We start from the raw sequence: 57,671 nt of genomic DNA, 5'->3' as shown, positions 1-57,671 counted from the left end.
TAGTATCGCCAACACCGCCAGTTGAGTGCTTATCTACTTTAATGCCTTCAATTGCAGAAAGGTCGATCTGATCCCCAGATTCCACCATAGCCATCGTGAAGTTAGCACGTTCTTCAGTTGTCATATCATTAAAATATACAGCCATCGCGAAAGCTGACATTTGATAATCAGGAATCTCGCCTTTCGTATAGTTTTGAATAATATGATCGATCTCTGCTTTCGTCAGTTCTTTTCCATCACGTTTTTTTTGTATTAAATCAACCATTCTCATATAAAAAACACCACTTTCTTATTACGATAACATCTGATGCGAATCGTTTTACCAATTGTATTTAATCTGTTTAGTTTGATGACTTAAATATCTTTTACAATTCCTTTAACTAATGAAAGGAAATTAGCTTTTACCATCTCTGTTGTTTCCATTACTTCGTCGTGAGTAAGCGGCTGATCTAAAATCCCAGCTGCCATGTTCGAGATACAAGAGATTCCAAGTACCTTCATTCCTGCATGGCGAGCGATGATTACTTCAGGAACGGTAGACATTCCGACTGCATCTGCTCCCAGAACACGAAGCATTCTCACTTCAGCCGGTGTTTCATATGAAGGACCTGTATTACCTGCGTAAACTCCTTCTTTTAAATTGATACCAAGTTCATTTGATACTTTCCTAGCAACGTCCTGCAATGAAATCGTGTATGCTTCACTCATATCTGGAAAACGAACACCAAACGAATTATCGTTTGCACCTATTAGAGGATTATCTCCCATGTTGTTGATATGATCAGTAATCAGCATAAGGTCACCAGCTTCGAAGTCTTTGTTCACTCCGCCCGCAGCATTCGTAACTACGATTGTTTCTACACCGATCAGTTTCATTACACGTACAGGAAACGTAACTTTTTCCATAGAATAGCCTTCATAATAATGAAAGCGACCCTGCATGGCTACAACTTGTTTTCCAGCAAGTTCACCAATCACAAGCTGACCTGCATGTCCTTCAACTGTTGAAACAGGGAACTCAGGAATCTCTGAATAAGGAATTACAACAGGGTTATTGATTTCTTCAGCTAAAATCCCTAAACCCGATCCAAGGATCAGTCCGATTTTAGGTGAAGAATCTAATTTAGATTGAATAAATTCTGCTGATGTTTGTAATTTAGTTGACATGTTATATCCCCCTTAAAGCTGGCTTAAAAAGCTCTTTCCGATCTCAGGTTTTTTTACATTATAATTTTCTGCGATTGTCGCACCTATATCCGCAAATGTATTTCCTGTGTTTAGTTCTTTTCCTTTTCCAATCCTATTGTGATAGACCAACAAAGGCACAAATTCACGCGTATGATCAGTCCCATGATGAACGGGATCGTTTCCATGATCAGCTGTAATAATGAGCAGATCATCATCTTTCAATTTATTCAGTACTTCAGGCAGTCGAAGATCAAACTCCTGGAGCGCTTCACCGTATCCCTTTGGATCTCTTCTGTGGCCATACAGGGCGTCAAAATCTACCAGGTTCAAGAAATTAAGACCTTTGAAATCTTCTTCCATTGATTGAACCAGTTTGTCCATCCCATCCATATTTGATTTCGTACGTATTGCTTTTGTTACACCTTCACCATCAAAGATGTCAGAGATCTTACCTAGGGCGATGCTGTCAAACCCACTTTCTTGAAGTTCGTTCATTACGGTTCTGCCAAAAGGTTTTAATGCATAATCATGGCGATTTGCCGTTCTTTCAAAAGCACCTGGTTTTCCTGTAAATGGACGAGCGATGATACGTCCTAGCATATACTTTCCTTCGCGTGTCATTTCTCTCGCTGTTTCACAGATTTCATATAACTCATCGATCGGAACAATATCTTCGTGAGCTGCAATCTGCAAGACAGAATCAGCCGATGTATATACGATGAGTTTCCCAGTGTTCATATGTTCTTCTCCAAGTTCAGAAATAATCTCCGTTCCTGAAGCAGCTTTATTTCCAAGAATGCCTCTTCCCCACTTTTCAGTCAGCTGGTCTATTAACTCGTCAGGGAATCCTTCAGGAAACGTTTGAAATGGTTCTTGAATGTGAAGACCCATGATCTCCCAGTGTCCTGTCATAGTATCTTTTCCGTTTGATAATTCAGGAAGTTTTGCAAAATGTGCAAGCGGGTTTTCCGCTTTTTCAATACCTTTCATTGTTGAATCAATATTTCCAAGACCCAACTTTTCTAGGTTCGGTACCTTCAGTCCATTCATATGTTCTGCAATATGACCAAGTGTATGAGCACCTTTATCACCAAACTTTTCAGCATCTGGTGCTTCACCGATACCGACAGAATCCATTACGATTAAAAATGTGCGTTTAAAACGTGATTGTTCCATACTTTCCTCCTGAAAATTCTTGCCTACATTTTATATACTATTTCCTTTTAAAGCGTGCAGCAAACAAATTCATTATGATGTCAGAAGTCTGACAACTAAAAACAAAAAAGATGCTCACGCCCTCGGATGAAAGGCGGAGTAAACATCTTTTAATCTAGTTTTCGTGACATGTGTATAAATCTGGGTTGTTGAAATGTCAGCATGTCCAAGCATTTCTTGTACTGCACGCAAATCTGCGCCATTCTCTAACAGATGTGTTGCGAAAGAATGACGAAGAGTGTGAGGAGTCAAATCCTTTTCTATTCTAGCCTTTTTCGCTAACTGTTTCAATATTTTCCAAAAGCCTTGTCTAGATAAGCGATTACCATGATGGTTCAAAAACAGCGCTTCTGTTTTCTTGCCTTTTAACATTTCCGATCGTCCGTTGTTAACATACCGTTCTATCGCTGATTGAGCCATTTTTCCGAGCGGTATTATTCTCTCCTTGCTTCCTTTACCCATACAGCGTATGAACCCCATATTAAGGTGGATATCACTAATGTTTAATTGAACTAATTCAGATACCCGAATACCTGTAGCGTATAGAAGCTCAAGCATGGCTTTATCTCTTTGCGAGAAAGGGTCGTTCGAAGCTGGCGTCTCAAGCAAAGCCTCAACTTCTTGGGGAGACAGCACTTTTGGGAGTTTTCTTTCTGTTTTTGGCGTCTCAATATGTACAGAAGGATCTTGAAGCGAAACCTTCTCTCTGAACAAAAACTGATGGAATGAACGTATCGATGCAATGTTACGTGCTAGTGTTGTGGAAGCCTTACCATTTTCCTTTAAAAATAAAAGATAACCTATTATATTATTGCGTTCAATCTGATCAATTGTTTCTATTGATTCTACTTTTTCTAAAAAAAGTACATATTGAGTCAAGTCTCTTCTGTAAGAGTCTATCGTATTTTTTGAGAGGGCTCGTTCAACAATGATATATTGAAGAAAATCCTGAACATGATCGTTCACCATACCCCTCCTTATTCACCCGTCTGATAGAAATAAAAAAGCCGCTTTATTATATTCGAATCTTTGTCCGTACTTAAATTGAAAACTTTAACCGCTTTCCCTTTAGGTTCGTCATATTTATGATAATTTTCATACTCCTGGTTAATCCAGAGCAAACCAAAATAGAAAACCAGCGTGCATAAAGAAAAAGCCACAAAAACTTTCGCCGTATTCCAAACGATCTTTATCCAGGAAACCATCGTGTCCACCCCTGTCCTCTAATAGTACAGGTTATGCCCACATGCTCCCATATTATACGTAAAAGTTAAAACTACACCTCATACGTTACCTGATTCCTAAACTTTTGTAAATATTTCTTTCCTTAGAAAAAGTAAGGAATAATGATAAAAAAGGAAGCGCTACTCTCCGCTTCCTTCATCTTTGTTATCATCGTCCGAGTGACATCTGTGACAAATTCCATGAAATGTCAGTCTGTGATCTTTAATTTTAAAATTCCAGCCTTCTTCAACAACTTTTTCCACATCGCCAAGAAGGTCTTCTTGTATTTCATCAACAGCTCCACACTCAATACACACCAAATGGTGATGAAAGTGATCGGCCCCTTCTGTTCTAAGATCATAACGGGAAACACCGTCACCAAAGTTTATTTTATCTACTACTTTAAGTTCTGTTAAAAGTTCCAGTGTACGATAGACTGTCGCAAGACCAATTTCTGGCGCTTTTTCTTTGACAAGTAAATACACATCTTCCGCACTTAAATGATCTTCTTCATTTTCGAGGAGGACTCTCACGGTCGCCTCACGCTGTGGAGTCAGCTTATAACTTTGAGAATGCAGCTGTTTTTTGATACGGTCGATTCTGCTTTCCATACCCGTTTCCTCCTTATGTATACACAACATAATTATAAGCATGGAAAAAAAAGTTGTCAATTTAAAGTCATTTTAAATAACGATTTAAACTTATTATCAAAAAACAATTATTATTATCTATTGTATTGACCACTTTATGACTTGTTCCATTAGGGCAGGCGTGAAAAATGCTTCTAGAGTGGAGGCTAAAAATACCATGATGCCGACTCCTGCTACAAGCAGGGAATAACGAAGCAATTGCGGCAAAAAAGGAACATGGTGTCTCTTGAAAGCGAGCTGGCGGATCATTTTAATCGAAAAAGAAATCGCAGCTACTGAAACGATAATAAACGCAGGGATTAAAAGTACATTTTGCGGCAGCACCGATACAAATGATAGTAAAAAACCATACCAGCCCATCTGATTAACAAGGAATCCCACAGTGAACCCGATCACTACGCCTTTTAAAAATAGCATGATCAGAATGACAGGAAGGCCGATAACAGATAAGCCTAACAGCCACATAAGCCCCATGTACTTTAAATAATGTCCAAAACTCTGAAAGAACATATCCGATCTACTAGTAAATCCACCTTCAGAAGCTTGGATGAAAAAACGGGATAAATACGTATAAAGATCTTGCTTTTGATTAAGGCTTAAGGAATTAACGATGATTGCTCCAAATATTACTCCCATTAAAAATAAAACGCCAACAAAAGCGTACAGCGTTTTATTTTCCTGCAAGTGCTGATGCATATAGTAACGAAGATTATCCATGTTGCCTGCCTCCTCTACCAAAACTCTTATTTCTATTCTATGAATCAGCAGAAGAGGTATGTCTCTTTTTTATTAATTAATAGGTTTACTTGTTACTATCTTTCCGTATGTTCCCCCTCCGCCCCTCTGGATGGAAAGTTCTCCAGAACGCGCAGAAAGGATGTGAGCTGCAAGTGAAGGTTTTACGATTTTTTCCATCTTCTCAACTGGGGCAGCATGAATGATATCCATATCTGTACCGAATGCTTCACGTAATTTATGAAGCGTTTTCGGACCAAGACCTGGTATGAACTCCAATGGAATTTGATGTATATATGGCGGGCGGTTTATCGAAATTTGTTTTGAATTGCCTTTCAGCTCTTGTATTCTGTCATGAACTCCTTTAATGAACCTGCTACTGCCGCATTTCACGCAAGTATTTATATTCTTATAATCGAAAGCATCCAAACATTTTTCACATACGGAGTTATAGTACTTTCCAAGGTAAGGATTCAACCCGTAGTTAGCAATGATCCCCCTTTCTTCTTTTCCTTCTAATGCCATTTTAAATTCCTTGAAGGTCGGTACTGCTAGATTAATCATCTGATACTCGCGGGCAATTTTTTCTAAAGAATGAGCATCTGAGTTTGATAAAAACGGATAAGACGATAGTTCATCTAGCAAAGATGCCATTTCTGTGTTTGAGCTTAGTCCCAGCTCTACAGCATCTATTAAATTCGGTTCAAGAACTTCATAGATTGAAGATTTAACCCCTTTTCCATACAAGCTTTTAAATGGAGTAAAAATATGAGCCGGGATAAATAATCCTTCTAATTGATGAACTACATTTTGCAGCTCTTTTGCACTCCCGTACATTCGCTGTGAACTCAAATTAATATTTTTCATCCGACTACCCAGCCAGGAGCTCAATGATTCCATTTTGTTCAAATCAGGCATATAGACCAAGACATGGAGGGGACCTTGACAGTTTTCATCATTTAATTCAATTTCAGTACCGGGAATGAGAGTGAGTCCATTCACGTCTAAGCCACCGTCTTTTTGTTCATTCAACTGCCCGTTTTCCTTCATCTCTTTTAGTTCATCTAAAACTTCTGGTGCATGACAATCTATGATCCCGATGATATCCATACCTTTTTTATATTTTGCTTCATATAAAATATTCGAAAGTGTTAAGGTGCGAGAACCTGTTATCTTTACTGGTCTTCCTGTTCGTGATGCACCGATATGGATATGCATATCGGCAAAAAATGGACGAAGTTTATCTGCTTTCTGCACGAGCAAGCTCCATATACATGACACCATAGGCAGTTTTTGCATCATGAATTCTTTCGTCTCGCACCATTTGTCTCGCTTCATCAACGCTTACTTCCATTACATTTAAAAATTCATCCTCGTCTGTCATCTGTGCACCTTTTTTTATTAGGGAGTCTGTGAAAAATAAATGAATCAGCTCATCAGCAAAACCTGGTGAAGTATAAAAAGAACCCATAGACTCCATTCTTTCACAGCTGTATCCTGTCTCTTCAAGCAGTTCTCGTTTTGCACATTCCAACGGATCTTCTCCCTTTTCTAGTTTGCCAGCCGGAATCTCAATGATGGTCTTCTCTAGAGCTTTGCGAAATTGTTCCACCATGAGGATTTTCCCTTCATCTGTTACAGCTAATATTGCTACTGCACCTGGGTGCTTAACAATCTCACGTTTTCCGATCTTTTTGTTAGGCAATTCCACTTCTTCCACATATAAATCTATAATCTTTCCACTATATATCTGTTCTTTACTTATCGTTTTCTCTGTCAAATTTTCCATTTTTCACACTCCAATGGTCTATTTATTTCTTTCGCTACATAAAGTCTATCATACTTTGGAATACTTCCATTACTAGCAAGTAAAAGGGGGGCTAATCGTGAAGATCTATTTGCAGCCAAAAGGAATTACTCTAGTAGGTAAAGCATGGCAGATCAAATATATTTTAAGAAATTATATGCGCCAGCACGAACTTGTTCAGGACTGGATTGATGCAACCGCGCCTAAAAAGTAGCTTCCCAGAAATCGGGAAGTTTTTATTTTTGTGTATTTATGTGATACGTTTAATAAACAAAAATTCCGGTAAAATACCATTGGAGGTGAAAAAGGTGATCAACAAAAGAAGAATAGGTACATCTGACCTTTATGCAAGTGAACTTGGACTTGGCTGTATGTCCCTTTCTCCCGACCTAGGGAAGGAAAACGAGAACATTGTAAAGACAGCCCTTGATCATGGCATCAATTATTTCGACACGGCTGACTTATATAATTTTGGCTGGAATGAAGAATTCATAGGAAAGCTTTTAAAAGATGTTAGACAAGATATAATCTTAGCAACTAAAGGCGGTAATGAGTGGAATGAATCAAAAGATAGCTGGAATTGGAATCCATCTAAAAAGTACATAAAGTCTGCTCTGAAAGAAAGTCTCCGTCGTTTGCAAACAGATTATATCGATCTTTATCAGTTGCATGGCGGAACGATTGAAGATCCGATGGACGAAACGATTGAAGCTTTTGAAGAACTGGTATCTGAGGGATTGATTCGTTATTATGGCATATCATCCATCCGTCCGAATACGATTTCGTATTATGCTGAGCATTCTAACATCCAAAGTGTGATGATGCAGTACAGTCTGCTTGACAGAAGACCTGAAGAACTATTCCCTTACTTAAAAACTAAAGGAATCAGTGTTGCAGCAAGGGGACCTGTCGCAAAAGGGTGGCTAAGCGAGAAAGCGTTTAAGAAGAATAGCGGAGACAAGTTTCTATCTCATGCCGGATCCGATATCCAGAAAAAGTTAGAGAAAGTTAAGATGCTCATCCCTCAAGACGAAAAACTTACTCAAACAGCATTAAAATTTATTCTGAGTCACTCAGTTGTAGCAACCGCTGTAGCTGGAGCGAGTTCGACTGAACAGCTCCTAGAAAATATCAATACCTTTAATTCCCCAGAGCTCACAGAAAGTGAAAGAAAAGACCTTGAGGCTTTGTTTCCGGCTGAGCTTTATGAAACACATCGGGTACAAAAAACATAAGCTTATGCAAAAAAGGATGACTCCAAAAATCTGGAGTCATCCTTTTTTTCTATTTCGACAATTTCAAAATCATTGCAATCCCCTGGCCCCCGCCGATACAAAGACTCGCTACGCCATAAGTTTCATTCCGCTTCTTCATTTCGTATGCAAGTGATAGCAAAAGTCTCGCACCGCTTGCTCCAACGGGATGACCTAAAGCAATAGCTCCACCATTTACATTCGTACGGCTACGGTCAAGCTTCAGTTCTTTTTCTACAGCTAAGTACTGGGAGCTGAATGCCTCATTGATTTCAAACAGTCCAATATCACCCATAGACAGACCAGCTCGATCCAAAGCTAACCGCATCGCTGGAACAGGACCGATTCCCATGATGTTAGGATCTACACCCGTAACAGCCCATGAAACAATCTCTGCCAGGGGTTTTAATTTCTTTTCAAGTACATCTTTCTCATGGGCGAGTATTAAAGAAACAGCACCATCATTAATAGATGAAGAGTTTCCTGCGGTCACTGTTCCATCTTTTTGAAAAGAAGGACGCAGCTGCCCGAGCTTTGAAGATGATGTTTGTGGTTTAATTCCTTCATCCTCATTAAACAGTTCACCATTCTTTAAGGTTACCGGCGCGATTTCATCTTTAAACCGGCCACTTTCACGTGCCTCTGCAGCTTTTTGATGACTATGACTTGCATATTCATCTTGTTCTTCTCTTGAGATGTTATACTGATTTGCTAGATTTTCTGCAGTAATCCCCATCCCGCAACCTATATACTCATCACTTAGTGTTTGAAGGAGCATATCTTCAAAAGAGATTGCACCAAACTTTTGATTGTGGAACCGGTGAGTAAATGAAGCATGAGGAGACTGGGACATGTTTTCGATTCCACCGCATAAAGCTATGCCCCCTGCCTGATCTCGAAGATTCTGCATAGCAGAGACAACAGCTTGCAGCCCAGATCCGCATAGCCGGTTGACCAGCATTGCGGGAACACTTGCAGGTACACCTGCCTTCAGCGCTGTATGACGCGCCACATATGCTGCATTCTTACTAGAGTGAATAACATTTCCGTATACCACATCCGTAACATCCGAAGGAGTTACATTGGCACGCTTCATCGCTTCAACTGCCGTTGTTTCTCCTAGTTGTGTTGGAGATATATCTGTTAAAGATTTGCCAAAAGAACCGAATGCCGTTCTAGCACCATCGATTAAATAGATAGTCATATCAATTCTGCACCTCTTTTAAAAGATTAAGAACCCTGCACAAATGATGATTCCGCTTACAAAAAGAGCTATTAAGCAGAATCCCATAATATCCTTTGCTTTTAAGCCTGCAATCGCAAGTGCAGGAAGCGCCCAGAATGGCTGGATCAAGTTCGTCCAAGCATCTCCCCATGCCACAGCCATAGCTGTCTTGGCTTGAGATACACCAAGTGCATCTGCCGCATCAAGGACTACATGTGCCTGAACAGCCCACTGTCCTCCGCCAGAAGGAACAAAAATATTAACGATACCAGCACTTAAAAAAGTAAATAAAGGCAGTGTGTATTCGTTTGAAATGGCTACGAACCATTCCGACATCTCAGTAACAAGTCCTGAGCCAACCATCATCCCCATGATACCTGCGTAAAAAGGAAACTGTATGATTATTCCGCTAGCCCCTTTAACCGCTTCTGCAACACTATTAATATAGTTTCTTGGTGTTTTATGAAGAAGAATACCTAAAAATAAGAAGAGGAAATTCACAAAATTGATATTTAAGTTGAAGCCGTTTGTTGCAAAGAAATAAACCATATAAGCAATGCCTAAAATTCCGATGATCATTGAAAGCGACATGCTGTTTTCAAGCTTTTCAGCGGGTGTATCCGCGTCAGCTAACGTTGCAGCTTCCACGCTGTCATCCAGCAAGGAGGGGTCGATCTGATAAGCCTGTTCTTTACTCATCATCAACCTGTTTGTAATTGGTAAAACAATAAGCAACGCACCAACTATAAACAGATTAAAAGGTGCAAATAACGTTTCACTTGTCGAAATGATACCCATCGATTCTTCCATAAAGTGTCCTGGAGTAGCAATCGTAAGCGGGATCGAACCTGATAATCCGGCATGCCATATAACGAATCCACTGTATGCACTAGCGATAAGCAGACGGTAATCAGTGTTTTTCACCTGCCGAGCAAGCTCTTTCGAAAAAATAGCTCCAATTACTAAGCCGAATCCCCAATTGATCCAACTCGCTAATAGTGCTACAAGCGTAACGCTGATAATGGCCTGACCTGGTGTACGTGCGATTGAAGCTAGTTTTCTTAACATCCTTTTAAAGAATGGAGAACTCGCCAGTACATATCCAGTAACTAAAATAAGCACCATCTGCATGGAGAATTCGAGAAGCTTCCAAAAACCGTCTCCCCAGAAAGAAACCATTTTTACCGGGGACTGACCGGTAATGGCCAGTCCGAGTAAAAATACAACTCCTGTCAGTAAAATAACGAATATAAAAGGGTCGGGCAAGTACCGCTGCATCAATTTATTTGAAGCACGGGTCAATACTTGGAACATTATACACCCTCCTATTAATACGCGTTTAGTTTAATATCATCTGAGACTGTAAGTTTAGCTTCTGTTGAACTTAAAACATCATCAACGGAGTATCCTTCTGCAACCTCTTTTAAAACCAGACCATTTTCGGATACATCCATTACAGCTCTGTCAGTAATGATTCTTTCAACTACTCCTTTTCCTGTCAAAGGGAGCTGGCAGCTCTTTAAGATTTTGCTTTCTCCTGCTTTGTTTACATGTTCCATAATTACGATGATTTTTTTCGCGCCATGAACAAGGTCCATCGCCCCGCCCATTCCTTTGATCATCTTTCCCGGAATCATCCAGTTGGCTAGGTCACCATTCTCTGAAACTTCCATTCCGCCTAAGATAGCAATGTCAATATGGCCGCCGCGGATCATGGCAAATGATTCAGAGCTGTCAAAATAGGATGCACCTTTAATAGCCGTTACTGTCTCTTTACCAGCATTGATCAGATCAGGATCAACTTCGCTTTCAAGTGGATACGGTCCGATGCCGAGGAGCCCGTTCTCCGATTGAAGCACAACCTCTTTATTATCCGAGATGAAGTTAGCTACCATCGTCGGCATCCCGATTCCTAAGTTCACATAAAAACCTGATTCAATCTCTTTTTCTGCGCGTTTCGCGATTCTTTCTCTGATATTCATTACGGTTCCCCCTCCTCTTAGCCTTGTTTTACTGTTAAGCGTTCAATGCGCTTTTCTTGAGTTCCTACGATTAACTTTTGTACGTACACACCAGGTGTATGTATGTAATCCGGATGAAGATCACCGATTTCAACAAGCTCTTCTACCTCTGCAATCGTTACTTTTCCTGCAGCAGCGATCATCGGGTTGAAGTTGCGAGCTGTTTTGTTATATATCAGATTTCCTGCTTTGTCTCCTTTTGCGGCACGAATCAAGCTAAAATCTGCAATAATTCCTTCTTCAAGCAAGTATTCTTTTCCGTTAAACGTACGTGTCTCTTTTCCTTCTGCGATCGGTGTCCCAACTCCAGCGGGTGTATAGAATGCTGGAATTCCAGCACCGCCTGCACGAATCCTTTCAGCAAGCGTTCCCTGCGGAATAAGTTCTACTTCTATTTCACCCGATAACACTTGTCTTTCAAACTCTTTATTTTCCCCAACATATGATCCTACCATTTTCTTAATCTGTTTATTTTTAAGCAGCAGACCTAATCCCCAGTCATCTACTCCGCAGTTGTTTGAGATCACTGTAAGGTCTTTTGTTCCTTTTTCAACTAAAGCAAGAATTAAATTTTCGGGGATGCCTACTAATCCAAAACCGCCTACTAAAAGAGTTGATCCATCCTTAATGTCCGCTACAGCTTCTAGAGCTGAATTCAATATTGGTTTCATGACCTATCTCTCCTTTTTTAATGTCTTACAAGTGCCGGATCTCTTTTCTTCTAAAACATTAATTTTCTTCGTTTTCAAAGATAGAGGCTACTCCCTGGCCACCACCGATACAAAGCGTCGCTAAACCACTTTTCGATTTTCTTCTCTTCATCTCATGAAGCAAAGTAACAACTATTCTTGCACCACTCGCTCCAATCGGATGTCCAAGGGCAATCGCACCGCCATTTACGTTTAATTTCTCTTTATCAAAACCAAGATCTTTACCAACAGCAAGTGACTGACTCGCAAAAGCTTCGTTCGCCTCGACAAGATCAATTTCATCCATGTTCATGTTCGTTTTCTTCAGCACTTTTTGCACTGCTTCAACAGGCCCTATGCCCATTACTTCTGGAGCTACCCCAGCACTTGCATTCGCTTTTACGACAGCAAGTGGTTTTAATCCAAGTTCTTCTGCCTTTTTTCTGCTCATTACAACAAGCGCAGCGGCGCCATCATTAATGCCTGAAGCATTCCCTGCTGTAACCATTCCATCTTTTTTGAAGGCAGGTCTCAGTTTCGCAAGCTTTTCACTCGTAGACCCTGCTTTCGGATATTCATCCTTATCTATGACCAATGGATCTCCTTTTCTTTGAGGAATCTCCACTGCTGTAATTTCATCATTGAACTTCCCTTGTTCCTGAGCTTCAGCACACTTTCTTTGGCTTTCAGCTGCAAATTCATCCAGTTCCTCACGAGAAAGCGAATGCGTTTCACATAAGTTTTCAGCTGTAATACCCATATGATAATCACCAAATGCGCACCATAGGCCGTCATGAATCATGGAGTCAACCATAGGGGCATTGCCCATACGCAGACCATCTCTAGCTCCGTTCAGTAAATATGGAGCCTGACTCATATTTTCCATACCGCCGCAGACAATTACATCTGCTTCATCCAGCCAAATTGCCTGGCAAGCAAGATGGAGTGCTTTTAATCCAGAGCCGCATACTTTGTTGATTGTCATGCTTGACACACCGATCGGAAGTCCTGCTTTAATCGCTGCTTGACGTGCAGGATTCTGTCCCAATCCGGCTTGGAGAACATTTCCCATAATGACTTCATCAACAGCATCATGCGGGATACCTGCTTTTTTTAAAGAGTCTTTGATTGCAATTGCTCCTAATTCTGTCGCTGCTACCGATTTTAAACTACCCATGAAGCTTCCAATCGGTGTTCTGACAGCGCTTACAATGACAGCTTCTCTCTCTCTTGAAACCATTTGTAGTCTCCTCCTCTTTAAAACGTAAAAATTTCTGAAAATTCCTTTATATCATACCATAACAATTCAAAAGTATTGCAACCTGTGATTTTTTGCAGTTAAAATAAGAAAAAGAAAACGGTTTCAAGGAGGAGTTTTTAAAACTATGGAATTACCCGAGAGAGTCACTCTGATCGAAGTTGGCCCACGCGACGGACTTCAGAACGAGAAAAACTTTATAACCGCAAAGGATAAAATCCAATTCATTTCCCTATTAAAGACAGCTGGTTTTCAAGAGATGGAGCTCACCTCTTTCGTTTCACCGAAGTGGGTCCCTCAGATGCAGGATGCTGGCACGGTTATTGAACATTGCATGGATGACCTGCGCAACTTTGTTCTGGCACCGAATAAAAAAGGGATCGATTTAGCAGTTGAAGCCGGAGTGAAACACATTGCTGTCTTTGTAGGAGTAAGTGATTCATTTAACAAAAAGAATATCAATAAGACAACAGAAGAAAGTATGAACGAGTTAAGACCGCAGATCGAGGACCTGAAACGAAAAGGATATTTTGTAAGAGCTTGTATCTCTACCAGCTTCTATTGTCCATTCGAAGGAAAAATAGATGAGCATGCTGTTTTAAAGGTTTGCCAGGACTTTGAGGAGATGGGTGTTGATGAACTCAGTGTGGCAGATACGATTGGAATGGCAAACCCTATTGAATGTTTTGAACTGTTTACATTATTAAAACATCACCTTCGCTCTACTACACTTCTAACCGGACATTTTCATGACACGCGGGGAATGGCACTTGCAAACATTTTTGCGAGTATGCAAGCTGGGATCGACCGTTTTGACACATCTGCCGGAGGACTTGGAGGATGCCCTTTTGCACCTGGCGCTTCAGGAAACGTTGCCTCTGAAGATGTAGTCTACATGCTGTCCCAAATGGGAATCTCTACAGGCATACAGCTTGATAAACTCTTAGAAGCATCTGCGTTTATCTCACCGCTTCTTTCAAAACCAGTATCAAGCAAGCAATTCGGTCTTATGAATAATGTTCTTCAGGGATAATTAAATAAAGACTATTCTCTAATAAGTTTGTTGCTTTAGAGTTATTTAATTCATTTTCGAGGAGGTTGACCGCCCACCCCGCGGAAATCGTGTATCTTGAGCGGAAATCAACCACTTTCAAACGCGTCCATATTTACTCGAGGCTCTTTCCCAAAGATTGTTGCTTGAGTGCTTGAGAAGATTTTTCTTTTGCTCCATTGACAGGTTGATTGGAGTCCAAGGTGCGTGCCTGCCATATGAGAAGCTTCTTGCTAGGCATGCGACGAGGAAGCTCACATTCGGTAGCATTTGCTTGTAGACGCAGGAGCAAGAATAACTTCCTAGAAGCGGGACAGGTGAGACTCCTAATGGCGCAAAGCGCGAGGAGGCTCACCGCACGCCCCCCGGAAAGCGAGCATCCTGGAACGGAGATCAACCACTTACAAGAACTACAATGTTTCACTAAGAAAACAAATAAAACACGGGCTTAATAGCTGCCCGTGTTTTGCATTGTTTTATTATAATATTTCATCCCAGGATTTAAGATCTCGCTTGGACTTTTCAAGGAAAAATGATTGCCTGCCGGTGCATCGATCGTCATCTTTTCATCAAAGAAGACCTCCGTGTTGTAATCTAAATATAGGTCCGGCCCGTTGGTCATGATTCTCGTATCATTATCCTCAGCTTTATCGATCAGCCATAGTGCAGCAACACCGCTCACGACACATCCACATCCTTCTGTATCATGCTTCAGTTTTAAGAATCCCTTATTGCCTTGCATTCTGTTTTGTAGTCTTTCCAGCGCTGAATCAGTAAACACGACTTCCATAAAATTAAAACTCACCTTTCTTTCTTAAAACGTCTATCGCCCACTCGCACCAGGACAGCCAGCTCTCCATATAACGAATTCCAAATTCACTCGTTAAATATTCTCCAAGTTCGTCTTCTTTAAAAGTACCATTTGGAAAATGTTCATCTTGCCATTCTTTCGTCATCCTGAGTCCCATCTGATGGTGCTCTTTGCTTTTTTCCAGAAAAGCTATCGCTTGTTCGACCGGAATAAAATGAAACATGGAAACTCTTAAGAGCAGATCGTCCTTCAGTTTAGGAACGTTTACAGGTTTGTTCAGCATCCATTCGAGCAGCTGTTCAAATCCTTTGTCAGTTATTTTATATATTTTTTTATCTGGATAATCAGTTTGTTGAATAACTTTGGATTCTGCCAGCCGTTCTTCTTCCATCTTAAGAAGTTCACGGTAGATCTGGGTATGGTGGGCTGTCCAAAAATGGATAACTGTTTCTTTAAATTGCTGTGTAAGCTCATAACCTGTTGCTTCATTTTTTGCTAATAAACCTAACAGCGCATACCTTAACGCCATTTGTTACCCTTCTTTCTCACTATACTGAATTGAATTGTAACATACTTTTCACAAATTATTTATTCAATATACTTGATATAAAACTGATACTTTTATTATATTATAGTTAAACATATGTGAAAATACACATATTAATTCTAAATGTGGGAGAGGAACCTATGAACTGGCTAACAAAATTTAGTTTGAAAAACCCGGTAGCAATATTCATCTTTTCTTTTTTATTGATTGTGAGCGGTGTTTTTTCTTTCACAAATTTAAAAGTGGATTTACTTCCAAATGTTGAGTTTCCCCAGCTAACCATTCAGACGGTATACCCTGGAGCTTCACCAGAGGATGTAAATAAGCAAGTTACCGATAAGCTTGAAACGCAATTAAAACAAGTTGAAGATGTAAAGTCTGTAAAAAGCTCTTCACTAGAGAGTGTTTCGATCATTAGTATGGATTTTCCTTTTTCCGCAAACATGGATGAAGTAGAAGATCAAGTAAAATCCATTATTTCAGAAGCTGATCTGCCAGACTCTGTTGAGCCAGATGTGAGCCGCTTTTCTTTTGGTACTATTCCGATCTATAACATCTCTTTGTTCCCTGAAAAGGAAAGCGAGGATATTCAAGCCTTTGTTGACAGCGAACTCGTACCTGAACTGAAAAAGATTCAGGGTGTAAATAACGTATCTGTCGGCGGTGTAAAAGAAACATTCGTATCCATTACACTGGATCGTGAGAAAGCAAAACAAGCTGGTGTTTCACTTAATGCTGTTAAAGATGCCATTAAAGGCCGTGATCTCTCATTCCCAGCTGGAACCGTCACAGATGATTCTATTACTGTTCCTGTTCGTGTAGAAGAAACGGTTGATACGATCGCAGAATTAAAACAAATTACGATATCAGGCGCTGCTGCAGCTCCATCAGGAAGCCAAGGCAAAACAGAAGGTCCTGAAGAAGGCGGAGCCCCCCCTGCTGCCGGAGGTCAAGGAGCTCCTGCACAAGCCCAGGCACCTGGATCGTCTCTGAAACTTGGAGACATAGCTGAAATTAAAGAAACAGAAGATGTAAATGAAATTACACGGTACAATCAAAAATCTTCTCTTTCTATGGCTGTTACTAAAAAACAAGATGCAAATACGGTTGAAGTAGCAGAAAAGGTTATTGAAGTTCTTAACAAGGAAAAATATGATGATAAATTAAATTATGCAATTGGTTTCGGACAGGCAGAAGGCATTAAAGATTCTGTAAATACGCTCGTTAAAGAAGGTCTTTACGGTGCCATTTTCGCTTCACTTGCTGTACTCATCTTCTTAAGAAACTTTCGTGCAACAATTATTGCGATTATATCTATTCCGCTCTCATTGTTAGTATCGGCAATTTTCTTAGACCGTCTTGATATTACGCTTAACATTATGACTCTCGGGGGAATGGCCGTAGCTGTCGGCCGTGTAGTAGATGATAGTATCGTAGTTATCGAAAATATATTCAGACGAATCAGGAAAACTGATGGTGCATTTGACCGTGATGAATTAATCATTGATTCTACACGGGAGATTTTAAAGGCGATCGTGTCTTCAACCATTACAACAGTAGTAGTTTTCTTACCGCTTGGTCTTGTTGGCGGTGTAACGGGAGAATTCTTTCTTCCATTTGCATTAACCGTTGTTTTTGCTTTATTGGCGTCACTGATCGTAGCTGTTACAATCGTCCCTATTCTTGCAAAATATGCATTTAAAAAGGTTAAGCCTGAAAAAAATGACGGTCCTATGCAGCGTGGATACGAAAAACTGATTAAAGCATCACTGAATCATAAAATTATCGTTCTGTTAACGTCCTTTATTCTTCTTGGAGGATCATTCTTCCTTGCTACAAAACTTGGAATGGTATTCCTTCCAAACGAAGAGCAGAAAACATTAACAGTCAATGTTGAACTTCCAGCGAGTACGAATGTTTCTAAAACGAATGAAATTTCCCTGGAAGTAGAAGAATATTTAGCCGGACGCGATACGATTAAAGATGTTACTGCAGGAATCGGTTCTCGTGATTTCCAAACCGGTCTTAAACGTCAGAACGTAGCAAACTATTTTATTAATCTTGAAAAAGAAACAAACGTTGAAAAAGAACTTAAAGAATTAGAATCCGGAATAAAAGAAATTACAGACGAAAAAGCTAAAGGAACAGTTCTTAGCGTACAAGAGGTGTCTAGCGGAGGACCTCCTTCTAACAATGAAGTTAACATTGATCTTTATTCAAATGATTTAGATGATCTTCAACAAGCAGCAGCTCAAGTTGAAGAATATATGAATACCCTTGATTCCATCAAATATGTGTCAAACAATTTTAAAGATACACAAAAGCAATGGGCTGTTGATATCGATACTAAAAAAGCAGCTGAAAAAGGTGTCTCAGGATTCGCTGTTCTTGGTGCTGTCTCTGATGTTACAAAGCCAGTTGAAGTCGGGGAAATGACTCTTGATGGCGACGAAAAGAATGTAAGAGTTGAATATGATGAGGCTGTAAGATCTCTTGATGAAATTAAAGATCTCACTGTCTTTGGATCATCAGGACCTGTAAAGATTTCTGATGTTGCAGAGGTCTCTGAAAAAGAAACGGTAACAGCCATCCAGAAGCTTGATGGCAAAGTCTATGCACAAGTCTCTGCACAAGTAAAAGGTGATAATGTTCAAAAAGTTACACAAGAAGTAATAAAAGGTGTAGAAGATAATGTTGATCTGCCATCTTCTGTTTCAACAGAAGGCGGCGGCGGAAGTGAAGAAACAATGGATACGTTTAAAGACCTCGGTCTGGCAATGCTTGTTGCGATTGGTCTCGTATACTTAACAATGCTGATTACATTTGGCCGTGCACGTATACCGTTTATTATTCTTTCTTCTCTATTATTTGTTCCCATCGGAGCAATCGGTGGATTATTCTTAATCAATGAACCACTATCAGTGAGTGCCATGATTGGAATATTGATGCTTATCGGTATCGTAACAACGAATGCCATCGTACTGGTTGACCGTATCGGACAGAACAGAGAAATCAAGGGCATGCCAGTGCGTGAAGCACTTCTTGAAGCAGGAAAAACTCGTCTAAGACCGATCTTAATGACAGCCTTTGCTACAATTGCGGCCCTTATACCGCTCGCATTGACTACTTCTTCTGGAACATTAATCTCAAAAGGACTTGCAATTGTGGTTATCGGAGGACTCACTACTTCCACTCTGCTAACATTAATTATTGTCCCAGTGCTGTACGAACTATTCTTTAGAAGACAAGCAAAACGCGAAAAAGCAAAAAATATTGGTTAATTTTAAAAGAGTACCGACCTCAGCGAGGAGCGGTACTCTTTTTATATGAGCCGAATTGCTGTAATTTTTATTGCCAGAGGTAAACTTGGGACTAAAGGCCATGTTTCACTTTTAAAATTAATGGGAAATATATCAGCAATTCACAACCTCAGGAGGCTATAAAAATGAAACAGATATGTTCAAAAAAAGTTAAAGTTACAGCTAAATATACCGTAAATAAAGCTCTTGAAATTATGCAATCTGCTAAATCTATCAACAGTCAGCTTTTTTTGTCCAAAAACGGCCATACCGTTCACGCATCAGGACTTTCCCAGCTCGTATCGTTTTTCCTTACTTTAAAAGAAGGCGATTCTTTTCTGTATATCGTTGAAGGAGCAGATGCTGAATCAGCTATGAATGTCATTACAAAAGATACAGCTTTTTAATCCGTTAGATTTTTTTATAATCCAATCCTTGCCTTCATCTTCTTTTTGAATATAAGAGGTAATCCTACAATAACAAAAAGCAAGGTTGTTCCGATCCAGATGACTTCCTTGCTTTGAGATGTCATTGAAGTTCCCAGATAGGTATAAGCTATCGTTCCGGGAATTATACCGATTGCTGTTGCAATCGCGTAATCTTTAAATTTCACTTTCGTAATCGACGTTAGATAGCTTACAAGATCATAATTTAATACAGGAAGAAGCCTCAGCAGCAGTACATATCGAAACCCTTCTCTCTCAATATTGCTGCGTATTTTATTATACCTTTCATTTTTCCATTGCTTACTTTTCTTAAATCGGCCTAACCGGTTAACAGCATAATAAGTGATTAGCCCACCTCCAAGCGAGCCGAGATACGTATACAAACAACCCCAGTAGAAACCAAAAGAAAGACCGCTTGTTATTGCAAATATAGACGATGGAAATAATACAAACGGCCTCAATGTATAGAGCAGTATAAAAAGAAACGGTGCCAGCAACCCCCATTGCATGATCCAATTTCTAAATTCTTCAGGACTAAATCCTTTATAATTTTTTTGCAGCCATACGATTAATAAGATTAAAATAGCCAAACTGATCATGATGAACAGCCACTTTTTTGTGATTTTCATATTTCCTCCATGAGAAATCTAATTTAGTAAGCATTTTTCCTTCTTCTGCACATATCCATACATATGTGTGATGGCAAAGGAGGTTATATTGTGATTGTAAAAGCAACAGCACCCATTTTTGCAGACCGTGCCGCAAAACTTGTAGAGCTTACAGGCAGTTTTCAAGAATCTATTTATCTAAAAAAAGGAGACCGCACAGCTGATGGAAAGAGTTTCTTAGGCATTATTGCTCTTTCCATCTATCCAGATGATCCGATTGAAATTGTTTGTGATCCGCCCAGCACTCATCTGAAAGAGAAGATTCTCTCATCAGGGCTTTTTGCTTCCTGTAACGTGTAATATTAAATTCAGCATTTTCTATTATATAATCTTCCCCGTTTATTGGCTATTTTTTCCTATAATTAAAAAAAGCCGGGAAATAATCCGGCTTTAAATTTCTTTTAGTTGTTGGTCTATCTGATTTATTCTTTCCTGCAAAGGTGCTTTTGTTTCATTGAGCATTGATTTATAGATTTCGAGTATCATATTGCTGTAATTTGTACCCGGAACTGCCCACTTTCCATTTAATTGGTTCCATGCCGTTGCACTTCCCCTTTGAACGAGACTGAACCTTGGATCAACCAAAGGATATTGCGGAGGTAAAGACTCTGTGGAACTATATGCAAATAGATGCTGTATATGAGCCAAAACACCTTCTTCTGGTGTTTTAAATGTTGCTCCTTCTGTCTTACCGGTTGCACCAATTCCTGCAAAATTATTTTGAGAAGCTTTTACACTCCCCTGAAAGCGGAAATATCCTGTTTCATGCACAGCTTGTGCATATGCTGCGTCTCCTCTGATGCCGTATACTTGTCCGAGCTGAACATATAATGCAGCTAATCGTGGTGCATTCGGATTTACTTTACGAACAAATCTTTCTATTTCATCGGCTGTAAGCAATGTTGCTCCTTGTATGGATAGTCCAGTTGGAGGTATTGGCTTTGGAGGTTCTGGTTTTGGAGGTTCAGGAACAGGTCCTTGCCCCCTGTCTTCTCCTTTTACTATTACAAAGGCATCCGTTACTCCTAAAGCGCGTATCTTCACGACGTGAGCTTCAGCATTTTCTCTTTTCTGAAAAGCTCCAGCTTGTACTCTGTAATACTTTTTATTGTTTATTGTCTCTTCGTCAATAAATGCTGAAATCTTTTTATCTGCTAAAAACCTAACTCTTGCTTCAGCATTTTCTTTTTGTTCAAAGGCACCGGCTATCGCGATAAAAAGATCCTTCGTTTCCTGCTGTTTTTGTTTTAATGAAAGCCCGGCAGCAACCCCTGTTGCAATGGCAGCGGACACTTCATTTTGAAAATCTTCTCTGTTTAATAAAGAAAGGTTCCCGGCATTATCGATAAACAAAACTTCTAAAAGCACAGCGGGCATCCTTGTTTCTCTCAGCACATGAAAATTCGCCTGCTTCTGTCCTCTGTTTCTAGCTCCGTATTTATTCATTACTGATGCAGTACGTGCATGTATTGCACTTTGTATTTTTTTTGTTTCAGCTCCGACGTTTATATATACATAACTTTCGAAACCTTCCCCGCCACCGCTGTTTTGATGAATCGATAGATAAAAATCTGCCTTCTGCTTGTTAGCAAAATCTGTTCTCTCATCTAATGAAACAGTTGCATCTGAGCTGCGGGTCATCAATATTTTCACTTCATAGTTGTTCTGCAGATAAGACTGAATTTTTTTGGCGATTTTCAGGTTATATGTTTTTTCAAAACTGTTCTTATTTACCGCGCCAGGATCGTTGCCTCCATGACCCGGATCTATAATAATGACTTTCAAAGTGTCACCTTCTTTTAATCCATTTCCAACGCTTTAGTTGCGCTTACTTCTATTAAAAACGAAAAGAAGGTATACTAAAAGAGCCATATGACTATTTTCATCAAAAATGGATGTTTGACTAAGGTGGGTAACTGAATGGAAGCTGCTTTATTTGGAAGTGTTTTATCTGCATTAGCAACCGGTTTTGGTGCATTACCTGTTCTTTTCTGGTCTCAGGTGACACACCGGTTCCGTGATATACTGCTTGCGCTTACCGCAGGTATCATGGTCGCTGCATCAACTTTTAGTTTAATACCTCAAGCGCTTGAACTATCAAACTTAACGGTGCTTACAATCGGCATCACTCTTGGCACATTGACACTTTTGATCTTAGAAAGATTCGTCCCCCATGTAGACTTAGATCATACGAGAATTTTTAAAGGCATTGATGCGAAAGCAACTTTAGTTATTGCTGCCATTACGCTTCATAACCTTCCTGAGGGACTATCAGTAGGTGTAAGCTACGCGAGTGATAACACAGGTCTTGGAGGATTGATCGCATTTGCGATCGGTTTGCAGAATGCTCCTGAAGGTTTGCTTGTTGCACTCTTTTTAATACATCAAAAGATGAATAGGTTAAAAGCATTTTTAATAGCTACTTTAACTGGAGCTGTTGAAATCGTTACAGCTATGATCGGTTATGTTTTAACTTCATACGTTGAAAACCTTGTGCCTTATGGACTGTCTTTTGCTGCTGGCGCGATGCTGTTTATTGTTTATAAAGAACTTATTCCTGAAAGCCATGGGGACGGGCATGCCCGCTCAGCAACATTATCATTTATAGCCGGACTGTTAATCATGATTTATCTAACACAAATTTTTGGCTGACGTACATAGAAGCTGACTCAGAATTTTGAGCCAGCTTCTTTTTCAATAGGTGTATTCGATATCCACGATGTCCATTACTTTTAAAAGGTGCATCGTGTTCACTTTATCCATCACACGCAATTCTTTTTTTATTTCGTTCACATAATGAACATGGCCAGCAAGCTCGGCTATCTTTCCTTTTTGGTAATACTTGAATTTCAGTTCCCGGTTTTCCTCCATCGCGACACAAATGATTTCATTAAATTCTTCATATCTTTGTTCATCAAGCTCTGGTTTTCTTCCATAATCCAGACCACTCTGATGTTCTCTTAACATTTTCACATGTTCCGGGAGCATCATAGCAGTCCATTTTATTGTTCCTCTGTCACGAATCACCGTTTCTCACTCCTTATGCTTTATGTCCACCTAATAGACGGCTTCTGTATAGAGCAGTCCCTCCTTTTGTATAGGAAACAGCCCGCAAGAGAGAATTCGAACCATATTTTTGCCTGATTTCGTCCATAACATAGCCGATTTGTCTTTTTTTCGGATGATCTAAAGAAAAGAGAGTGAGCTGTGTTTCTGTATCCTCACACACGTTTGATAGAGCAATCGATATTTTTCGTACAGTCTGACCCTGATAAAAGGTGCGAAACAATTCCAGACAAACTTGATAGAGCTCCATCGTAATATTAGATGGCTGCTCGATCGTCTTAGAGCGATAAAAACCTCCGCCCCCTTCATCTTTGCTGTACCCTACTCCAAAGCTTATCGTCCTCCCTGCTTTCCCTGCTCTTCTTGCACGTCTTGCCACCTCTTCACACATCTCTAGAATGACATGTTTGATCTCGGTGATATCTGTATAATCTCTGAGCAAAATCTGGCTTTTCCCATAGCTGATCTGTCCCTGCATGATGGGAGCACCGATTTCGGATAAATCGATTCCCCATGCATGATAGTAAAGCTGATTTCCCATGATCCCGAATTTTTTCTCTAAAAGTTCGAGCGGATAATGTGCCAGATCGCCCACTGTCACAATCCCCATTCTGTTTAAGGTACGCTCAACTCTTGACCCGATTCCCCACATTTTGCTTAAGGGAGATAGAGGCCAGAGTTTTGTTTCAACATCTTCATACCCCCATTCGGCAACACCTTTTTTCTTCGCCTCAAGATCTAAGCAAAGCTTTGACATCAGCATGTTCGGTCCAATTCCGATCGCACACGGCAATCCGAACTCTCTCCAGATATCCCGGCGGATTTTTTCAGCTAATTCCTGAGGACTTCCCCATAACTTTTCCGTTCCGTCAGCTTGAAGAAAACTTTCATCCACGCTGTATGTGTGGATGGATTCAGGCGGAACATAACGGTGCAGCAGCTTTGTAATTTCCATTGACCTCTCGAGAAAAAAGGACATTTGAGCGTTCACTACAATGATGTCTTTATTTTTAGGAATTTCAAACAAGCGGTTTCCAGTGCGGATGCCGAAATCTGCCTTCAATCGCGGAGAGGCAGCAAGAACGACACTACCCTGCCGCTCTGTATCTCCCACCACTGCTAAATAACATGTGAGCGGGTTTAATCCTAAGCGAACAGCGGCACAGCTTGCATAAAAGCTTTTCATATCCATACACAAAATGGTACGCTCAGGCATATCTTCATAGTTCATTTGTCACAAGCCCCCTTATCACAATACGAACATCTGTTCTTTATATGTATACCTATTTTAACCGAATATATGTTCCTATAACAATGGTAATTTTTTCAGCATTTTTTGCAGATTGACGTTTTGAGCTCATAAGTCTAGGATTTATAAGGAAAGGCAGGTGCTAAAATGAATCGTTCATTGCTTCGCAAAATGATTTTACGAACATTAAAGGATTATTTATGGGATGAAGAGGACTGTGTGCTGACCGAACAAGAATGGGATCAGCTGGAAATGAAAATAATGGAGCAAATCACAGAGGAAGATCAGGAAGAAGCGATGTACGCTATCATTCAGGACGTTGTTTATGACTATTTTACAAATAAATAACAGGTTCTGCTTCAGTAAACAGAACCTGCCAGTATGTGAGGAGTTCTGGACCTTTTCCCAGAGGATTTGACCCTTAATCAACGAGTTTTGGATGCCAATCCAAAAATTTCGGGCTTCAATCCACGAGTTTTAGACCTCAATCCAAAAATTTCAGGTCTCAATCCACGAGTTTTGATTGTGAATCCACAAATTCATCTTCTAGTTTACATAACAAAATTACGGTAATCTACTTTTGCCGGAATGATTTTCCACCGAGTTTTTCAACTAATCGCGGCATAACTTGATAAGCAGTACTGCCAATATTCATCCACCAAGGCAGATTAATCTCACGTACAGGGCGCTGCATAGCTTCTAAGATTTTTTGTGAAACGTGAGAAGGCTGAAGCATAAACTTTTGAATATTTTTTACATAATTACCGGATTTGTCAGCAAGCGTGAAAAAATCTGTAGCGATCGGGCCTGGATTAACTGTTGTTATGTGAACACCTCTATGCGCTACTTCAAGCCGCAACCCATTGGAGAAGCCAAGAACAGCATGTTTTGTTGCTGCATACACACTTGATTTTGGTGTTGAGATCTTTCCAGCCTGTGATGCGATATTGATGATGTGCCCGCTCCCTCTCTTTAACATATGCGGCAGGACCGCGCGAGTACAGGCCATCAAACCTAAGACATTTGTAGAGAACATGCCCTCGATATTTGTCCAGGGAGCATCTGCAAATTCTTCAAAGACTCCAAAGCCAGCATTATTCACTAAGATATGTACGTTCTTTTGATCAATTAAAACTTGATTAAAAACTTTCTCAACACTATCAGGATCTGAAACATCTAATGTATAGAAAGGGGCTTTTATTCCGGTTTCTTTAAGGATTGTGTCTTGAACGATTTTCAACTGGTCTTCCCTTCTTGCGAACAATACCGGCAAAGCCCCCTTCTTTGCAGCATCTAGCGCAAGGTGTGCTCCGAGTCCCCCTGAAGCTCCTGTAATTGCAACCACTTTATTTTTAAGTGTACTCATCGAACTGCTCCTGTCTGTCTAAAATAAAATAGCCCTTCTTCTTCCGCTTTTATGATTCTACCCTCTTCTTGAAGAAGGTCAAGATGTCCTGATACTTCAGATACGACTAAACCGAGCTGCTTTTCATACAGTTTTGGAAAAAGACGGACACACATTTCAAATACGGTTAGCGGCTCATCACTTAACAGTTTTTCAATAGCTTTAGCACGCTCGTTCTGATCGTGCAGCCTTTTACGTATCAATTCATGTGCATTTTCAAAAGGTTCGCCATGCCCAGGATACACCGTTTCAAGATTTAACGTTAATAGACTCTGAAGGGTCTCACGGTACTGAAGCAAAGTTTTTGGCCGATCCTTTTCATGAAGTGTCGGTGGCTCTAAGAGTGCATTAGATGAAATATGCGGCAAAAGAACATCTCCGCCGATAAAAATTCCTTGCTCCTTATTGTAAAGAGACAAATGATCAGGAGCATGTCCCGGCGTTTTTAAGAAAATAAATCCATCATGTCCTGGAACACTTTCCCCTGGCAATGGTGTTAGATCGGGCATGAAAGGAGAAATAAACTCCCGGTATTTTTTCAGTTTCACTAGTTCTAGTCTTCCTAATGAATCTGGCACACCGAAAGAACGATAAAGGTCTATATAGAATGAATCGGCCCATTTCATAAAATCACTGTCGCCGCTGACATAAGGAACAGCTTCTTTAAGCATCAGTGTATCCACACCTGCCCGCTGGATTTCTTTCGAGAGACCAGCATGATCAGGATGATAATGGGTACATATGTATTGATCCAGATCTTTAAATGAGAGTCTGTTTTCTTTTAAAGAAGATTGAAGAACTTCTCTCGCTTCCTTTGTTCTTGGACCAGAATCGATAAGAGTAACCGCATCACCTATAAGGAGGCAGCAATTGACAGGACCTACATCAAATGGTGTAGGCAGGGTTATCGGAATAATAGTTGCAGCTTTTGTCATGATTTCCTCCAAATAATTACTTGTTGACATACATATAGAAATCATAGCATAATGTTTTTTAAAATATAAAAGATTTGGAAAATATAATTTGCGTTGAAAGGGATCAGTAAGTATTCTCCCCCGATCAGAGAGTGGAATCCGAAGGCTGCAAGATTTCACCGGAAAAGGAAATGCTGAACCTACCCTTAGAGCATCTGGAGAAATCCAGCGCAGTTCTGCGATACAGGCGTTTCGAGCGGGCAAGAACTTTTGCCAATGAAGGTGGTACCACGGATCACTCCCATCCGTCCTTTAACAGGACTTGGGAGTTTTTTTATACTCAAAAATTTGAGGGAGGGATCTGTCGTGAAAAAAGAAAAAATCGCATTTATTGGTGCAGGAGCGATGGCGGAAGCGATCATGGAGGGGCTAATTAAAACAAATAAATGGCATGCGAATCTTATCACGATTAAAAACCGCAGCAATTCTGAGAGGCTGACAGAGCTTCAGACAAAGTACGGTGTAATCCCTGCTCCAACAATAAAGGATGCAGTGTCCGATGTTGACATTATCATTTTAGCAGTTAAGCCTAAGGATGCTTCGCAAGCTGTTAAAAGTCTTGAACCTTTTATACAGAAAGGTCAGCTCATTATTTCTGTTATGGCAGGAGTATCTACAGATACCATTACAGAATGGACGAATAAAGATAATCCTGTACTTCGAGCGATGCCTAATACATCAGCATCAATCGGATACTCAGCAACCGCTCTTTCCAAAGGTATATATGCTGCAGATGTTCATGTACAAAAAGCAGTTGAACTTTTTGAAACGATCGGGACTGTAACGCTTGTACCAGAAGAAAAGCTTCATATCGTTACAGGACTCTCTGGCAGCGGTCCGGCCTATATTTATTATATTGCTGAAGCGATGCAAAAAGCAGCTGAAGATTTAAGTCTGTCCCATGAAGAGGCCAAAACATTAATTTCTCAGACACTCCTCGGTGCTTCTCTCATGCTGAAGAACACATCAGAATCTCCAATAGAACTTCGAAAAAGAGTAACAAGCCCCGGTGGAACGACTGAAGCGGGTATAGGAAAGCTGGATCAATACCAAGTACACGATGCTTTTTTAGCATGTATTAAGAAAGCAGTAAGACGATCTGAAGAATTAGGCAATATGAAATAAATTTAACGGTCCGTTTCTTGAAAGCCTATTGTTTTAAATACACCATTAGGAGTCAGCGTAATGGTTATGATCACTCCTTTTTCAGAGGAACCTTTTTTGAGCCACAGCTTAAACTTTTCGACAATATCTTCATTTTGAGCTAAATTTCGACCCAAATATAAATAATCTACAATATCGTAATCTGGATAGCGTTTTCCTGTTTCGAAAACAGCCAACCTTCCCCATTTTGCATAGGCTGGCTCCTGCATGCCGGGATATGCCGCGTGAACAACGGGGGCAACAGAAGATGATACCAGAACGCCTGCTACCAGCAACGGAAATATTTTAATAAAAATTTTCATTTTGATCAGCTCCTTTCTTTTATTTTGTTCAAAATCCCTGATTTTTCTGCGAAAATTGCCGATTAGAAAAAATTGACAAGCCCACTTCCTCGCTCTTATCATTTAAAGAAGAGCTAGATTTAGGGAGGGATTTATGTTGGTAGAAACGGAAATTTCCCAAAGATACCTTGAATTGCGCATTCAGTTTGAAAAATTCACGAAACGATCTCTTACAGAAAAAGAACTGGTTTTTATCCGCTGGCTTACGGAAAAAGGTGCCAACGTTGAAGAACATAAAAGAGAAGAACCAAAAAAACGGACAAAACGGCGAAAATAATCATCCCCCTCCCTGCGACAGGAGGGGTTTATTTTATTTCCTTTGCCAATTATTTTCGCCTATACTATCTATAACTAAAATGAACTGTCGAGAAAGGAGCTCAATTAAATGACTTATATTTTTGCCCATAGAGGCTCAAGCAAAGATTGCCCTGAGAACACGATGGCGGCATTTAAAAAAGCTTTTGAAGACGGTGCAGATGGTATCGAACTCGATGTACAGCTCTCAAAAGACGGTGTTCCTGTTATTATCCATGATGAAAAACTAGATCGAACTACGAACACTAAAGGCAATGTAGCAGATTTTACATATGGAGAACTTGCTAAAATGGATGCAGGCAGTTGGTTTTCAAAGAAGTTTAACAATGAGCATGTGCCCTCATTGCAAATGTTCTTAGAATGGATCTCTCCCCTGCCTATGCTTCTTAATATAGAATTAAAAAACAACGTGATAGAATACAGTGGTCTTGAAGAAAAGACACTGCAGCTCTTATACCAATATGGAATGGAAAAACGGACGGTCATCTCATCGTTTAATCATTACAGCCTGGTGAAAATACGAAAGATGAACCCTTACATTGAAACTGCACCGCTTTATTCATCAGGTATTTTTGAACCTTGGGAGTATGTAAAAGCAGTATGTTCACAATCCGCTCATCCAAACTATAAGTCCTTGCATCCATACATTTTGGAAGGATTTAAACGACATAATATACCGATACGTCCTTATACGGTAAACAGCCAAAAATGGATGGCATACCTGTTTGAATGGGAAATCGAAGCGATTATTACGGATTATCCAATAATCGCAAGAAATGTACGGAATGGGGATGGGCCATCTCCTAAAGGCAGATTTCTTCAAAAATGGTGGTAATTCGTTTTACAATGAATGAAACTAAAGTTTCTTTTTAGCAGATAAAGGAGATGTTTATTATTCAACCGTTATTATTTGAACCATATACGATCCGGGGTGTCACTTTAAAAAACCGTATCGTAATGTCACCTATGTGCATGTATTCCTGCTATGAACAAGATGGAATAGTAACACCATGGCATATGACTCATTACACGTCTAGAGCAGTTGGTCAGACTGGTCTGATCATGACCGAAGCAGCAGCTGTAAGTCCTCAAGGGAGAATCAGTCCGGAAGACCTCGGCATCTGGGATGACAATCATATTGAAGGACTATCCGCTCTTGTAAAATCCATTCATGAACAGGGATCAAAAGCTGCCATTCAGATTGCACATGCTGGCCGTAAAGCAATGATTGACGGACCGATTATCGCTCCTTCCTCTATTGCTTTCTCGGAAAAGATGAAAACTCCAGAAGAAATGACGTTGGAGCAAATTGAAGAGACTGTAAATCAATTTAGAGCTGCAGCAAAAAGAGCTAAGGCTGCAGGGTTTGATATTATTGAAATTCACGGAGCTCACGGATATTTGATTAACGAATTCCTGTCTCCACTATCTAATAGAAGAACAGATTCTTATGGCGGGAATCAGCAAAAAAGATACCGTTTCCTGCAGGAGATCATTGCTGCGATGAGACTTGAATGGGACGGACCGCTATTTGTAAGAATTTCAGCGAATGATTATCATCCTGAAGGAAACACCCCAGTAGATTTTGTAACGTATGCTTCCTGGATGAAGGAAGATGGAATCGATTTGATCGACTGCAGCTCAGGCGCAGTTGTTCCAGCAAAGATAAATGTATATCCAGGTTATCAAGTACCTTTTGCAGAAAAGATTAGGAGCTCTGCAGATATTGCTACAGCAGCTGTTGGATTAATTACAACAGGACGCCAAGCAGAAGAAATTCTGCAAAACCAGAGAGCCGACTTAATCTTTATCGGCCGTGAGTTTTTACGCGATCCATATTGGCCTCGATCAGCAGCAGAAGATCTAGGATACGACCTCGAGAGTCCGAAACAGTACGAGCGCGGCTGGTAAAAAAGGATAAGAAGATAAGAAAACTGGCATCCACACCTAGTAAGCAGGTAGAGATGCCAGTTTTTTTGTGTAATAAGTCTACAATTTTAATAATCCCACGGTTTTCGCAAATAATCCCACGCTAATTTAAATAATCCAACGAAAAACAAACAAAATCCCACGGAAAATAAATAAAAAACCACGAATTGACAAAGCACCGTATGATGCGGCATCAAGCTCTTCAACTTCAGCTGCTCCATCTCATCTTTAACCATTTATACAGCAAAACACATACAAGCAGCCACGTCCCACCTGCAAGATAACCTCCAAACACGTCGGTTGGATAATGTACACCTAAATAAACACGGCTAAATCCCACTAGTAAAATGAAAAAGCCGGTAAGGATATAGATTATTTTTTTATAAGGTTGCAGGAATGAATAATTTTGAACAAGTAAGTATGATAGCGTTCCAAAAAAAGCAATGGAGATCATCGCATGGCCGCTCGGGAAGCTATAGCCTGTAATTTCGATTACACGGTCAAAATCTGGTCTGATCCTCTCAAACGATATTTTAAACCAATGATTTCCGTACCTCACCCCGATCAGACATATACATAAAACTAACGGCTCTATCCATTTCCTTTCAGCCAATAGCCAAATCACCGAAAAGAAAATCAAGATTCCATATTGGTACGGCCGGGAAGCTGAATCAGTTATAAACATAAAGAGAGAGTTTAATCGTGACTGATGCAAGTCTGATACATTCTTCATCGACCACACATCCATGGATTCTATAAAGGGCTTGTGGTACATATAGGCGAACATCATAAAGAAAACCATAAAAACAGTAATTAAAATGAATGTTCTTTTCACGCTGTTATTAAAGCTCATTAAAATTTCCAGCTCCTATTTATTTTTTCCCCTTTTTATTATTCCTTCACCGTGTTTTCTTTCGATAGATGATAGTACGTCATGCAGTAAAGCTTCTTTTTCATTTTTTTCTACAGAAAAAAGATCTAGCTGATAAGTAGCATTCTCTCTTTCTACAACCTCTGTTGCAGTTATACCTAATAATCTCACTGGTTCTCTGTTCCAGTGTTGTTTAAACAATTGTAGAGCTGTTTTTGAAATCTCATGTTGATCTTGAGTTGCATTAAGAAGCATTTTGCTTCGTGTAATTGTTTTTCTATCAGAGCATCTAATGGTGATGGCAATAGTTAATGCCACATATCCCTTTGTCTTTAGACGAGTCGTTACTTTTTCAGCAAGTCTTTTAAATACCGGTTCGGCTTCACCAGTACTTATAATATCCTCACTTAAAGTTGTGGAACTTCCGATTGAACGATAATCACTTGCAGAACTTGGATCGACGGGCCGAGGGTCAATGCCGTTGGCTCTTTCCTTCATTTTCAGACCATTGATGCCGAAACGCTGTTTGAGTTCATAATCTGCCGCTTCAGCTAAGTCTTTAACAGTAATTATTCCGTATTTATTTAATTTTTCTTCTGTTTTCTTTCCGATGCCATGAAGATCTCCTACTTTTAAAGGCCACAGTTTTTGAGTAATATCTCTTTTTCTTAAAACAGTGATACCTAGCGGCTTTTTCATATCGGAAGCCATCTTGGCTAAAAATTTATTAGGTCCGATACCAATGGAGCAAGGGAGGTTCAACTCATTCAAAAGCCTGTTCTGAATTTCTTTAGCTGCCTCTAACGGTTGTTCTCTATCAGTTACATCCATATAGCCTTCATCAATTGAAACAGGTTCAACCCATTCCGTGTATTCTTGCAAAAGCTGGAACATTCTCGAGGAATAACTTTTATACGTTTCAAAGTCAGGCGGAACAACAATCAGGTTTGGACATAGCTTTCTAGCCTGCCAAAGCGGCATTGTCGTCTTTACTCCTTTTTCTCTTGCTTCATAGCTGCAGGTTACGATAATCCCTTTACGTTCCTCCACATTACCTGCCACAGCAAGTGGTTTTCCACGCAGATCTGGGTTTTCTGCCATTTCAACAGATGCATAGAAGCTGTTCATGTCGACATGAAATATGATTCTTCTTTTTGGTGTGGGAGATTGATACAACATGAAAACTCCTTTTTTAAAAGGCTGTTTTGGAAAACTTTGGGTTCTCGCAAGAAACTTAGAGTAGTTTCAATGCGAAATTGAACATAATAGGGTGCTTGGCAGGTGCCGAGCTACAGATCATCGGTTTTGATGGCTCTAGAGCTAGCAGAAATGAGCCTAGTCGAATTAATTTCACCCAATCTACCAATAATTTCACCCCTGAGTGCCATAATTTCACCAATAATGCTGTTATATTGAAGAAAGGAACCGATATATTCACCATTTTGACCAATATATCGACAAGTCTCCAATCCTCGACATTTTTCAACAAACCGCACCGAAGCTTTTTCCTCACCCCGTTTTTTAGAGAAAGCCTTTTAAACTTATTTATTAGTATATGTTAGCGAATGAGCTTTAAAAACAAAAGAAAAAGACAAGGTATCTACCTTGCCTCATGCAGCCTTTTTCCAGTATCCTCAACCCAATCAACAAACTCTTCGCCATGAAAATGCTTATTTAAATCCTTATGTAATTGAATAAGATCCCGATAAAATTCACGTTTGTCTCCGTCTTCAAGCCACTTTTGCAGGAAACCATATATTTGGCAATTAAAGCTTGTTGATTCCTTATGTTTTTCAATACCTTTTTCAGTCAAATAAACATAAGAGATACGACGGTCATCATTTTTTTTCTCTAGTGTGACAAGACCTTTGTCTTTTAAGCGTTTAATCACCTGCATAACAGTAGAAACATCCCATAATCCGTAATAGGCGATCTTAGAGATTGTAATATCCTCTTCAAGAGATACAATCCATAAGATATGCTGTTCTGCTTGCGTTAATCCGATTGCTTTTGCGGATTTTTGCCAGTCCTCTTCCAGGACTTTATAAACGCCACGCATATAATTAACCATCATATGCATATCCGATAACTGACTCATCCCATTTCCTCCCCTGAAATAAGATTTAAAATAATTACCAATATTTTCTTTTACATGATAAAAACATCTTACATAATGCTTAATTAGACTGTCAACTTTAAAAGATCAATTTGTTAATTTTTATGACAAAAACAGGCATCCTGACCTATAAGAAAACAAAAACTTGGCGAAAATTCGCCAAGTTTCGTCATTGTTATTTAATTTCCAGAAGCAACTTCAATTACTGCCAGTACCATTTCAGCAGTTTTTGTCAGTTCTTCAAGAGGCATTCTTTCGTTTGTTGTATGAATTTCCTCGTAGCCTACAGCAAGGTTTACGGTTGGGACACCATGACCAGCAATGATGTTAGCATCACTGCCGCCACCGCTATGAAGAAGTCTGTGCGGACGTCCAATTTTTTCAGCTGCTTTTTTAGCAATCTCTACAACATGGTCTCCATCACTAAACTTAAATCCAGGGTACATCACTTCAACCTTAACATCAGCTCGTCCGCCCATTTCAGCCGCTGCAGATTCATAAGCTTCCTTCATCTTTTGAGTTTGCGCCTCCATCTTTTCATGAATCAAAGAGCGCGCTTCGGCTAAAACAAATACCGTGTCGCAAACGATATTTGTTTGTTCACCGTGACCCCCGCCATGGAAGTGACCAATGTTTGCTGTTGTTTCCTCATCAATTCTGCCTAAAGGCATGCGTGAAATCGCTTTTGCCGCAATTGTTATAGCTGAAACACCTTTTTCAGGCGCAACACCAGCATGGGCAGATTTACCATAAATGGTCGCTCTCACTTTTGCCTGAGTAGGAGCTGCTACAATAATATCGCCAACAGGTCCGTCACTATCTAGTGCAAAACCGTATTTTGCTGTAATTTTAGAAGTGTCCATTGCTTTTGCTCCGACTAAGCCCGATTCTTCACCAACTGTGATGATGAACTGAATATCGCCATGAGAGATATTTTTTTCTTTTAGAACTTTAATCGCTTCAAACATAGCAGCAAGACCTGCTTTATCATCTGCGCCAAGAATTGTTGTACCATCTGTAACAACATAGCCGTCTTTTATAGAGGGCTTAATTCCTTTACCTGGAGTTACAGTATCCATATGAGAAGTGAAATAGATGGTGTCCACTCCCTCTTTGTTGCCTTTTAACGTACAGATTAAATTTCCTGCTGCATGATCTGTTTTAGACTCAGCATCATCTTCATATACTTCGACTCCAAGCTCTTCAAACTTTTTCTTAAGTACGATAGAAATTTCTTTTTCATATCTTGTTTCAGAATCAATTTGAACAAGCTCTAAAAACTCGTTTAATAAACGATCCGCGTTTACCATATGTATTCCCTCGCTTCTATAGTGGTATATTTCCATGCTTTTTGTAAGGTCTGTCTTCTTTCTTGTTGCGCAGCATGTCCAACGCCTGAATACACTTGATTCTTGTTTCTCTTGGATCAATCACATCATCAACCATCCCATTTGCAGCTGCAATATAAGGATTAGCAAACTTCGTGCGATACTCTTCAATTTTTGCTGCTCTCGTTTTCTCAGGGTCTTCACTGTTTTCTATTTCTCTAGCGAAGATAATATTGGCAGCTCCCTGAGGTCCCATTACTGCAATCTCAGCGTTCGGCCAAGCGAAAACCAAATCTGCACCAATAGATTTACTGTTGAGTGCAACATATGCTCCGCCATATGCTTTACGAAGAATAATCGTGATCTTCGGTACAGTAGCTTCCGAATACGCGTATAAAATTTTTGCTCCGTGCCGTATAATTCCGCCGTGTTCTTGTTTTACACCAGGGAAGAATCCAGTCACATCCTCAAAAGTGATGATCGGAATGTTAAATGAATCACATAACCTTATAAAACGTGATGCTTTATCAGAAGAATCAATATCAAGTCCTCCAGCCATGACTTTTGGCTGATTACATACTAATCCTATCACTTCACCCTTGATTCTGGCAAAACCTACAACTATATTTCTTGCGAATTGCGCATGCACTTCCATAAATGAATCTTTATCCACAACTTCCTTTATGACCGTTCTAACATCATAAGGTCTTGTTGAATCAAACGGAGTGATCTCAGTAAGTTCAGGACGGTAATCTTCTTCATCGCCCCAAGGCAGTACAGGCGTCTTCTCTTTATTATTCTGCGGAAGATATGAAATTAATCTTCTAACATCTTCTAGGACTTCACCTTCAGATGGTGCTGTAAAGTGCGCGTTCCCGCTTTTAGATCCATGGACTTCAGCACCTCCTAAATCCTCAGAAGAGATTTTCTCTCCTGTTACCGTTTCGATTACTTTTGGACCAGTAATAAACATCTGACTTGTTTTTTCAACCATAAAAACAAAATCAGTGATCGCTGGAGAATACACGGCTCCACCTGCACAAGGTCCCATAATAACGGAAATCTGCGGAATTACTCCTGAGTAGATGCTGTTTCTATAAAAGATATGCCCATAGCCATCAAGCGACATGACACCTTCCTGAATTCGTGCACCGCCCGAATCATTAAGCCCGATAAAAGGAGTACCGTTCTTAGCTGCTAGGTCCATTACGGCGGCGATTTTTTTGGCATGCATCTCACCTAGCGCACCGCCAAACACGGTGAAATCCTGTGCGAATAAGTAAACAGGACGGCCATGTATTTTTCCATAGCCTGTTACAACCCCTTCGCCTGGTGCTTTCATACCCGAAAGCCCAAAGTCATGAGTGCGGTGTTCCATAAAAGGGTTAAGTTCAACAAAGGTATCTTCATCCAATAAAAGGTCGATTCGTTCTCGTGCGGTCAGTTTTCCCCGTTCATGCTGTTTATCAATACGGTCATCTCCGCCACCTAGTTCAATCTCAGTCTTCTTGTCATAAAGTTCATTTATCTTTTCATAGATGTCCATTCTTAAACCTCCTCCTTTTTGCTCTTTTCACAAAGTTCGAACAGCACTTTATGGGAAGAAGAAGGATGCATAAATGCAACTTGAGCCCCTCCTGCACCAATAACAGGAGCCTCATTAATCATTTTGATGTCGTTCAACTTCAATTCGTCTATACGGCTCTGTATATCTGAAACTCCCAAAGCGACATGATGTACTCCTTGACCGCGCTTCTCAATAAATTGAGCGATCGGGCTGTCTTCAGACATTGCTTCTAATAATTCAAGACGGGTATCCCCAATTTTTATAAAAGCCACCTTTACTCTCTGTGAAGGAACCTCTTCGATCGCTTCAAGCGTAAGCCCTAATTGGTTCACATAAAAAGGCAGTGTTTCGTCTAGTGAAGATACAGCAATACCTATATGGTCGATTCTCTCAGGCGGTGTTACGGGTACTTGAGAAGTAGAAATTCCATCGCGTTCAAAAACGGTTTTCTCAATATATTTAGCTGTTTCGATAGTCGGTGTTCCGGGAGTAAATACTTTTTTAATTCCCTTTGACTCTAAGAAAGGGATGTCTTCCCATGGAATGACACCTCCGCCCACAACGATGATATCATCTGCTCCTCTTTCCTGAAGAAGACGCATCACTTCTGGAAAGAGTTCGTTATGTGCACCAGAAAGACAAGACAACCCAATGGCATCCACATCTTCTTGTATAGCTGCCGCTGCAATCTGTTCCGGTGTTTGTCTTAAGCCAGTATAGATAACTTCCATTCCATAATCTCTAAGTGCCTGAGATATAACGAGAGCACCTCGATCATGACCATCTAGTCCTGGTTTCGCAATTAATACTCGGATTGTTTTTTTCATCTCTCTCCACTCCTCCTATTTCTTAGACGCCGGTATATTCTCCAAATTCCTCACGAAGCACACCGCATATTTCTCCCACTGTGCAATAGGATTTTACACACTCTAAAATGACAGGCATTAAGTTGTCTTGACCTTTTGCGGCCGATCTCAGCATTTCCAACTGAGCGCTCACTCGGTTCTGGTCTCTATTTGACTTTAATGCTTTAAGTTTTTCTTTCTGTTTTTCACCTAATTCAGGATCTACTCTTAAAAGCTCTGGCTGAGGCTCATTATCTATCGTAAATTTGTTCATACCCACGATAATTTCCTGGCCATTTTCAATCTTCTTCTGTGTTTCATAGGAAGTATGATGAATTTCACGCTGCATATAACCTTGTTCAACAGCTGAAACCGCTCCCCCCATCTGTTCAATCTTATCGAGATATTCGTTTGCTTTTCTTTCCAGTTCATCTGTAAGACTTTCTACATAATACGAACCAGCAAGAGGATCAACCGTATCAGCCACTCCTGTTTCATGTGCTAGAATCTGCTGAGTCCGCAGAGCTATTCTTGCTGATTCTTCCGTTGGAAGGGCAAGAGCCTCATCTCGAGAATTTGTGTGAAGACTTTGCGTTCCTCCAAGTACAGCAGACAATGCTTGTGTCGTAACTCTTACAATATTATTATCGGGCTGCTGTGCTGTTAGAGTCGATCCCCCTGTTTGTGTATGAAAACGAAGCTGCCAGGATTTCGGATTTTTTGCTCCATAACGTTCTTTCATTAATTTTGCCCACATTCTTCGTGCCGCTCTGAATTTTGCAGCCTCTTCAAAGAATTGATTATGAGCATTAAAGAAAAATGCTAAACGCGGTGCAAAGTCATCGATCTGTAGACCCGCTTCCAGTGCTGCATCAACATATGCAAGACCATTAGCGATCGTAAAAGCCAGCTCTTGAGCCGCATTAGCTCCTGCTTCTCGGATATGATAGCCAGATATACTGATCGTGTTCCATTTTGGTACATGTGACTGACAATAAGCAAAAATGTCAGTAATTAAGCGCATTGATGGATTAGGCGGAAATATGTAAGTACCGCGAGCTATATACTCTTTTAAAATGTCATTTTGAATCGTTCCAGATAACTGATCTGCTTCTACTCCCTGCTTTTGTGCGACTGCTATATACATCGCGAGCAGTACTGAGGCAGGTGCGTTGATCGTCATGGAAGTACTGACTTTATCAAGTGGTATATCTTTTAATAGAGCTTCCATATCCTCCAATGAGTCGATAGCCACACCTACTTTACCAACTTCACCGCGTGCCATCGGTTGATCTGAGTCATAGCCGATCTGTGTAGGCAGATCAAAAGCAACAGAAAGACCTGTCTGACCTTGCTCTAACAAATAGCGAAATCGTTTATTCGTCTCTTCTGCAGAACCGAATCCTGCATATTGTCTCATCGTCCAAAAACGAGCTCGGTACATTGTCGATTGTGAGCCGCGTGTATATGGATATTCGCCAGGGAGCCCTAAAGTATCAAAAGGATAGTTTTCTTCTTCCGCACCATAAAGGCGTTTAATTTCAATATCTGATGATGTATGAAACCGTTCTTTTCGTTCAGGAAATCTATTCATTGACTGCTCAGTTTTTTCTTGCCAGTTCTTTAAACGCTGTTGTTTATCCATTAGAGGCCTCCTGTTAACAAAGAAAAATATTCTCAACATAACATCTTTCGTTTTGAAAGCGCTTTTTCCTGCTTGTATCCGCAAATTTTCGACGAAAATTGCAAGTGTCAGTCTATAGAATTCTTGTTTCTTAATTTCAAAAACGATACAATTGAGTAGGAAAAGCTATAGGAGGGAATCTGCTGTGTCTCAAAAAATGATGAAAACGATTGTGTATGTTATGATTATTTCTCTTGTATTAAGCAGTCTGCTTACTGGAGTAGCATTGTTCTTATAAATAAGCTGTTTTCGTAAACTTAGTTGCTTTTGAATGTGGTTCATTTCCGCTCTTTGGGCTCGCTTTCCGCAGGGCGTGCGGTGAGCCTCCTAACACTCTGTGCTGTCAGGAGTCTCATCTGTCCCACTCATCCCGCAGGACAAGGAATGATTCGAGAGCGTTATATCGCACGAAGAAAATGGGATTTTTTCATTTTCGAGGAGTCTCGCACCTTCCGCTCCAACCAACTGATCAAAGAAGAAAATGAAAAAATCCTATAAAGCAAAAAAGCTTTAGAAGAGCTTTAATAAAATTGAAACCCCAGTCAGCTTACTGGGGTTTGTTCGTTTTTTATTCCGAGCGTTCTTTTATATATTCCTGAAAGCTCTTATCGGTTGAGATGACTTTAATCTTTGTGCCTACTTTAATTTTGCTGTAGATTTTTTGTACGTCTTTTTCATACATTCTGATGCAGCCCGCCGTTACAAATCTTCCGATGGATGAAGGGTTATTGTTTCCGTGAATCCCAAAAGTCCGTCCGTCTGTGTTATTTGCATCAAACCCAATCCACCGAGTTCCGAGCGGATTGGATTTGTCCCCTCCTGGTATATCTTTTTTGCGATAATAAGGATCTACAGCCTTTACTGTAATCGTAAATTGCCCCTCTGGTGTTAATTCTCTCGATTTACCTGTTGCCACTTTATAGACTTCTACTACCTTTCCTTCTTCTATAAAAGCCAATCTATTGCTTGCTTTATTAACAATTACATATGGGTCACCGAGGTCTTCGGCATTTCCTAATGGCCACATAGGTGATAAAAACAAAAGAAAAACAATCTTGAAGTTTATCATGGCATCCACCCTGTCTTTTTTACTTAGTATTAGTTATGACAGGGTTTCTCATGAATCGATACTGTCCTTTATTTTAAATCTTTTTTTAATAAGCAGATAATCTTCTATATCTTGAAGCAGTTGATACAATTTAGACCGTGTTTCAAATTCCTGTCTGTCTTTCGGCAGATGCATCTCACGAAATTCCTGACGCATCCTTTCAAGTTCATCTAAAAATAATGCTGCCGTATTGCCTGGATGGACCGCTGCGCCCAGACGCTCGAAGAACTCTCCCAACTTTTCTCCTTGTATATACGTTTTATCAATAGAAGAAAGGATAGGCAGCATCCGCTGAATGATCTCAAATTGTTTTTCTCTCATTTTAAAATAGTGATAATACTGATTCTCATAACGCAAAAAGTGATTTTCAATATCACGGAACGCAAGACTTTTCGCATTAGAGATCAGATCTGCACATTCTGTGATTTCTTTCCCGTCCCATTCATGGTTATTATGAGCGAGATACAGATGAAATTCATGAAAAATTTTCTTGTATCTAGTCTCCAGCTCTTTCTGCATGTTTAGAAGTGTCTTCTCCACCGAAGGCATGTATAAATTCATAATAAGACCCATTCCAATTCCAATGACTATGATACTCACTTCGTTTAAAACGATAGACCAGGAGATTTTCTGCAGCGTATACAGATGCAAAATGATGACTGAAGAAGTTATAATTCCTTCTTTCAGGTTAAAAGCTACGATTGTTGGTATAAATAAAATCAATAGCAAAGTTAATGCATAAAAATGATAGCCTATCAGAGTAAAAAAGCAAGCTGCGAACAAGATGCCTAAAAGACAAGCTGCAAATCGCTCCCATGAACTGATTACGGAGCGTTTTTTTGTAATTTTAATACAAAGTATCGTCAAAATACCGGCTGACGTGTAAAAGTCCAGCTTTAACCATTCTGCAATGGCAATTGCAAGTCCTGCACCGATTGCAGTTTTTAAAGTCCTGTATCCAATCGTAAATTTCATGAATAGACGCCCTTTCATGCTACTTTCTTCATCTTTTCCCTTATTTAAAAAATATAATATATAACAGTCTATTTTAGCTTACATTGTTGCTTTTGAAAGTAGTTGATTTCCGCTCCAGGTTGCTCGCTTTCCACGGGGCAAACGGTGAGCCTCCTGCCGCTTTGCGCCATTAGGAGACTCCACCTGACCGCTCGTCCCGTAGGAGTCTCGCAACCTTGCACTCCAATCAACAAGCAAATGATAACAATCCTTTAGAAAAGTCGTTTTGGAATGAACCAAAATAAAAAAAGGACCTCGGCTTGAAGTCCTTTCGTCATTATAGCACCTTCTCTAAGAAAACTTGAGCTCTCTCAGTTTTCGGATTTTCAAAAAATATTGCAGGTTGTTCATCTTCTACCAATCTTCCGTCATCCATGAATAGAACACGATCTGCCACTTCTTTAGCAAATCCCATCTCATGCGTTACAATAACCATCGTCATGCCCGTTTTCACAAGGTTCTTCATAACTTGAAGTACTTCTTTTACCATCTCAGGATCCAAAGCTGAAGTCGGTTCATCAAAGAGCATAATTTCAGGGTTCATGGCTAAAGCCCGGGCAATTGCAACACGCTGTTTCTGCCCACCTGATAGTCTTGAGGGGTAAGCATGCGCTTTATCAGAAAGTCCGACAGCCTGGAGCAGTTCAAGAGCATTTTTCTCAGCTTCTTTCTTGTTGGTCTTTAAGACTTGCTGAGGTGCAAAAGTGATATTTTCTAAAACCGTTAGATGAGGAAAGAGATTAAAATGCTGAAATACCATTCCTATCTTTTTACGAAGATTACTTTCTAGTTGATCGATCTCTTTTCCGTCAATTTTGATTGAACCGGCATTATGTGTTTCAAGCAGATTCAAACAGCGAAGGAAAGTTGATTTCCCAGATCCAGAAGGGCCGATTACAGCAATTACTTCACCCTTGCTGATCTTGGTAGTAATGCCTTTTAAAACTTCACTGGGTCCGAAACTTTTTCTTAATCCGTTCACATCAATCACTTTTGGCTAGCCTCCTCTCCATCACACGTCCTGTTAAGGTTAACATCATGACTAGCAGATAGTAGATTAATCCTGCCAGCAGCAATGGTTCAAAAAAGCGGTAGTTACTTGCTCCAACGATTTGAGCACGTCTCATAATATCGAGCGCACCAATGACGGATACGATCGCAGATTCTTTCGTCAGTGTAATGAATTCATTCATAAGTGCTGGTAAGATATTTTTCATCGCTTGAGGCAGAATAATTTTCAGCATCATCGAACGGTATGGAACACCTAAAGCGATTGCCGCTTCTTTTTGCCCCTTATCAACAGCATTGATCCCTGCACGAATGATTTCTGAGATATAAGCCGCTGAATTTAATGCAAATGTGAGTACTCCTGCTGTAAAAGCGCCGATATCCATTCCTGTCAGCTGCGGGACTGCATAATAGATGATCAGCATTTGTAAGATTAACGGCGTTCCTCTGAATACCGATGTGTAAGCATCTGCAAACCACCGCAGTATCGTTACTTTTCCAATCTTAAATAAGGAAAGTACTGTCCCCCATAAGAAACCAAGTACTAATGAAACCGCCACAAACTGCAACGTGACCCATATTCCGTATAATATATAAGGAATAGAAGGCACGAGTTGGGCAAAATCCAAGTTCATGCCTATCACTCTCTTTCTCTATTATTTTTTTACTCCGAACCATTTTTCAACGAGTTTGTCCAAAGTACCGTCTTCTTTCATCTTCTTTAGTTCTTTGTTAAATTCACTAGTCAGTTCACTATCTTTCGGGAATGCAATAGCTGAACCTGCAGCATCTGTGTTCGGCAAAGCAAATGAAGAAAGTTCTTTGTTTTTCTTTAAAAACTCATACGCTACAGCATCTTCAATAATCGCGGCATCAACGCGGTTAGATTTCATTTCTTGTACCAGTTCAGTTACTTTGTTGCGCTGTACCACTTCAAATTTATGATCTTTTAACAGCTTGTCCGCTTCTTTTTCTTGGATAGAAGCAAGTTGGACTCCTAGTGTTTTACCTTCAAGATCTCCTACTGACTTGATTGATTTGTCTTTTGTTACGATTAATTGCTGTGCTGCATAATATTCATCTGAGAAATCCACTGTTTTTTTACGTTCTTCATTAGGGGTCATACCTGCGATAACAAAGTCTGCTTTTCCGCTGTCTAAAGCTGGAATAAGACCATTAAAGTCCATATCCTTAATCTCTAATTTATAACCTAATTCTTTTGCGATTTGATTAGCTACATCAATATCAAATCCTACAACATCGCCGCCCTTAGCCGTATCAACAAATTCATATGGCGGATAATCTGCAGAAGTAGCCATGATCAATTTTTTTCCTGAAGCATCACTACCTGTGTCAGATGAACTTTTTTCTTCTACTGCACCACATCCCGCTAGAATAGCGATGATTATGATAAAATAAATGCTTAATAAATTGCGTTTCATTTTGCATATCCCCTTATACAATGTAATATTTATTCGTTAAGATGAATATTAACACAAAAAATTTAGAAATTAAGTATTTTAATAATTCTGAATGTATTTTTATTCAAAAGGACGGTGGGACCACAATGGACTTTGGCGAAGTTATTCCGGGAATCGAGTATCGAAGAAGAGATGCAGTTTATGCTGTTATCCTGAATGCTGATAGAAAAAAAGCCGTTATAATGGTGCAAAACGGAAAAGGCTTTCTGCCAGGCGGAGGAATGAAAAAAACGGAAGAACAACTGTCGTGTCTTATGAGGGAATGTGTAGAGGAAACAGGTTTTCAGATAAACATTGAAAGATATATTGGGAATGCGAAACAATATTTTCAATCAAGACAAAATGAGTACATAGTGAATAATGGGTATTTTTATGCAGGAAGGTTCGGAAATTATATAAAACCTCCTGTAGAGGATGATCATGAACTTGTTTGGATGGAGCTTGATGAAGCTAAACAAGTTCTCTTTCATTCATCACACTTCTGGGCTGTAGAGACAACATTAAATCTCTGCGAACGCTCATAAATCTCTGCGAACGCTCCGATTTATGAGCTAAAAATACAAAAAAACAAGCTGCCTCCTTTGAATAAGAGACAGCTTATCACCTTTTTTACGCTTCTTTTTTGCAATATTCTTCAAAAGCGCTTCTTAATTTATTTACGACTTCCATTGGTTCGTGACCTTCGATCTCATGACGCTCAACCATCATTTGAATCTCTCCATCTTTTAATAGAGCAAATGAAGGCGATGAAGGAGGATACCCTGTAAAGTATGAGCGTGCTTTCTCTGTCGCTTCTTTATCCTGACCCGCAAAAACGGTAACGAGATGGTCTGGACGAACATCTTGTTTTACTGAATATGAAGCTGCTGGACGCGCAATTCCTCCCGCACATCCGCAAACGGAATTAATCATCACAAGTGTTGTACCTTTTTGGTTAAATGCTTCTTCTACATCCTCTGGCTTAAAAAGCTGTGTATAGCCAGCTTCGGCCATTTCTTTACGAGCCGTTTCTACTACATCGTTAAATAAATTAAATTGAAAGTTCATTTCGTCAGCTCCTTTCCTTCTTATTGTACTCAATAAAAGGAATATAAAAAAGAAAAATGCCGTAACTTTTACGGCACTTTTCTTAGGGGGTTATGGGGTTTGGAGGTGTTGATGTTAAACTCTACCCCGTTTCAAACCTGCATAAACCACTTTCTAAATATTTTTTAATAAATTGATGTGTTTTCTTTCGTCATGTTTTCAAGACGTTCTTTTACACGTGCTAAGAAACGTCCGCAAACAAGTCCGTCAAGCACACGGTGATCAAGTGATAAGCAAAGGTTTACCATATCACGAACAGCAATCATGCCATTATTCATTACTACTGGACGCTTCACGATGGATTCAACTGAGAGAATCGCCGCCTGTGGATAGTTAATGATTGGCGTTGACATAACTGATCCAAAAGAGCCTGTATTGTTTACAGTAAATGTGCCGCCCTTCATATCATCACCTGAAAGTTTATTCGTTCTTACTTTATCAGCAAGCTCTTTAACATCCCGAGCGATTCCCTTGATTGACTTTTCATCTGCATTCTTGATTACTGGCACATATAGAGCATCATCAGTAGCTACCGCGATTGATATATTAATATCTTTCTTCTGGATGATCTTATCTCCAGCCCACATAGAATTTAATTGTGGGAATTCTTTTAACGATTCAACTACTGCTTTTATAAAGAATGGCAAGAAAGTAATGTTATAGCCTTCTTTTGATTTAAAATCACCTTTTACAGAATTACGATATTCCACAAGATTTGTAACATCTACTTCTACCATCGTCCAAGCATGAGGTGCTTCGTGTTTTGAACGAACCATGTTTTGAGCGATCGCTTTTCGGATACCTGTAACAGGAATTTCCACATCTCCAGGCATAGATTCAACAGAGATCGGTTTTAAACCTGATGCAGTTTCCTTTGATTGTGAAACAGCTTCTTGTTTCGTATTAGAAACTGCTGGAGCAGATACAGCTGCTGGTTTGTTGTCTGCAGTTGGAATCTGACCAGAATCAATAATCTGCTGCAGATCTTTTCTTGTGATTCTTCCGCTTTGGCCTGTTCCTTCAACTTGGCTCAAGTCAATTCCGTGCTCAGACGCCATGCGGACAACAGCTGGTGAGTAACGGCCTCTTGCAGCTGTATCTCTTTTAGGTGCAGCCGCTGCATTATTCGCTGGAGCGGGTGCTTTATCAGCCGTTTTTTCTTCTTTTTTAGCAGGAGCAGGTTCAGCAGAACTGCTTCCTTCTTCTGTATCGATATAGCAAATGAGTTCTCCTACAGATAATGTATCTCCTTCTCCAGCAACAAGTTCCTTAATTGTGCCGCTAAACGATGAAGGGACTTCAGCGTTAACTTTATCCGTCATCACTTCAGCTAGAGGATCATATTTTTTCACTGTGTCACCAGGCTGTACAAGCCATTTGCTGATCGTTCCTTCTGTTACACTTTCCCCGAGTTGAGGCATAGTAATTTGTTCTGTAGCCATTTAAGTTCCCTCCCTTTTGTTAAAATGCCGCAAGATCTCTCATGGCTTTTTCTACCTTATCAGGATTCACCATAAAGTGTTTTTCCATAGTCGGTGCATATGGCATTGCTGGAACGTCAGGACCAGCAAGACGCTGAATTGGGGCATCCAATTCGAACAAGCAGTTTTCAGCGATAATCGCTGCAACTTCACTCATGATGCTTCCTTCTTTATTATCCTCTGTAACAAGAAGTACTTTACCCGTCTTAGAAGCTGCCTCAATGATTGCGTCTTTATCCAATGGATATACAGTACGAAGATCTAGAATATGAGCAGAGATTCCGTCTTTTTCTAACTTCTCAGCAGCCTGTAAAGCAAAATGAACACAAAGTCCATATGTAATTACTGTAATGTCATCACCTTCGCGTTTAACATCTGCTTTACCAATTTCCAATGTGTATTCTTCTTCTGGGACTTCACCTTTAATCAAACGGTATGCACGCTTATGTTCAAAGAATAATACAGGGTCCTCATCACGAATTGCTGCCTTTAGCAGACCTTTTACGTCATAAGGTGTTGAAGGCATAACAATCTTCAAACCAGGAACATTAGCAAACAACGCTTCAACTGACTGTGAATGATACAGTGCACCATGTACACCGCCGCCATAAGGAGCGCGAATCGTAATCGGACAAGACCAGTCATTATTTGAACGATAGCGGATTTTAGCAGCTTCCGAAACAATTTGGTTTACAGCTGGCATGATGAAATCAGCAAATTGCATTTCTGCGATCGGACGCATGCCATACATAGCTGCACCAATTCCTACTCCAGCGATTGCAGATTCTGCAAGCGGTGCATCGATTACTCTCTCTTCACCAAATTCCTCGATCAAACCAGTAGTTGCACGGAAAACTCCTCCGCGTACCCCAACATCTTCTCCTACAACGAAAACTTTTTTATCACGCTGCATCTCTTCGCGGATCGCTTGCGTTACAGCATCAATATATGAAATTACCGGCATCTCGTTTTCCCCCTTTACTCTGCGTAAACATGCAGAAGCGCACTTTCAGCATCAGCGTATTTTGCGTTCTCTGCGTATTCTGTCGCTTCATCCACTTCTTTTTGAATATCTTCAGCGATCTGTTTTTCCAACTCTTCCGTTAAAATACCATTCTCTCTCAAGTAAGCTGCAAACGTATGAATTGGATCTTTTGCTTTTGCTTCCTCTACTTCTTCTCGCGTTCTGTATGCACGATCATCGTCATCAGATGAGTGAGGTGTTAAGCGATAAGCAACCGTTTCAATAAGTGTAGGACCTTCTCCTCTTCTTCCGCGATCAGCCGCTTCTTTTACCGCTTCGTAAACTGCCAATGGATCGTTTCCATCAACAGTTACACCAGGCATCCCATAGCCAATGGCACGGTCAGAAACGTTCACACATGCCAATTGTTTTGAAATTGGTACTGAAATTGCATATTTATTATTTTCACACATAAAGATTACAGGCAATTTATGAACTGAGGCAAAGTTTGCTCCTTCATGGAAATCTCCTTGGTTAGAAGAGCCTTCTCCAAACGTAGTAAACGTTACAATATCTTTTCCTTCCATTCTTCCACCCAGTGCGATTCCTACGGCATGAGGAACTTGTGTCGTAACAGGAGAAGAACCTGTAGCAATACGAAGTTTTTTCGATCCAAAATGACCTGGCATCTGACGTCCGCCGCTGTTTGGATCTTCAGCTTTTGCAAACCCTGAAAGCATTAGATCTTTTGCAGTCATTCCAAACTGCAATACAACACCCATGTCACGATAGTAAGGGAGTACATAGTCTTTTTCATTATCAAGTGCCATTGCAGCACCCACTTGTGCAGCTTCCTGGCCTTGACATGAGATGACAAAAGGGATTTTACCAGCACGGTTTAATAGCCACATACGCTCGTCAATCTTTCTTGCTAAAAGCATTGTTTTAAACATATGGATAACATCTTCATTTGTTAAACCTAATTGTTCATGACGTGTTTCTGCCATTGTCTTTTACCTCCTTAAAAATGAATTGCTTTTCCTTCAACAGCTAATCCTGCTTCACCAAAAACTTCTGAAAGCGAAGGATGCGGATGGATCGTATGTGCAATCTCCCAAGGCGTTGCATCAAGTACTTTTGCCAGCCCTGCTTCAGAGATCATATCTGTTACATGAGGACCGATCATATGGACCCCTAGAAGATCATCTGTATCTTTGTCTGCTACAATTTTTACAAAACCGTCACTTTCCCCGTATACAAGCGCTTTTCCAATTGCTTTGAATGGAAACTTTCCAATTTTAACATTGAAGCCCTGATCTTTCGCCTGTTTTTCTGTAAGACCTACGCTGGCCATTTCCGGGCTTGAGTAAATACATTTTGAGATATTTTCGTAATTAATCGGTTCCGGTTTTAAATTGCAAAGGTGCTCAACAGCTGTGATTCCTTCGTGAGAAGCTACATGTGCGAGCTGAAGACCTCCAATGACATCGCCAATGGCATAAATATGGCTTTCGGCTGTTTGGAAATACTCATTTGTCTGAATGTATCCGTTTTCAACTTTAATGGTGGTGTTCTCTAAGCCAATACCTTCTGTATTCGCTTGACGGCCAACCGAAACAAGCATTTTTTCAGCTGAAAACTGTTTCGTTTCGCCTTTATGTTCTGCAGAGATCATAACGCCATTTCCAGTTTCCAATGTATCAGGAAGCACTTTTGCAGATGTAACAAGTTTAATGCCTTTTTTCTTTAAAACACGAGCTGCTTCTTTAGAGATTTCTTCGTCCTCGGTAGGTACGATTCTGTCTGCATATTCTAATACGGTTACTTCCACCCCAAGATCATTAAGCATAGAAGCCCATTCGATTCCAATGACTCCTCCTCCAACAATAATGATAGAAGCAGGAAGTGTTTCCATCTCTAGAGCCTCATCACTTGACATAACAAAATTACCGTCAATCTCTAGCCCAGGTAGCGAACGGGGTCTAGATCCTGTGGCAACGATTACATTTTGCGGGATTAAAATCTCGTTCTCTGTGCCATCATTAAACTCTACTGATACAGTTCCTGGCATTGGAGAAAAGATAGAAGGACCGAGAATGCGTCCTGTTCCCTCGTAAACTTCTATTTTACCTTTCTTCATGAGGCTTTGAACGCCCATATGGAGCTGATTCACGATTGATTGTTTTCGTTCTTGCATTTTTGAAAAATTAAGACCCAATCCTTCTATATCTACACCAAAATCTGCAGCTTTTTTTGCTGTTTTGTAGACTTCAGCACTTCTCAACAATGCCTTACTCGGAATACAGCCTCTATGCAGACATGTTCCGCCGAGCTTACCTTTTTCAACAACTGCAACCGTCTTACCTAATTGAGCAGCACGGATGGCGGCTACATAGCCGCCTGTTCCTCCGCCCAATATGACCAAATCAAAATCTTTTGACATCGCTCATATCTCCTTTTGCTGTTAATCCTGCGGCAATTCTGCAGGAGTCTTCCCTCCTGGATATTCCTTCGCCTTCTCTTCATTCCTCAAAACGCGAAGTCCGCCTTCTGCTAACGCTTGAAGTTCATTCTCACCAGGCTGAATGATACAATCTGAAATCCACTCAACACGATCTGTTATCTTTTTGACAAATTCTTTACCAAACGCTAGCCCGCCTGTTAAAACGATCGCATCAACTTGACCGTGTAGGACCGTACTCGCTGACCCAATTTCTTTAGCGACTTGATAAGCCATTGCATCATATACAAGTGCTGCTCTTTGATCGCCGTTCTCGATTTTCTCTTCCACTGTTCTTGCATCATTTGTTCCGAGATAAGCAACAAGTCCGCCTTGTCCCACAAGTTTTTTCATAACTTCATCCGCGTAATATTCTCCAGAGAAGCAAAGAGAGACTAAATCACCAATCGGAACTGTACCTGCACGTTCAGGAGAAAAAGGTCCTTCTCCATGCAGCCCATTGTTCACATCAATTACCCGGCCGTTCTTATGGACCCCTACCGTAATCCCTCCGCCCATATGTACAACAATGAGACGAAGTGATTCATAGGATTTATCAAGTATTTTTGATACTCTTCTTGCTACAGCTTTTTGATTTAATGCATGAAATATACTTTTTCGTTCGATATCAGGTACACCTGATATACGAGCAATCTCATCCATTTCATCAACTACAACTGGATCCACAATAAATGATGGGATATTTAATCCTTCTGCAATCTCATAAGCTAGGATACCGCCTAGATTAGAAGCATGTTCTCCATTAAAACCTGTTTTCAAATCATGAAGCATTGGCTCGTTTACGCTGTAAGTTCCACCTTCGATTGGTCTTAACAGTCCTCCGCGGCCAACCACACAGCTTAATTTTGAAATGTTAATTCCTTCATAATCCAATGCTTCTAGAATGGTTTCTTTTCTAAATGTGTATTGATCAATAACAGAGTCAAATTGGTTAATCGTTTCTATATCATGTCTTATTGATTTTTCAAAAACAGGCCGTTCATTATCATAAATACCTATCTTGGTAGAGGTTGAGCCCGGATTGATCACTAGTATGCGAAATTCTTTTTGATGCACGTTTCAAACCTCCATTAATACAAACTCTTAGCGAGTTCGGCTTGACAGAATGTGTCGTTCATTTAATAAAAATTGACTTCTTGATTTTCTCATTCGCTCGATACGCTCTTCAGCAAGACGGTCAGCTGCAAGGTAAGTAGGAATGTTATCGCGCTTAGAGATTTCAATAACACTTGCGATATTGTCATAAATGGTTTCAACTTTCTTAAGTGCTCTCTCTCGGTTGTAGCCATTAAGTTCGTCTGCAACATTTATTACTCCGCCAGCATTGATAACATAATCTGGAGCATAGACAATGCCCATTTCATGAAGAGCATCACCATGTCTAGTTTCTTTTAACTGGTTGTTTGCAGCACCTGCAATAACCTTCGCTTTAATCTTCGAAATCGTATCATCATTGATGATCGCACCAAGTGCACATGGAGCAAAGATATCACAGTCAACACTGTAAATATCGTCGATGTCTACAGCTTTAGCACCGAAATCTTCAACAGCACGCTGTACAGCTTCTTTGTTGATATCCGTTACGATAAGTGAAGCTCCTTCTTCATGGAGGTGTTTACAAAGTGTATAAGCAACATGTCCTACACCTTGAACGGCAATCACTTTTCCTTCAAGAGAATCTGTTCCAAATGCTTCCATTGCCGCCGCTTTCATACCGCGGTAAACACCATAAGCTGTCACTGGAGAAGGATTTCCACTTGAACCAAACGCTGGTGAAACACCTGTAACAAATGGTGTTTCCTGATAGATTAAGTCCATGTCTTCAACTGTTGTACCAACATCTTCTGCCGTAATATAGCGGCCGTTCAGACCTTGGATGTAACGTCCGAATGCACGAAACATCTCTTCGTTTTTATCTTTCTTAGGATCACCAATGATAACTGTTTTTCCTCCGCCAAGGTTCAAACCAGCTGCAGCATTTTTGTAAGTCATTCCTCGTGCAAGTCTCAGTGCATCTTCAATTGCTGCGTCTTCAGAATCATATGTCCACATTCTTGTTCCGCCTAGAGCAGGACCTAATGTTGTGTCATGTATACAGATAATCGCTTTTAAACCAGATTGTTTATCTTGGCAGATCACCATTTGTTCGTAATCGTAAGTCTCCATATATTTGAAAATTTCCATTTTATATTCCTCCTAAAGTTTCTTATCAGTGATGACAGATTTCACAGCCAAAGCAATTGAGAGGTATTTACTCTCAGAAGAATCAGCTCTTGAAGTTAGAACAATTGGAGCTTTCGCACCGCAAATGACTGCTCCAACTTTTGCACGCGCAAAGTAAATGAGTGATTTGTATAAAATGTTGCCCGTTTCAATGGTCGGAACAAGTAAAATATCCGCTTTTCCAGCCACATTTCCCGAAATCCCTTTATGTGCTGCCGCTTCCAATGAGATCGCATTATCGAGAGCTAAAGGTCCCTCCACAACTCCGCCAGTAATTTGGTTTCTAAGATTCATTACTGTAAGGCTGGCAGCATCCAGAGTAGCCTGCATGGCAGGATTAACATTTTCTACTGCAGCTAACACAGCCGCTTTCGGCTGAGACACACCTGTTTGCTGCACAAAATCTATTGCATTTTGTAATATTTGACTCTTCTGATTTAGGTCAGGGTTGATATTCATTGCTGCATCAGTAACAAAGATCAGTCTGTCGTACCCAGAGACCTCAAACGCAGCTACATGTGACAGAACTTTACCTGTCCTTAAACCAAATTCTTTATTTAATACAGCTTTTAAGAGTACAGAGGTTGAAACGAGTCCTTTCATTAAAATATCCGCTTTACCACCATGTACCGCTTTTACAGCATCTATTGCCGCTGTATTTGTTGAAACAATTTCAATTCCAGGTGTAGAATCGCTTGCATTCTTTTCTAGCCAGTCAGAAATTACTTCCCCATTTCCAAATAATATAAAATGGGCAATGCCCTCTTTATAAGCCCGTAAAACACTTTCCATAACTTCTTGATCGCCTGCTTCTGCCACTGCGATGACTGGTTTCACTTGCTGATTTTTGGCTTGGCTGACCAAGTCTTCCAAAAGCATGTTATCCCCCCTTGTTAAACACAAATATAGGTATGCAAGTTTCATGCCAAGTTAATTATTTTGAATAACTAATAAAAACCTTAATACTTTGCAATACTTTGCAATAACTGTGTAATTTTTTGCATGAAATTATTTGCGCACTTTATCATCTAAACCATATTTTTCAAGTTTATAATAGAAATTACGCAATGAGATTCCTAGAGCTTTTGCTGTTTTCGTTTTATTGCCTTTATATCTGCTTATAGCATCTGTTAAAATAGTCTTTTCAAACTTATCCATCTGTTCTGCTAAAGTGATCTCTTCCGTTATTTCGTTAAAAGAACTGCCTGAGTCTGAATTCGACTTGTTATGATCATTCTGCTGAAGGAGAGAAATATGTTCTCGATTAATGATTGAATCCGTATGACTCATGTGGATGATCGCCCGACCTAAAACATTTTCAAGTTCTCTAACATTTCCCGGCCAATGATATTTAAGCAGGAAATCAGCCGCGTCACTGCTTATAACATCAATATTACGTCCATAATCCTGGTTTAGTTTTTGCAAAAGATGATTCGCCAGCATTAAAATATCACTGTTCCTAGCTCTAAGTGGTGGAATATATATTGGCATCCTGTTTAAACGGTAATACAAATCCTGTCTGAACGTACCATCTGCTATCATCTTTTCAAGGTTAACATTCGTGGCGGCAATAACTCTGACATTTATGGGAATCGCTTTTGTGCCCCCCACGCGTCTAATCTCATTTTCTTGTAATACCCGAAGCAGTTTTGCCTGTGTATTCTGTGAAAGTTCTCCCACTTCATCAAGAAAGATACTTCCTCCGTTAGCTTCTTCAAAAAGACCTCTTTTACCCCCTCTTAATGCACCTGAAAATGCACCTTCTACATAACCGAAGAGTTCACTTTCCAAGAGTGATTCAGAGAGCGCCGCACAATTAACCCTAATAAACTTATTGAACTTCCGGTCGCTCGCGTTATGAATCGCATGGGCAAAAAGTTCTTTTCCCGTACCAGACTCACCGCGCAGAAGAACAGTTGCAGGTGTTGAAGCCGCAAGCTTAGCTTGATCAACCGCAAACTTCATCTCATCTGATTCACCAATAATGTCTTCAAAAGAATATTTAGCTTCAAGTGTACGAATAATCTGCCTTGCTCGATTCAATTCCTCAGTCAAGCCTTTAATCTCAGAAACGTCATGGATCACGCCAACGCTGCCTTTTAATAACCCATCAACGATTATCGGCGCGACATTAACGATTACATCTTTTCTTTTAGGACCAACTCTAAGTCTGGCACCCCTGACTGGTTTCCTCGTTCTTAATACTTGCATATGAATACTTTCACCTTCAGAAATGTCTGTTGTTGCCGGCTTGCCTATCACCTGCTCTGCTGTGTAGCCAGTAAGTTTTGTGTAAGCAGGATTAATCATGATCCCTTTACCTTCTTCATCTACAACAGATATTGCTTCCTCTGATGAATTAATGATTGAACTAAGCATAATTTGAATACTTTTTAAGTTGGTAACTTCCTCTGCAAGGTCTACGATTTCAGTGATATCTTTAAAAACCGCAAATGCACCAAGTTTACGTCCATTTTGATCTAATATGGGCGTTCTTGTAGTATAAATCTTTGTACCGTTACCAAGAATCTGTTCCTGGTTTACCTCTTCAATTCCTGAATCCAAGACTCTTGGGAGCTGGCTGTTTGGCATTACTTCCAGAATAGATCTACCTAATGCTTCAACAGCAGATAGTCCGGTCATTCGTTCGGCACTTTTATTAAAAATCGTGATGTTCAGCTTTTGATCAATAACGATCATACCGTCATGAGTATTATCTAATATCGTTTTGAACTGCTGAAGATTTGCTTCTGCATTCTTAGATTGTTTAAGATGATTTGCTATCTTATAAAATTGAGAATCTGAAATAATGTCTGATTCCTGATAAACATCTTCCTGCAGCTGAATGGCAATTTTTTTATTTGAAGGCGAATAGATCACGTAATCTGCCTCAAGCTTAGGGGGTGATGAATATGAAAAAACCGGCACATCATCATGCGTTCTTTCGGCACCCGTTTCAACCACAAAAATTCCGATTACTTCAAAATAAACTGAAGAACTTATAAAACGAAGAATCTTTTGTGTTTCTTCAGGAGCGGTCATTAACAATACACTTTGCAACATTACCCCTCCAAATTCTATGTAAAGTGGATGTGCAATATTTTTCACACTTTAATCATACCTTAGCATGAAAGGGTTTGCAAACTGTAATTTCATCGACAAGAAATTAAACTTTATGTACAATACATGTAGAGGAGTGAGCACAATCATGAGCAGGTACGCAGCTTTAGTAATCGTTTTAATTCCTGGTATCATGGCCGTAATGGGCATAAAATGGATGAGAGACACTTTATTTGGAGTACTGCAATTTCCTTTCCCTTTTTTATGGCTGCAGTTTATAGCAGGATTGATCAGCTTTTCTGCTGGATTGGCCTTTGTAGGAGGATTTATTTTCTATAGAGATCGAAAGAGGAACAAAGTACAGTTAAAGTTTAAGAAAAAATAACCAGACCACTTAGAGAAGTTGGCTGGTTATTTTCAGTTGAGCAAAATGCAGGCAGATTGAGCGTAACTTTTGTATGGTGATTGAATATTAAGTTTTCATTCAAAAAAAGAGCTAACTCAAATGAGTTAGCTCTTTTTGTTTTATCCAGCTTTGTGTTCAATTCTCAGTTTATCAGCGACCATTGCGATAAATTCACTGTTGGTTGGTTTTGCTTTAGACATAGAAACTGTGTAACCGAATAAAGATGAGATGCTGTCTATGTTACCTCTGCTCCAAGCAACTTCGATCGCATGGCGTATCGCGCGTTCAACACGGCTTGAAGTAGTGTTAAACTTTTTAGCGATATCAGGATACAACACTTTTGTAATTGATCCTAAAAGTTCAATGTCGTTATAAACCATTGAAATCGCTTCTCTCAAGTACATATATCCTTTTATATGAGCAGGAACTCCGATTTCGTGGATGATGCTAGTGATACTTGCGTCTAGATTCCGCGGTTTATTTATTGTTTGGAAACTGCTTCGGTTATTTCCGGATGCACGCTGAACGGTTGTTTTCTCTGATCCGCAAATCTGGCGGATCTGACTAGCTAGATTATCCATATCAAACGGCTTTAAAATAAAATAAGAAGCTCCAAGATCAACAGCTTTTTTCGTAACATCTTCTTGTCCAAAAGCAGTTAGCATAATTACATTAGGCTGAGGCAGATCATCGCTTGATCTGATTTTTTCTAAAACAGCTAATCCGTCTAAATGCGGCATGATAATATCGAGTACGAGTACATCAGGATTTTTATTCTCTAAAACGGAAAGACACTCTTGACCGTTATAAGCTACCCCTATTACTTCCATGTCATCTTGACTTGAAAGATATTCCCTCAAAAGACTAATTAGTTCACGATTATCATCAGCTAGACACACTTTAACTTTTTGCACCATTAATTCCTCCCCATCCAACAATTTCTTGTTTTTCCCATTGTAAGATTTCAACAATAAATCTTAAATCCCTTTATTTTGTTTTAAATTTTTTAAAATTATTTTATTTTTGTTGTAGAAAAAGCTGTTTTCTTCAATTTACTTCGAATTTCGACAGTTATTAGTATGTAAACAAATATCTTTGTCGAATTTTCTTTATAACATTCATTATACAAAATTTTGCTAAAGATGTCTAAACAATAAAGAAAACCTTTTCATTAGCCTGTATTTTGATTTCCGTTCCAGATCGCTCGCTTCACGGGTGCGTGCGATGAGCCTCCTGCTGCTTTGCTCCTTCAGGAGTCTCGCACCTTGTACACCAACAGTTGAAGTGAAAAAAATTGTAAGCCACAACCCTTATGCAAAACTGCAAATAAAAAAACAGGCAACTGCATCAGCTCGCCTGTTTTCTTTCTTCGTATATATTTATACCAGCTTCATCCAGCATCCACTCAATATGAACACCATATCCTGAAGTCGGGTCATTTACAAATACATGGGTTACTGCACCAATAATTCTCCCGTTTTGAATGATTGGGCTCCCGCTCATACCTTGAACGATTCCACCGGTAATTTTTAAAAGTTCAGGATCAGTGATCTTAATTACCATCCCTTTTGTTGCCGGAAATTTTTGTGGAACAGAACTAATCACATCTACATCAAATTCCCTTACCTTCGAACCATTTACTACGGTAAGGATTTTTGCTGGACCTTCTTTTACTTGTTCAGACAATGCGATTGGCAGAGGCTTGTTCCAGCTACCATTAGATATCTTATCGTTTAATCTTCCAAATATTCCAAAAGGACTGTTTTTTGATATATCACCTAGAACACGCTGATCGTTTGAGAAACGTGCTAATTTTTCTCCAGGATGTCCATTCGAACCTTTTTCAATTGATGTTACTGTCGAACCTAAGATCTCCCCATTGTTTACTTTGATCGGCTTTTTAGTATCCATGTCTGAAATAACATGTCCTAAAGCTCCGTACTTAAATGATGCAGGATCATAAAAAGTAAGGGTTCCGACTCCAGCAGCTGAGTCTCTAATGTACAATCCAATTCGATATGACTGATCATTTTTATCCTGAAGGGGTTTAAGTGTTTTGTGCAGGGATTTGCCGTCTCTGATGATTGTTACATCCAGCGGTTTATGAGTTTCCCCAGACTCTCTGACAAAAGGGCTGACGTCGCCCATCTTTTTTATATCTTTTCCATTGATTTTGGTAATAATATCTCCTACCTGAATATCGGCAATTTCCCCTGGAGACTGCTTACCCGTACTCGTATTCACAAGATGATGACCAACAATAAGAACTCCGAGTGTATTTAATTTTACACCTATAGATTGTCCCCCGGGTACAACCTTTAGATCGGAAAGTACTTTAACATCCATCTTTTTAATGGGAAAACTTGCTGCTTCGAGAG

61 protein-coding genes and 1 other annotated feature (2 of these 62 cut by a window edge) are annotated in these 57,671 nt (G+C 40.0%); of the genes, 15 read left to right on the top strand and 46 right to left on the bottom strand.

Features of this window, described 5'->3' with window-relative positions; all coding sequences use genetic code 11:
• The 9 genes from EV282_RS07735 to EV282_RS07695 all read right to left on the bottom strand — a co-directional run.
• On the bottom strand, positions 1–271 hold the beginning of the coding sequence (locus tag EV282_RS07735) for a pyrimidine-nucleoside phosphorylase (RefSeq protein ID WP_130295145.1). 1,034 nt of this gene lie to the left of the window's left edge; only the first 271 of its 1,305 coding nucleotides appear in the window; its start codon is at positions 269–271; the stop codon falls past the left edge of the window.
• 83 nt (positions 272–354) lie between these two features.
• Entirely contained in the window at positions 355–1,167 is an 813-nt protein-coding gene (locus EV282_RS07730) for a purine-nucleoside phosphorylase (RefSeq protein ID WP_130295143.1), read from the bottom strand.
• A gap of 12 nt (positions 1,168–1,179) precedes the next feature.
• Positions 1,180–2,364 carry a phosphopentomutase gene (gene deoB / locus EV282_RS07725; protein WP_130295141.1) on the bottom strand — a complete coding sequence of 395 codons (1,185 nt, stop codon included), beginning with the start codon at positions 2,362–2,364 and terminating at the stop codon, positions 1,180–1,182.
• 114 nt (positions 2,365–2,478) lie between these two features.
• A complete protein-coding gene (xerD, locus tag EV282_RS07720; protein WP_130295139.1) occupies positions 2,479–3,369 on the bottom strand; it encodes a site-specific tyrosine recombinase XerD in 891 nt (296 codons plus the stop codon).
• Between the two features lie 11 nt (positions 3,370–3,380).
• Positions 3,381–3,608 carry a YqzK family protein gene (locus tag EV282_RS07715; RefSeq protein WP_130295137.1) on the bottom strand — a complete coding sequence of 76 codons (228 nt, stop codon included), beginning with the start codon at positions 3,606–3,608 and terminating at the stop codon, positions 3,381–3,383.
• A gap of 159 nt (positions 3,609–3,767) precedes the next feature.
• Complete coding sequence (locus tag EV282_RS07710) at positions 3,768–4,238, bottom strand: Fur family transcriptional regulator (protein ID WP_130295135.1); 471 nt, start codon at positions 4,236–4,238, stop codon at positions 3,768–3,770.
• Between the two features lie 117 nt (positions 4,239–4,355).
• A complete protein-coding gene (gene spoIIM / locus EV282_RS07705) occupies positions 4,356–4,994 on the bottom strand; it encodes a stage II sporulation protein M (RefSeq protein ID WP_077363898.1) in 639 nt (212 codons plus the stop codon).
• A gap of 72 nt (positions 4,995–5,066) precedes the next feature.
• Entirely contained in the window at positions 5,067–6,230 is a 1,164-nt protein-coding gene (locus EV282_RS07700) for an endonuclease Q family protein (protein WP_242611907.1), read from the bottom strand.
• A 22-nt stretch (positions 6,231–6,252) separates the two neighbouring features.
• Positions 6,253–6,801: an NUDIX hydrolase gene (locus EV282_RS07695; protein WP_130295133.1), complete on the bottom strand. Its 549-nt coding sequence runs from the start codon at positions 6,799–6,801 to the stop codon at positions 6,253–6,255.
• 97 nt (positions 6,802–6,898) lie between these two features.
• Between EV282_RS07695 and mciZ the strand changes: the two genes are divergently transcribed.
• Together mciZ and EV282_RS07685 are read left to right on the top strand one after the other, a co-directional pair.
• Positions 6,899–7,033: a Z-ring formation inhibitor MciZ gene (gene mciZ / locus EV282_RS07690; protein WP_130295131.1), complete on the top strand. Its 135-nt coding sequence runs from the start codon at positions 6,899–6,901 to the stop codon at positions 7,031–7,033.
• Between the two features lie 97 nt (positions 7,034–7,130).
• Positions 7,131–8,054, top strand: a complete 924-nt coding sequence (locus EV282_RS07685) for an aldo/keto reductase (protein WP_130296931.1) — start codon at positions 7,131–7,133, stop codon at positions 8,052–8,054.
• A gap of 49 nt (positions 8,055–8,103) precedes the next feature.
• Here the strand turns inward: EV282_RS07685 and EV282_RS07680 are convergent, their stop codons facing one another.
• From EV282_RS07680 to EV282_RS07660, 5 genes are read right to left on the bottom strand one after another with little or no spacing between them, the layout of a single operon-like run.
• Complete coding sequence (locus EV282_RS07680) at positions 8,104–9,276, bottom strand: thiolase family protein (RefSeq protein WP_130295129.1); 1,173 nt, start codon at positions 9,274–9,276, stop codon at positions 8,104–8,106.
• Between the two features lie 18 nt (positions 9,277–9,294).
• Positions 9,295–10,611, bottom strand: coding sequence for a short-chain fatty acid transporter (locus tag EV282_RS07675; RefSeq protein ID WP_130295127.1), 1,317 nt, complete (start codon positions 10,609–10,611; stop codon positions 9,295–9,297).
• Between the two features lie 14 nt (positions 10,612–10,625).
• Complete coding sequence (locus EV282_RS07670) at positions 10,626–11,279, bottom strand: CoA transferase subunit B (protein ID WP_130295125.1); 654 nt, start codon at positions 11,277–11,279, stop codon at positions 10,626–10,628.
• Positions 11,280–11,296: 17 nt separating this feature from the next.
• On the bottom strand, positions 11,297–11,989 hold the full coding sequence (locus EV282_RS07665; RefSeq protein WP_130295123.1) for a CoA transferase subunit A: 693 nt from the start codon (positions 11,987–11,989) through the stop codon (positions 11,297–11,299).
• 58 nt (positions 11,990–12,047) lie between these two features.
• Complete coding sequence (locus EV282_RS07660) at positions 12,048–13,247, bottom strand: acetyl-CoA C-acetyltransferase (RefSeq protein ID WP_130295121.1); 1,200 nt, start codon at positions 13,245–13,247, stop codon at positions 12,048–12,050.
• A gap of 145 nt (positions 13,248–13,392) precedes the next feature.
• Here EV282_RS07660 and EV282_RS07655 point away from each other — a divergent pair, with 145 nt between their 5' ends.
• A complete protein-coding gene (locus EV282_RS07655; RefSeq protein WP_130295120.1) occupies positions 13,393–14,298 on the top strand; it encodes a hydroxymethylglutaryl-CoA lyase in 906 nt (301 codons plus the stop codon).
• Positions 14,299–14,764: 466 nt separating this feature from the next.
• Here EV282_RS07655 and EV282_RS07650 read toward each other — a convergent pair whose 3' ends face one another.
• Complete coding sequence (locus tag EV282_RS07650; RefSeq protein ID WP_130295118.1) at positions 14,765–15,106, bottom strand: iron-sulfur cluster biosynthesis family protein; 342 nt, start codon at positions 15,104–15,106, stop codon at positions 14,765–14,767.
• Between the two features lie 4 nt (positions 15,107–15,110).
• Positions 15,111–15,656, bottom strand: coding sequence for a PadR family transcriptional regulator (locus EV282_RS07645; RefSeq protein WP_130295116.1), 546 nt, complete (start codon positions 15,654–15,656; stop codon positions 15,111–15,113).
• A gap of 158 nt (positions 15,657–15,814) precedes the next feature.
• Between EV282_RS07645 and EV282_RS07640 the strand changes: the two genes are divergently transcribed.
• Together EV282_RS07640 and EV282_RS07635 are read left to right on the top strand one after the other, a co-directional pair.
• Positions 15,815–18,955 (top strand): efflux RND transporter permease subunit, encoded by a 3,141-nt coding sequence (locus EV282_RS07640; RefSeq protein WP_130295114.1) that lies wholly within the window; start codon positions 15,815–15,817, stop codon positions 18,953–18,955.
• A 164-nt stretch (positions 18,956–19,119) separates the two neighbouring features.
• A complete protein-coding gene (locus tag EV282_RS07635) occupies positions 19,120–19,380 on the top strand; it encodes an HPr family phosphocarrier protein (RefSeq protein ID WP_130295112.1) in 261 nt (86 codons plus the stop codon).
• Positions 19,381–19,394: 14 nt separating this feature from the next.
• Here EV282_RS07635 and EV282_RS07625 read toward each other — a convergent pair whose 3' ends face one another.
• On the bottom strand, positions 19,395–20,048 hold the full coding sequence (locus EV282_RS07625) for a TVP38/TMEM64 family protein (RefSeq protein WP_130295110.1): 654 nt from the start codon (positions 20,046–20,048) through the stop codon (positions 19,395–19,397).
• A gap of 90 nt (positions 20,049–20,138) precedes the next feature.
• On the opposite strand from EV282_RS07625, the gene EV282_RS07620 reads away from it, so the two are divergent.
• Complete coding sequence (locus EV282_RS07620) at positions 20,139–20,387, top strand: HPr family phosphocarrier protein (protein ID WP_165389393.1); 249 nt, start codon at positions 20,139–20,141, stop codon at positions 20,385–20,387.
• 90 nt (positions 20,388–20,477) lie between these two features.
• Here the strand turns inward: EV282_RS07620 and EV282_RS07615 are convergent, their stop codons facing one another.
• Positions 20,478–21,872 carry an N-acetylmuramoyl-L-alanine amidase gene (locus EV282_RS07615; RefSeq protein ID WP_130295106.1) on the bottom strand — a complete coding sequence of 465 codons (1,395 nt, stop codon included), beginning with the start codon at positions 21,870–21,872 and terminating at the stop codon, positions 20,478–20,480.
• A 135-nt stretch (positions 21,873–22,007) separates the two neighbouring features.
• Here EV282_RS07615 and EV282_RS07610 point away from each other — a divergent pair, with 135 nt between their 5' ends.
• Positions 22,008–22,739: a ZIP family metal transporter gene (locus tag EV282_RS07610; protein WP_130295104.1), complete on the top strand. Its 732-nt coding sequence runs from the start codon at positions 22,008–22,010 to the stop codon at positions 22,737–22,739.
• A gap of 42 nt (positions 22,740–22,781) precedes the next feature.
• Here EV282_RS07610 and EV282_RS07605 read toward each other — a convergent pair whose 3' ends face one another.
• Both EV282_RS07605 and EV282_RS07600 read right to left on the bottom strand, forming a co-directional pair.
• Entirely contained in the window at positions 22,782–23,114 is a 333-nt protein-coding gene (locus EV282_RS07605) for a YolD-like family protein (protein WP_130295102.1), read from the bottom strand.
• Positions 23,115–23,127: 13 nt separating this feature from the next.
• A complete protein-coding gene (locus EV282_RS07600; protein WP_130295100.1) occupies positions 23,128–24,384 on the bottom strand; it encodes a DNA polymerase thumb domain-containing protein in 1,257 nt (418 codons plus the stop codon).
• Positions 24,385–24,549: 165 nt separating this feature from the next.
• Between EV282_RS07600 and EV282_RS07595 the strand changes: the two genes are divergently transcribed.
• Entirely contained in the window at positions 24,550–24,750 is a 201-nt protein-coding gene (locus EV282_RS07595; protein WP_130295098.1) for a YqzH family protein, read from the top strand.
• 226 nt (positions 24,751–24,976) lie between these two features.
• On the opposite strand, the gene EV282_RS07590 is transcribed toward EV282_RS07595, so the two are convergent.
• Together EV282_RS07590 and EV282_RS07585 are read right to left on the bottom strand one after the other, a co-directional pair.
• A complete protein-coding gene (locus EV282_RS07590) occupies positions 24,977–25,768 on the bottom strand; it encodes an SDR family NAD(P)-dependent oxidoreductase (RefSeq protein ID WP_130295096.1) in 792 nt (263 codons plus the stop codon).
• Positions 25,765–26,742, bottom strand: coding sequence for an MBL fold metallo-hydrolase (locus EV282_RS07585; RefSeq protein WP_165389392.1), 978 nt, complete (start codon positions 26,740–26,742; stop codon positions 25,765–25,767). Before EV282_RS07585 ends, EV282_RS07590 begins: the two co-directional genes overlap by 4 nt.
• A gap of 84 nt (positions 26,743–26,826) precedes the next feature.
• Positions 26,827–27,037 (top strand) — a binding site (T-box leader).
• 89 nt (positions 27,038–27,126) lie between these two features.
• Between EV282_RS07585 and proC the strand changes: the two genes are divergently transcribed.
• Positions 27,127–27,906, top strand: coding sequence for a pyrroline-5-carboxylate reductase (gene proC / locus EV282_RS07580; protein WP_242611906.1), 780 nt, complete (start codon positions 27,127–27,129; stop codon positions 27,904–27,906).
• Positions 27,907–27,908: 2 nt separating this feature from the next.
• On the opposite strand, the gene EV282_RS07575 is transcribed toward proC, so the two are convergent.
• Positions 27,909–28,247 (bottom strand): DUF3889 domain-containing protein, encoded by a 339-nt coding sequence (locus tag EV282_RS07575; RefSeq protein ID WP_130295092.1) that lies wholly within the window; start codon positions 28,245–28,247, stop codon positions 27,909–27,911.
• Positions 28,248–28,380: 133 nt separating this feature from the next.
• On the opposite strand from EV282_RS07575, the gene EV282_RS07570 reads away from it, so the two are divergent.
• From EV282_RS07570 to namA, 3 genes are all read left to right on the top strand, one after another.
• Entirely contained in the window at positions 28,381–28,563 is a 183-nt protein-coding gene (locus EV282_RS07570) for a hypothetical protein (protein WP_130295090.1), read from the top strand.
• Between the two features lie 108 nt (positions 28,564–28,671).
• Positions 28,672–29,436 (top strand): glycerophosphodiester phosphodiesterase, encoded by a 765-nt coding sequence (locus tag EV282_RS07565; protein ID WP_130295088.1) that lies wholly within the window; start codon positions 28,672–28,674, stop codon positions 29,434–29,436.
• A 50-nt stretch (positions 29,437–29,486) separates the two neighbouring features.
• Positions 29,487–30,512: an NADPH dehydrogenase NamA gene (namA, locus tag EV282_RS07560; RefSeq protein WP_264191107.1), complete on the top strand. Its 1,026-nt coding sequence runs from the start codon at positions 29,487–29,489 to the stop codon at positions 30,510–30,512.
• Between the two features lie 226 nt (positions 30,513–30,738).
• Here namA and EV282_RS07550 read toward each other — a convergent pair whose 3' ends face one another.
• From EV282_RS07550 to EV282_RS07520, 7 genes are all read right to left on the bottom strand, one after another.
• Complete coding sequence (locus EV282_RS07550) at positions 30,739–31,383, bottom strand: phosphatase PAP2 family protein (RefSeq protein ID WP_130295084.1); 645 nt, start codon at positions 31,381–31,383, stop codon at positions 30,739–30,741.
• 15 nt (positions 31,384–31,398) lie between these two features.
• Positions 31,399–32,577: a DNA polymerase IV gene (locus EV282_RS07545; protein WP_242611841.1), complete on the bottom strand. Its 1,179-nt coding sequence runs from the start codon at positions 32,575–32,577 to the stop codon at positions 31,399–31,401.
• Between the two features lie 424 nt (positions 32,578–33,001).
• A complete protein-coding gene (locus EV282_RS07540) occupies positions 33,002–33,499 on the bottom strand; it encodes a MarR family transcriptional regulator (RefSeq protein WP_130295080.1) in 498 nt (165 codons plus the stop codon).
• A gap of 197 nt (positions 33,500–33,696) precedes the next feature.
• On the bottom strand, positions 33,697–34,827 hold the full coding sequence (locus EV282_RS07535; protein WP_130295078.1) for a M20/M25/M40 family metallo-hydrolase: 1,131 nt from the start codon (positions 34,825–34,827) through the stop codon (positions 33,697–33,699).
• A 16-nt stretch (positions 34,828–34,843) separates the two neighbouring features.
• On the bottom strand, positions 34,844–36,391 hold the full coding sequence (locus EV282_RS07530; RefSeq protein ID WP_130295076.1) for an acyl-CoA carboxylase subunit beta: 1,548 nt from the start codon (positions 36,389–36,391) through the stop codon (positions 34,844–34,846).
• Positions 36,392–36,393: 2 nt separating this feature from the next.
• The gene (gene mce / locus EV282_RS07525) at positions 36,394–37,239 is read right to left on the bottom strand and encodes a methylmalonyl-CoA epimerase (protein ID WP_130295074.1); all 846 of its coding nucleotides are present in this window, start codon (positions 37,237–37,239) and stop codon (positions 36,394–36,396) included.
• Positions 37,240–37,261: 22 nt separating this feature from the next.
• Positions 37,262–38,902 carry an acyl-CoA mutase large subunit family protein gene (locus tag EV282_RS07520; protein WP_130295073.1) on the bottom strand — a complete coding sequence of 547 codons (1,641 nt, stop codon included), beginning with the start codon at positions 38,900–38,902 and terminating at the stop codon, positions 37,262–37,264.
• Between the two features lie 184 nt (positions 38,903–39,086).
• Here EV282_RS07520 and prli42 point away from each other — a divergent pair, with 184 nt between their 5' ends.
• Entirely contained in the window at positions 39,087–39,179 is a 93-nt protein-coding gene (gene prli42 / locus EV282_RS20180; protein WP_226535063.1) for a stressosome-associated protein Prli42, read from the top strand.
• Between the two features lie 330 nt (positions 39,180–39,509).
• Here prli42 and EV282_RS07515 read toward each other — a convergent pair whose 3' ends face one another.
• The 5 genes from EV282_RS07515 to EV282_RS07495 all read right to left on the bottom strand — a co-directional run bounded on the left by EV282_RS07515 (position 39,510) and on the right by EV282_RS07495 (position 43,513).
• Positions 39,510–40,010: a L,D-transpeptidase gene (locus EV282_RS07515; protein WP_130295071.1), complete on the bottom strand. Its 501-nt coding sequence runs from the start codon at positions 40,008–40,010 to the stop codon at positions 39,510–39,512.
• Positions 40,011–40,058: 48 nt separating this feature from the next.
• Complete coding sequence (locus EV282_RS07510; protein ID WP_130295070.1) at positions 40,059–41,024, bottom strand: aromatic acid exporter family protein; 966 nt, start codon at positions 41,022–41,024, stop codon at positions 40,059–40,061.
• A gap of 316 nt (positions 41,025–41,340) precedes the next feature.
• On the bottom strand, positions 41,341–42,054 hold the full coding sequence (locus EV282_RS07505) for an amino acid ABC transporter ATP-binding protein (protein ID WP_130295068.1): 714 nt from the start codon (positions 42,052–42,054) through the stop codon (positions 41,341–41,343).
• Entirely contained in the window at positions 42,047–42,706 is a 660-nt protein-coding gene (locus EV282_RS07500; RefSeq protein ID WP_130295067.1) for an amino acid ABC transporter permease, read from the bottom strand. The genes EV282_RS07505 and EV282_RS07500 overlap by 8 nt, the downstream gene beginning before the upstream one ends.
• A gap of 21 nt (positions 42,707–42,727) precedes the next feature.
• Positions 42,728–43,513 carry a transporter substrate-binding domain-containing protein gene (locus EV282_RS07495; RefSeq protein WP_130295065.1) on the bottom strand — a complete coding sequence of 262 codons (786 nt, stop codon included), beginning with the start codon at positions 43,511–43,513 and terminating at the stop codon, positions 42,728–42,730.
• Positions 43,514–43,638: 125 nt separating this feature from the next.
• Between EV282_RS07495 and EV282_RS07490 the strand changes: the two genes are divergently transcribed.
• Positions 43,639–44,076: an NUDIX domain-containing protein gene (locus EV282_RS07490; RefSeq protein ID WP_165389391.1), complete on the top strand. Its 438-nt coding sequence runs from the start codon at positions 43,639–43,641 to the stop codon at positions 44,074–44,076.
• An 85-nt stretch (positions 44,077–44,161) separates the two neighbouring features.
• Here EV282_RS07490 and EV282_RS07485 read toward each other — a convergent pair whose 3' ends face one another.
• From EV282_RS07485 to EV282_RS07445, 9 genes are all read right to left on the bottom strand, one after another.
• Positions 44,162–44,599: a BrxA/BrxB family bacilliredoxin gene (locus tag EV282_RS07485; protein ID WP_130295062.1), complete on the bottom strand. Its 438-nt coding sequence runs from the start codon at positions 44,597–44,599 to the stop codon at positions 44,162–44,164.
• Between the two features lie 164 nt (positions 44,600–44,763).
• Positions 44,764–46,080: a dihydrolipoamide acetyltransferase family protein gene (locus EV282_RS07480; RefSeq protein WP_130295061.1), complete on the bottom strand. Its 1,317-nt coding sequence runs from the start codon at positions 46,078–46,080 to the stop codon at positions 44,764–44,766.
• A 19-nt stretch (positions 46,081–46,099) separates the two neighbouring features.
• Positions 46,100–47,083 (bottom strand): alpha-ketoacid dehydrogenase subunit beta, encoded by a 984-nt coding sequence (locus tag EV282_RS07475; protein ID WP_130295059.1) that lies wholly within the window; start codon positions 47,081–47,083, stop codon positions 46,100–46,102.
• A gap of 14 nt (positions 47,084–47,097) precedes the next feature.
• A complete protein-coding gene (locus EV282_RS07470) occupies positions 47,098–48,090 on the bottom strand; it encodes a thiamine pyrophosphate-dependent dehydrogenase E1 component subunit alpha (RefSeq protein ID WP_130295058.1) in 993 nt (330 codons plus the stop codon).
• A gap of 14 nt (positions 48,091–48,104) precedes the next feature.
• Complete coding sequence (lpdA, locus tag EV282_RS07465) at positions 48,105–49,526, bottom strand: dihydrolipoyl dehydrogenase (protein WP_130295056.1); 1,422 nt, start codon at positions 49,524–49,526, stop codon at positions 48,105–48,107.
• Positions 49,527–49,547: 21 nt separating this feature from the next.
• Positions 49,548–50,660: a butyrate kinase gene (gene buk / locus EV282_RS07460; RefSeq protein WP_130295055.1), complete on the bottom strand. Its 1,113-nt coding sequence runs from the start codon at positions 50,658–50,660 to the stop codon at positions 49,548–49,550.
• 27 nt (positions 50,661–50,687) lie between these two features.
• A complete protein-coding gene (bcd, locus tag EV282_RS07455; RefSeq protein ID WP_130295053.1) occupies positions 50,688–51,788 on the bottom strand; it encodes a branched-chain amino acid dehydrogenase in 1,101 nt (366 codons plus the stop codon).
• Between the two features lie 12 nt (positions 51,789–51,800).
• Positions 51,801–52,706: a phosphate butyryltransferase gene (gene yqiS / locus EV282_RS07450; protein ID WP_130295052.1), complete on the bottom strand. Its 906-nt coding sequence runs from the start codon at positions 52,704–52,706 to the stop codon at positions 51,801–51,803.
• 129 nt (positions 52,707–52,835) lie between these two features.
• Positions 52,836–54,890, bottom strand: a complete 2,055-nt coding sequence (locus EV282_RS07445) for a sigma-54 interaction domain-containing protein (protein WP_130295050.1) — start codon at positions 54,888–54,890, stop codon at positions 52,836–52,838.
• A gap of 145 nt (positions 54,891–55,035) precedes the next feature.
• Here EV282_RS07445 and EV282_RS07440 point away from each other — a divergent pair, with 145 nt between their 5' ends.
• Positions 55,036–55,272 carry a DUF2627 domain-containing protein gene (locus EV282_RS07440; protein WP_130295049.1) on the top strand — a complete coding sequence of 79 codons (237 nt, stop codon included), beginning with the start codon at positions 55,036–55,038 and terminating at the stop codon, positions 55,270–55,272.
• A gap of 140 nt (positions 55,273–55,412) precedes the next feature.
• On the opposite strand, the gene spo0A is transcribed toward EV282_RS07440, so the two are convergent.
• The gene (gene spo0A, locus EV282_RS07435; RefSeq protein WP_130295047.1) at positions 55,413–56,207 is read right to left on the bottom strand and encodes a sporulation transcription factor Spo0A; all 795 of its coding nucleotides are present in this window, start codon (positions 56,205–56,207) and stop codon (positions 55,413–55,415) included.
• A 433-nt stretch (positions 56,208–56,640) separates the two neighbouring features.
• Positions 56,641–57,671: the 3' portion of a SpoIVB peptidase gene (gene spoIVB / locus EV282_RS07430; protein ID WP_130295046.1), read on the bottom strand. The gene runs 256 nt beyond the window's last position; only the last 1,031 of its 1,287 coding nucleotides appear in the window; its start codon lies beyond the right edge, outside the window; the stop codon is at positions 56,641–56,643.

This window comes from Fictibacillus sp. BK138 (assembly GCF_004216955.1).
Taxonomy (GTDB): domain Bacteria; phylum Bacillota; class Bacilli; order Bacillales; family Fictibacillaceae; genus Fictibacillus.
This window is presented reverse-complemented; position numbering and strand designations above follow the sequence as displayed.

Bases quoted from the DNA above. Each gene is read 5' to 3' on its own strand.
- EV282_RS07730 (WP_130295143.1), bottom strand. From the start codon at position 1,167: ATGTCAACTAAATTACAAACATCAGCAGAATTTATTCAATCTAAATTA.
- deoB (WP_130295141.1), bottom strand. From the start codon at position 2,364: ATGGAACAATCACGTTTTAAACGCACATTTTTAATCGTAATGGATTCT.
- EV282_RS07715 (WP_130295137.1), bottom strand. From the start codon at position 3,608: ATGGTTTCCTGGATAAAGATCGTTTGGAATACGGCGAAAGTTTTTGTG.
- EV282_RS07710 (WP_130295135.1), bottom strand. From the start codon at position 4,238: ATGGAAAGCAGAATCGACCGTATCAAAAAACAGCTGCATTCTCAAAGT.
- spoIIM (WP_077363898.1), bottom strand. From the start codon at position 4,994: ATGGATAATCTTCGTTACTATATGCATCAGCACTTGCAGGAAAATAAA.
- EV282_RS07700 (WP_242611907.1), bottom strand. From the start codon at position 6,230: ATGCATATCCATATCGGTGCATCACGAACAGGAAGACCAGTAAAGATA.
- EV282_RS07695 (WP_130295133.1), bottom strand. From the start codon at position 6,801: ATGGAAAATTTGACAGAGAAAACGATAAGTAAAGAACAGATATATAGT.
- EV282_RS07680 (WP_130295129.1), bottom strand. From the start codon at position 9,276: ATGACTATCTATTTAATCGATGGTGCTAGAACGGCATTCGGTTCTTTT.
- EV282_RS07675 (WP_130295127.1), bottom strand. From the start codon at position 10,611: ATGTTCCAAGTATTGACCCGTGCTTCAAATAAATTGATGCAGCGGTAC.
- EV282_RS07670 (WP_130295125.1), bottom strand. From the start codon at position 11,279: ATGAATATCAGAGAAAGAATCGCGAAACGCGCAGAAAAAGAGATTGAA.
- EV282_RS07665 (WP_130295123.1), bottom strand. From the start codon at position 11,989: ATGAAACCAATATTGAATTCAGCTCTAGAAGCTGTAGCGGACATTAAG.
- EV282_RS07660 (WP_130295121.1), bottom strand. From the start codon at position 13,247: ATGGTTTCAAGAGAGAGAGAAGCTGTCATTGTAAGCGCTGTCAGAACA.
- EV282_RS07655 (WP_130295120.1), top strand. From the start codon at position 13,393: ATGGAATTACCCGAGAGAGTCACTCTGATCGAAGTTGGCCCACGCGAC.
- EV282_RS07650 (WP_130295118.1), bottom strand. From the start codon at position 15,106: ATGGAAGTCGTGTTTACTGATTCAGCGCTGGAAAGACTACAAAACAGA.
- EV282_RS07645 (WP_130295116.1), bottom strand. From the start codon at position 15,656: ATGGCGTTAAGGTATGCGCTGTTAGGTTTATTAGCAAAAAATGAAGCA.
- EV282_RS07640 (WP_130295114.1), top strand. From the start codon at position 15,815: ATGAACTGGCTAACAAAATTTAGTTTGAAAAACCCGGTAGCAATATTC.
- EV282_RS07635 (WP_130295112.1), top strand. From the start codon at position 19,120: ATGAAACAGATATGTTCAAAAAAAGTTAAAGTTACAGCTAAATATACC.
- EV282_RS07625 (WP_130295110.1), bottom strand. From the start codon at position 20,048: ATGAAAATCACAAAAAAGTGGCTGTTCATCATGATCAGTTTGGCTATT.
- EV282_RS07610 (WP_130295104.1), top strand. From the start codon at position 22,008: ATGGAAGCTGCTTTATTTGGAAGTGTTTTATCTGCATTAGCAACCGGT.
- EV282_RS07600 (WP_130295100.1), bottom strand. From the start codon at position 24,384: ATGAACTATGAAGATATGCCTGAGCGTACCATTTTGTGTATGGATATG.
- EV282_RS07595 (WP_130295098.1), top strand. From the start codon at position 24,550: ATGAATCGTTCATTGCTTCGCAAAATGATTTTACGAACATTAAAGGAT.
- EV282_RS07590 (WP_130295096.1), bottom strand. From the start codon at position 25,768: ATGAGTACACTTAAAAATAAAGTGGTTGCAATTACAGGAGCTTCAGGG.
- EV282_RS07585 (WP_165389392.1), bottom strand. From the start codon at position 26,742: ATGACAAAAGCTGCAACTATTATTCCGATAACCCTGCCTACACCATTT.
- proC (WP_242611906.1), top strand. From the start codon at position 27,127: ATGGCGGAAGCGATCATGGAGGGGCTAATTAAAACAAATAAATGGCAT.
- EV282_RS07575 (WP_130295092.1), bottom strand. From the start codon at position 28,247: ATGAAAATTTTTATTAAAATATTTCCGTTGCTGGTAGCAGGCGTTCTG.
- EV282_RS07570 (WP_130295090.1), top strand. From the start codon at position 28,381: ATGTTGGTAGAAACGGAAATTTCCCAAAGATACCTTGAATTGCGCATT.
- EV282_RS07565 (WP_130295088.1), top strand. From the start codon at position 28,672: ATGACTTATATTTTTGCCCATAGAGGCTCAAGCAAAGATTGCCCTGAG.
- namA (WP_264191107.1), top strand. From the start codon at position 29,487: ATGTTTATTATTCAACCGTTATTATTTGAACCATATACGATCCGGGGT.
- EV282_RS07550 (WP_130295084.1), bottom strand. From the start codon at position 31,383: ATGAGCTTTAATAACAGCGTGAAAAGAACATTCATTTTAATTACTGTT.
- EV282_RS07540 (WP_130295080.1), bottom strand. From the start codon at position 33,499: ATGAGTCAGTTATCGGATATGCATATGATGGTTAATTATATGCGTGGC.
- EV282_RS07535 (WP_130295078.1), bottom strand. From the start codon at position 34,827: ATGGTAAACGCGGATCGTTTATTAAACGAGTTTTTAGAGCTTGTTCAA.
- EV282_RS07530 (WP_130295076.1), bottom strand. From the start codon at position 36,391: ATGGACATCTATGAAAAGATAAATGAACTTTATGACAAGAAGACTGAG.
- mce (WP_130295074.1), bottom strand. From the start codon at position 37,239: ATGAAAAAAACAATCCGAGTATTAATTGCGAAACCAGGACTAGATGGT.
- EV282_RS07520 (WP_130295073.1), bottom strand. From the start codon at position 38,902: ATGGATAAACAACAGCGTTTAAAGAACTGGCAAGAAAAAACTGAGCAG.
- EV282_RS07515 (WP_130295071.1), bottom strand. From the start codon at position 40,010: ATGATAAACTTCAAGATTGTTTTTCTTTTGTTTTTATCACCTATGTGG.
- EV282_RS07510 (WP_130295070.1), bottom strand. From the start codon at position 41,024: ATGAAATTTACGATTGGATACAGGACTTTAAAAACTGCAATCGGTGCA.
- EV282_RS07500 (WP_130295067.1), bottom strand. From the start codon at position 42,706: ATGAACTTGGATTTTGCCCAACTCGTGCCTTCTATTCCTTATATATTA.
- EV282_RS07495 (WP_130295065.1), bottom strand. From the start codon at position 43,513: ATGAAACGCAATTTATTAAGCATTTATTTTATCATAATCATCGCTATT.
- EV282_RS07490 (WP_165389391.1), top strand. From the start codon at position 43,639: ATGGACTTTGGCGAAGTTATTCCGGGAATCGAGTATCGAAGAAGAGAT.
- EV282_RS07485 (WP_130295062.1), bottom strand. From the start codon at position 44,599: ATGAACTTTCAATTTAATTTATTTAACGATGTAGTAGAAACGGCTCGT.
- EV282_RS07480 (WP_130295061.1), bottom strand. From the start codon at position 46,080: ATGGCTACAGAACAAATTACTATGCCTCAACTCGGGGAAAGTGTAACA.
- EV282_RS07475 (WP_130295059.1), bottom strand. From the start codon at position 47,083: ATGCCGGTAATTTCATATATTGATGCTGTAACGCAAGCGATCCGCGAA.
- EV282_RS07470 (WP_130295058.1), bottom strand. From the start codon at position 48,090: ATGGCAGAAACACGTCATGAACAATTAGGTTTAACAAATGAAGATGTT.
- lpdA (WP_130295056.1), bottom strand. From the start codon at position 49,526: ATGTCAAAAGATTTTGATTTGGTCATATTGGGCGGAGGAACAGGCGGC.
- bcd (WP_130295053.1), bottom strand. From the start codon at position 51,788: ATGGAAATTTTCAAATATATGGAGACTTACGATTACGAACAAATGGTG.
- yqiS (WP_130295052.1), bottom strand. From the start codon at position 52,706: ATGCTTTTGGAAGACTTGGTCAGCCAAGCCAAAAATCAGCAAGTGAAA.
- EV282_RS07445 (WP_130295050.1), bottom strand. From the start codon at position 54,890: ATGTTGCAAAGTGTATTGTTAATGACCGCTCCTGAAGAAACACAAAAG.
- EV282_RS07440 (WP_130295049.1), top strand. From the start codon at position 55,036: ATGAGCAGGTACGCAGCTTTAGTAATCGTTTTAATTCCTGGTATCATG.